Origin of the sequence: Marinovum algicola (assembly GCF_900109145.1) — a bacterium.
In the GTDB taxonomy this organism is placed as follows: domain Bacteria; phylum Pseudomonadota; class Alphaproteobacteria; order Rhodobacterales; family Rhodobacteraceae; genus Marinovum; species Marinovum algicola.
Window position 1 is genome coordinate 501,075 of the sequence record NZ_FNYY01000001.1, and the last position, 55,670, is coordinate 556,744.

Genomic DNA, 55,670 nt, shown 5'->3' on the forward strand with positions numbered 1-55,670 from the left:
GAGATCGCGCATCCGCACCGACCCGCCCGCCAGTTCGACCACGGCGCCCGGGGCGTTTTGCAAGGCGCAGACCGCATGAATGCTGTTGGTTGCGACAAACAGGTTCTCGCGCGCGGCCAGCAGACGCGCGCATTGCTCGACCGTGGTGCCGGTGCCAAGCGCGACGCGCGCGCCGTCGGGGATCAGGTTCTTCACCGCCAGGGCGATGCGCCGCTTTTCCTGGCGCGCGACGCTCTCGCGCGGGAGATAGCCGATGTTCTCGCTTTGCTGGCGCAGGCGCGCCGCGCCATTGCGGCGCTGCACCAGGGCGGCGTCATCGAGATCACGCAAATCCGCCCGGATGGTCTGAACCGACACCGCAAGACGGCCGGACAACTCGGCCGCCGACAGCTCGCCTTCCTCCGACAGGAGCGCGATAATGCGGTCACGGCGCGCTGCCAGGTCCAATCGCTTCATGACTTTCCTTCGAAAACAACCGCAGGTTACGGCAAGGTTAGGCGGGAACGAAATTCTGCGCAATATCATTAAAAAGTTTACGTTTCTGTCACAAAATCGTTGCCTCCGGCGGGAATAAGGCCCTCGTGAACCACTTTCGAACGAAAGCTGCATCTCCAGGAGAGCCCCATGAAGATCTTCCTCACCACGACCGCCTTTGCCCTCATGGCCAGCACCGCCATGGCAGACACGATCACGCTTTATACCTCCCAGCCGAACGCCGATGCGCAACAGACCGTCGATGCTTTCGAGGCGGCCAATCCGGGCACCGAAGTGGAATGGGTCCGTGACGGCACGACCAAGTTGATGGCCCGTCTGCGCGCCGAGATCGAAGCCGGCAACCCGCAGCCCGACGTTCTGCTGATCGCCGATACCGTGACGCTGGAAGGCATGGCGCAAGAGGGGCTGCTGACTGCCTATCAATCGCCCGAGGCCGCCAATTACGACGCCGCGCTCTATTCGGCCGAGGGATACTATCACTCGACCAAGCTGATCACCACCGGCATCGTCTACAACACCGGCGTCGAGACGGCGCCAGCCTCCTGGGCCGACCTGTCCGATGCCGCGCTCAAGGGCCAGATCGCGATGCCGTCGCCGCTCTATTCCGGTGCGGCGCTGATCCATCTTGCCACCCTGACCGGCGACGAAAGCCTCGGCTGGGATTACTACGGTGCGCTGGCCGCCAACGATGCCCGCGCCCAGGGCGGCAACGGCGGCACCTTCAAGGCGGTGGCCGCAGGCGAAAAGCCCTATGGCATGGTCGTCGACTTCCTCGCCATCCGCAACAAGGCCGATGGCTCGCCGGTCGAGTTCGTCTTTCCCGAAGAGGGCGTGTCTTACGTGACAGAACCGGTGGCAATCATGTCCTCGGCCAAGAACGTCGAAGGCGCCCAAAAATTCGTCGATTTCCTGCTCGGTGAAGACGGCCAGGAGCTGGTGCTCGACATGGGCTATATCCCGGCCCGCGACGGCATGGGCGTGCCCGCGGGCTTTCCGGCGCGGGAAGACATCGCGCTGATGGCCTTCGACCCGGCGGTCGCGCTGGAGAACGCCGAAGCCAACAAGGCGAAATTCGCAGAGCTGTTCGGCGCCGAATAATGGGTCTGGCGACGAAATCGGGAGGCAGCCGGTCGGAAGGCCGGCTGCTCTCTGCCATTCTGGTGGTGGCGATCTGCCTTACGCTGGCGCCGGTCCTGCGGCTGTTTGTCGAAGGGGTGACCGATCAGGGGACACCCGGTCTGGCGCTGATGGGCGGGGTCCTGTCGCAGCCCGCGACGCTCAGCGCGCTGAAACATTCGCTGATCACCGCGGGCTTTGGCACCCTGGTGTCGCTGGTGCTGGGCGCGGGATTTGCCTTTCTGGTGGCGCTGACCGATCTGCGGGCCAAGGCGGCGCTGGTCTTCTGCCTGATGATCCCGATGATGATCCCGCCGCAGATCACCGCGCTGTCCTGGACCCAGATCATGGGGCCGTCGTCGGTGCTGCTCAAGACGCTGGGCCTGGCGCCGCCGCTGGGCGCGCCGCAGCCGCTGTATTCCGCCGAGGGCATCATCCTGCTGCTGGGCATTCAGCACATGTCGATCATCTTCCTGACTCTGCGTGCCGGGCTGCGGGCGATCCCGCAGGAGGTGGTCGAAGCGGCGCGGATCAGCGGCGCGCGGGGGTTGCGCACCTGGTGGCAGGTGGTGATGCCGCTGACCCTGCCGAGCCTGGCCGCCGGCACCGCGATCACCTTTGTCACCGCGCTGGGCAATTTCGGCATTCCGGCCATGCTGGGCATTCCGGCGGGCTATGCGACGCTGCCGACGCTGGTCTATCAGAAGCTCGCCGGCATGGGCACGAGCGTGCTGGCCGAGGTTTCGGTGCTGGCCATGCTGATCGGGACGGTGGCGGTGGCAGGCATTCTGGTACAGCGGTTTTTCCAGTCGCGGCAAAAGGTCCATCTGGTCGGCGCGACCTCGCGGCCGCTCGCCATTCCGCTGGGCGCGGCGCGGCTGCCGGTTGAGATCCTGCTCTGGGCGGTGGTCTGCGCGATCCTGGTGCTGCCGATGTTCGGCCTGCTGGCGACCTCGCTGGTGCCGGCCTACGGCGTGCCGTTGCGCCTCGATACGGTGACCCTGGCGTCGTGGTCCGAGGTGCTGTTGCGTCAGCCGGTGACGGCCCGGGCCTTTGCGAATTCCTTTGGCCTCGCCCTCGGGGCGGCCCTGGTGCTGATGGCGCTCTGCCTGCCGCTGGCCTGGCTGATGGAGCGCAATCCGACCCGGTTGTCGCGGCTCTTCGACAGCCTGCTCGACCTGCCTTATGCGCTGCCCGGCGTGGTGCTGTCGATCGCGATGATCCTGCTGTTGATCAAGCTGCCATTTACCGAGGCCACGCTCTACGGCACGATCTGGATCATTTTCCTGGCCTATCTGGCGCGGTTCTTCGCCGTCATGTTCCGCCCGGTGCAGGCCAGCCTCAAACAGCTCGACCCGGCGATGGGCGAAGCGGCGCAATCGGTCGGCGCCTCGCTGTTCCAGCGGTTGCGCGACGTGATCCTGCCGCTTTCCGCTCCCGCCGCCGCCGCCGGCGCGATCCTGGTGTTCCTCACCGCGTTCAATGAGCTGACCGTCTCGGCGTTGTTGTGGTCGTCGGGCACCGAGACCCTGGGCGTGGTGATCTTCAATCTCGATGACAGCGGCGAAACCGCGATGGCCAGTGCCCTGGCGATGACCATCGTGTTTGTGGTCATGGCGCTGATGGCCCTGATCGAGCTGTTCTCGCGCCGTTTTCCGAAAGGAGTTGTTCCATGGCAGACATAAGCCTGTCGTCGGTCGGCAAGACATTTGCGGGCGCCCCCGCCTTGTCCGACATCACCACCCGCTTCGAAGACGGGGAATTCATTGCGCTGCTGGGGCCGTCGGGCTGCGGCAAGACCACGCTTCTGCGGCTTCTGGCCGGCTTCGAGATGCCGAGCGCCGGGCAGATCGGCATTGGCCGGCGCACCATGGCCGATGCCGGCAGCGGCGCGATGGTGCCGCCAGAGCGTCGCAACATCGGCTTCGTGTTCCAATCCTATGCGCTCTGGCCGCATATGTCCGTGCGCCGCAACATCGCGTATCCGCTGGAAATTCGCCGGCTGGCCCGGGCGCAGATTGCCGAGCAGACCGAGGCGGCGCTGGCCGCCACCGGGCTTGGCGCCTACGCCGGCCGCATGCCGTCGGAACTCTCCGGCGGGCAGCGGCAGCGGGTCGCGCTGGCGCGCTGTCTGGTGTCCGATCCCGACGCCGTGCTGCTGGATGAGCCGCTGGCCAATCTGGATGTGGCGCTTCGGGCCTCGATGCAGGGGGTGTTCACCGATTTCCACCGGCGCACCGGCGCGACCATGGTCTATGTCACCCACGACCAGGCCGAAGCCATGGCCATGGCCGACCGGATCGCGGTGCTGGATCGCGGCACGATCCAGCAATTCGACACGCCCCAGACGCTTTATGAGCGCCCGCGCAACCGGTTTGTGGCCGAGTTCGTCGGCCGTGGCACGGTGGTTCCGGTGCAGGCGGTCGAAGCGACCGATAGCGCGGTCCATGCTCAGGTGCTGGGCGCGCGGATCGCCGTGCAGAGCGGCCGGAACGGCGGCGGCATCGACCACGTCTGCCTGCGCCCGGAGAACCTGACCATCACCGAGACCGGCGATCTCAGGGCCAGGGTCGCGCGGGTCACCTATCTGGGCGGGAAATACCTGCTGGAAACCGTGGCCGACTGCGGCACCCGGCTGCTCGCCGAGACGCGGGCAAAATTCGATGTCGGCGCCCAACTCGGCCTGACCATCACCACCCCATGGGCGTTTTCCGAGGACTGAATGCAAAGCGTAAGACTCCTTTCCGGCATCGGCGACAAAGGCCCCGCCTGCATGCAACTTAACCTCGGCGACCGGCGCTGGCTGCTGGATTGCGGCTTCGGCCCCGAGGCCCATGCCCATTTCGACCCTGCCTGGCTCGACGGTGCGGATGCGGTGTTCATCACCCATGACCACATCGATCATATCGGCGGCGCCTCGCATGCGGTGGAGGCCGGCCTGCCGATCTTTGCCACCGCCCAGACCGCCCGCGCCCTGCCGCCCGCGGCCGAGGTGCATCTGCTGCCCGAACAGGGCGAAACCGTTATCGACAGCGTGCGCCTGACCACCGGGCGCAACGGCCATGCCTTGGGCGGGGTCTGGATGCATTTCGCGCTGGGAGAGGGGGTGTTCTATTCCGGCGACTGGTCCGAGGAATCCGACTGGTTCCCCTTTGATCCGCCCCCAACGGCGGCCACCGCCATTCTCGATTGCTCTTACCATCTCGACGACGTGCCGCAATCAGAGCGCTTTGCGGCGCTGGATGCGCTGCTCGACGGGCTGGAAGGCCAGGTGCTTTTGCCGGTGCCGCCCTCGGGACGCGCCGGCGAAATGGCGTTGCACCTGATCCGGCGCTACGGGGTCGAGAGCGTCATGTTCGATCCCGAATGCCAGGCAACCCTGCGCGCCGCCCTGGCCAGCGCCGCGCTAGGCCCGGCGGTGCAGGAGATCGCACCGCTGCTGTCGCGCGGGCCGATGGATCAGGCGCGCTTTCTGGTCTGCGACACGCCGAATGCCGATGGCGGCGCGGCCTGGGGCTATGTCCGGGCCTGGCATGAAAGCGGGCGTCTGGGCCGTGATGCGCATGTGGTTTTTACCGGTCACATGACCGCCCATGCGCGGGCTATCTGTCGCGTGCCGGGCGGATATTTTCAGCGCTGGAACGTGCATCCGCCGTTTCGCGATCAGGTCAGGATGCTCGAACGGCTCTGCGCGAAACGGTTTGCCCCGGCGTTCTGCGCTCAGCCCGAGGACTACTTGATCGAGGATCTCGGAGTGGAGATTTTCCTGCACGATCCGGTGCGGCTGTGACCGACGTCGCGCCGCCGCCCCGCAGCTTCTGCCTGATCCGCCATGGCGAGACCACGGCCAATGCCGATGGCTGCATTGCCGGGCGCACCGATGTGGCGCTGACCGAGCGCGGCCGCGCGCAGGCCCGTGCCCTGGCCGACCGTGCCTGGCCCATGCGGATCGCCCTGTATTCCAGCCCGCTGTCGCGCGCGCGGGAGACCTGCGACCTGGGCTTTCCCGGTCTGGCCTTCACCTGCCACGACGGGCTGCGCGAGCGCGACTGGGGGGTGTTCGAAGGCCGCCCCCTGGCCGACCAGCCCCGCCGCGAGGACACCCCGGAGGCCGGTGAGTGCTGGCCCGGGATGCAAGCCCGGGTGCATCAGGCGATTTGTGAAATCTGCGCCGCATCCGGCGCCGCCTTGCCCGTTCTGGTGTGCCATTCCGGCGTGATCCGCGCCGCCCGGCTGCTCTGGACCGGCGGCGGCGTCGGAGCGCGGCCCGCCAATGCCGTCCCGATCCTGTTTCAGCGATCCGGCGGCCAATTCGAGGAGAAAGAGCTATGAAAGATGCCGTTGCCACCCCCTGCGTGGTGTTTGACGTCGATGGAACCCTGGCCGAATTCGATGCCGGCAAACTGGGGCATCTGGTGCATGGGATCGAAAAGCAATGGGAGGAGTTTCACCTCGCCATGGCCGATGCTCCGCTGATCGCGCCGATCGCCAGATTGATGCAGCGGCTGAAGGAAAGCGGCGAAACCATCGTGATCTGCTCGGGCCGGCCGCGGGGCTGGGCCGACCACACGATTGCCTGGCTGCACAAGCACGATCTGCCGTTCGACGGGCTTTACCTGCGGGGGGAAGACCAGGACGCGGCCAGCGACCCCGACGTCAAACGCCGCGCGCTGGCCGAGATGAAGGCGGACGGGCTTGTTCCCTGGCTGATCATCGATGACCGAAGCTCCGTCGTCGACGCCTGGCGGGCCGAAGGGCTTGTCTGTCTGCAATGCGCGCCCGGGGATTTCTGAACAAAGGCGCGGGGCGCGCGTCGAATAATCGGCCCACCTTGTTCTGGTGGTCGACCCCCCAAAGCCGGGACTTGGGCTGAGGGCGCCCACATCGGTAGGGGGTGAAGAAACCGGTTTGGATCGCCACGATGCGGACCACCGGCCGGAGGACCAGGCCGAGCGCGCCGGAGGCGGTCTTGACCGGTCTAGCCCGGCGGCGCCGGGTCCGCCGAAGCGGCGATACGATCCGTTGGCAGGCGCAGGGTGCAGAGGAAGCCGGTTTCGTCCAGCTTTCGCTCGCAGGTGCCGTCCAACCGCCCTTCGACCATGAGCTGAATGAGCTGGGTGCCAAAGCCGATGCGTTCAGGATCGCTCGGGGTCGAGGCAAGCGGCGCGTTGCGGGTTTCGCGCCATTCGAGCACGAGATGGCCCTGCGTCGTGTCGTAACGGCCGCAGATCGACAGGCGCGCGTCTTCATAGGCCGCGTTGTGTTTCAGTGTGTTGGTCGCCAATTCGTTGAGCACCAGCGCCAGCGGCATGACCGTCTCGCCACCGACGACAAGTTCGGGTGTCTCGATCGTGATGCTGCCATGGTCGGGCAGGATCCCGATCGCGGCCCGGATCAGGGCCGGCAGCGCGAGGCCTTGGCCGCCGTCCTCGACGGCGATGCGATTGGCCCGTCCGACGGCCATCAGCCGGCCCAGAAAGGCCTCGTCGAGCTCTGCCTTGTCCTTGGCCACTTTCGAGCAGCTGCGGTAGATCGAGGCCAGGACGGTCAGGCTGTTGCCCACCCGGTGGCTCATCTCGCGGCGCAGGGTCTCGCGGTGCTCGGCGCTTTCCTTGCGTCGGATGGCGACACCGATCTGGCTGCCGATGGTCTGCAACATGCGCAGCAGCTCGCTGTCGAGCCGAGCCTCTTCGGTGCCGAAGAACTCCAGCACGCCATGCACCTGGCCGCCCTGCGACACCGGCAGGGCAACCGCCCGGGTGAGGCCGACCTGCGAAAAGGTGTCGCGCCGGACGAACTGATCGGAGGCGGAGAGGTTCTCCAGCGCCTCGAGCTGGCCGGATTGCCAGGCCCGGCCGGGAAGCCCCTCGCCCCGGCGAAAGCGCAGCGGGGCGGTGACCTCGACAACGGGGGCGAGACGCGGATCGGCGAGGTGCCAGATGCCCGTCGGATGCAGGCGGGCCTGGCGGCCGGTGCCGCGCACCACGTGGAAATGCCCCGCCTTCATGCCCGAGACCGAGCAGACGGTGTCGAGGCAGAACTGGGTGAACTCGTCGAGCGAGACATCGTCCAGAAGCTTCTGCGCCACCGCCAGGAGCGCGTCGGCCTCGCGCGCGCGGAATTCCTGCTCGCGGCGGGCGGCCTCTTCGGCGACCATGCTGCGGATAAAGGCGTAAAAGCAGCGCTCCTCGCGCATCGGAAAGATCGACAGTTCGACGGGAAACTCATGCCCGTCGCGGTGCATGGCAGTGATCTGGATACGTTGTTCGAGAACCGGGCCTTCGCCCGTGCGGTTGTAATGCGCCAGGCCCCGGGCGTGGGCCTCACGATATTGCGGAGGAACGATCAGATCGCCCATCAAGGCGCCCAGGGCTTCCTCCCGGGACCAGCCGAAGATCTCTTCGGCAGAGCCGTTCCACGCGGTGACGTGCCCGGATTCGTCCATGCCGACCACCGCGTCAAGCGCGCGGTTGAAGAGAGTTTCCAAAGGTACCATCTGGCTCGTCCGCAGTTTCTGCAACAGCTATCCTCGCTGTGCGGCGGTGTCGAGACAATTGCCCGCAGGCCCAAGGATCACGGGGGTCCGTCCAGCTCGGCCGGTCGCAGCGCGAACACCTTCTGCCAATGGTCGATCAGCGCGATGGCGGTCTTGCTTTCTGTATTGGCATAAAGCACCATCTCGATGTCCTCATGTCCGAGGTGATGCGCGGTCGAGAGGATGTCGCCGCTTTCCAGCTCGCGGTAACACATGCTCAGCGGCAGCCAGCCCAAGCCCAGGCCTTTCAGCACCAGCTCCTTGATACCGCTCGAAAGTGCGGTTTCGCACAGCGAGTTGCGCGACATCTGCCGACGCCGCTCGAACCGATGGACCGGTTGAGCGAGGAACTGGGCGATCTGCGGCGCGTCGGCGGCCATGGCCCTTGCAGCGGTCCTGCCCAGGAATGAGAATTCCGAACGCAACCTCGTCTTTACCGTGATCAGCGTGACCCTGCTCAGCACGGTGGCGATGGTCGTCTATCCGATGTTGATGACCCTGCTCGGCTTTGACGCGCGCGCCGCCGGCCTGTTTCTCGGCGGCACAATCCACGATGTCGCCCAGGTGGTGGGCGCGGGCTACACCATGTCGGAAGAGACCGGCGACGTCTCGACGGTGGTCAAGCTGATGCGCGTGTCGCTGCTGGCGCCGGTGGTCTTCCTGATCGCGCTCGCCGCACGCAGGTCCGGCGCCACCCGGCAAAAGGCGGCTCTGCTGCCGGGCTTCGTCCTGGCCTTCCTGGGCTTTGCGATGATCAATTCGGTGGCACCGATGCCCGAGGGCCTGACGCGGACGATCGGCGACGCCTCGGGATGGCTGCTGCTCACGGCGGTCTCGGCGGTGGGCATGAAGACCTCGTTGAAACAGGTGCAGGACGTCGGCGGGCAAGCCTTTGCGCTGGTGATCTGCGAGACGCTGATCCTGGCGGGGTTCTTCCTGGGCGGATTGTGGTTCCTCGGCACGTCATGAGCGCCAGGGCTCGGCCGTGAGGGGGAAAATGCGCCCGGGCCGGGAGCGGGCCCGGGCGCCCGGGCATCACGACAGGTGATGCACCTCCTGCAACCCGTAGACGGGGGTATCGAGGCCCTCCATCCGGGCCTTCAGTTGCAGCGCGAGATAGAGCGAATAATGCCGCGACTGGTGCAGGTTGCCGCCGTGGAACCAGAGATTTTCCTGCTGGGTGGGTTTCCACATGTTGCGCTGTTCGCCCTCCCAGGGGCCGGGATCCTTGGTGGTGTCGGAGCCGAGGCCCCAGACCTTGCCGACCTTGTCCGCGACCTCTTGAGAGATCAGATCGGCGGCCCAGCCGTTCATGCTGCCATACCCCGTCGCCATCACCACCAGATCGGCCTCGAGCCGGGTGCCGTCTGCCAGAACAACGGCATCTTCCTCGAAATGATCGACCTGACCTTTCACCAGCTTGACCTCTCCATCGATAATCAGCTGGCTGGCGCCGACATCGATGTAGTAACCCGAGCCGCGGCGCAGGTATTTCATGAACAGCCCCGAGCCATCGTCGCCCCAGTCGAGCTCGAAACCGGCCTTCTCCAGCCCGGCGTAGAACTCGGCATCGCGCTCGCGCATCTGGTCGTAAAGCGGGATCTGGAAGTCATGCATGATCTTGTAGGGCAGGGAGGCAAAGATCATGTCGGCCTTTTCGGTGGTCACCCCGTTGGCCACGGCCTCTTCGGAGTAAAGCCCGCCGAGACCGATATCCATCAGCGTCTCCGAGCGCACGATATGTGTCGAGGAGCGCTGCACCATGGTCACATCGGCATCCGCCTCCCAGAGCGCGGCGCAGATGTCATGGGCGGAATTGTTGGAGCCGACCACAACGACCTTCTTGCCGGTCCAGGCGTCGGGGCCGTCGTGCTGCGAGGAATGCTGGACCTCGCCCTTGAAGGTTTCCATGCCGGGGAAGTCGGGCAGGTTCGGTTTGCCCGACATGCCGGTCGCCAGCACAAGCTGGGTGGGGCGCAGGGTGAGCGTTTCGCCGTCGCGGTTCACCGTCACGGTCCAGCTTCCGGTGTCCTCGTCATAGCTGGCCTGCTGCACCTCCGAGCGGGTCCAGTAGTTCAGCTCCATGACCTTGGTGTACATCTCGAGCCAGTCGCCGACCTTGTCCTTGGGGGTGAACACCGGCCAGTTGTCGGGGAACTTGATATAGGGCAGGTGGTCGTACCACACCGGGTCATGCAGACAGAGCGACTTGTAGCGGTTGCGCCATTGGTCGCCGGGGCGGTTGTGCTTGTCGAGCACGATGGTCGGCACGCCGAGCTGGCGCAGCCGCGCACTCAGCGCGATGCCGCCCTGACCGCCGCCGATGATCACCGTATAGGGCTGTTTGTCATACCCCAGCTCGGCCGCCTCGGCCTCGCGCTTTTCCTTCCAGCTCGCGCGGTTCTTTTTCGCGCCGTGCTCGGCCCCGATCGGCCGTCGCGTGCCGCGGTTTTCCTCAAAGCCTTTCAGCTCGGTCAGCGCCGTCAGCAGCGTCCAGATCCGGTCGTCCCTGAGCCGCAGAAGCCCCCAGCCGCGGCCCGCCCTGGTCTCGAAGGTGATCCAGGCGGTGATGACGCCGCCGTCTTCGGCCGGCAGTTCGGCGGATTGGATCTGAAAATTGCCGGGGCAGGTATGCGCCAGCTGACGGGTCAGCATCTCGGCGACGCCCGATGGGCCTTCGACGGTCTTGAGGTTCCAGCTCACCGCCACCAGATCGCGCCAGTAGCTGTCGGTGGCAAAGAGATCGCTGGCACGCCTGACGTCGCCCTCCTCCAGGGCGGCGTTGAGACTGTCCAGGACCAGCTGGGTGCGGTGTGTCACCGTTGAATCGAGCATCGTGTTCCTCCTCCTGATGCACGTGGATGTGCGAGGAGTATCGCGGTGCCGCCCGCTGCCGATCCATCAAAGCCTGCGGTTCGGGCCGGGGAAAATGCGCTCTGCGCTGCGGCATGTTGCAGGCGCAACAGCGGCGCAACACAGGCTGTTGCCCGGCCCGAGGATGCAACCGCGCCCTGCGCCTTTCGGTCAGAGGCTGAGCAGCAGCATGGCCGTGGTCGCCGTCAGCACCACCAGCAGAACCTTGCGAAACAGCGCCTCGGACAGTTTCCGGGACACGCCGGACCCGGCGGCGATGCCCAGTATCAGCGCCGGCGCAAGCCACGCGGCCAGCTTCAATGTCTCGGTGCCGAAGCCCGACACAAGCGTATAGGTCAGCACGTTTGCGCCATAGGCGAAAACAAAAAAGGCGAGAATGGTCGCGCGCACCGAAGTCTTGTCGAAGGCGCGCAGCGACATCCAGGTGGCGGCCAATGGCCCCGGCATGGCCAGCATCCCGCCCATGATCCCCGCCAGCGTTCCGATGGAGGCGGTTTCCACGGCGGCCGGCGGCGGTTTTGCCCGCCCGGCTGTCCGGCGCATGTCGGCGACAAGCGTGAAGGCGACAAATGCCACCATGGCAGCCGCAACCAGCTTCAACGCGGCAACGTTCAAAAGGCTTTGCAGGCCGAGGCCAAAGGCGATCCCGGCACTGCTGCCGGCCATCAACCAGAGCAGAACCCGCTTTTCCACGCCGCCGCGCAGCATCGGGGCCAGGATGAGTGCGATGGCGAGGTTGTGCAGGGCGCTGATCTGGATCGCCTCGGCGCCGTTCAGCGCGACCAGAAAGATCGGACCGGCGATGACGCCATAGCCGATCCCGGTGGCCGCCTGAAGCGTGGCGGCGCCAAAAACCGCGAGGCCGAGCAATGTCAGAAGCGCAGGATCCATGAGGCAAGTCCATGAAAAGGGCCGGATCACCGCGGTGACCCGGCCAGAAGGGGAGCCGTGGCGAGATCAGTTCAACGCGACCCGACCGGTATCGATGTCGGACAGGAAGCTGCCGTCGACATAGGCGCCGATCGACTCGCGGGTCGGAACCTCGCCCTTGATCGAACCGCGTGCGTTGATCCAGACGCCTTCCTCGACCATCAGATCGATCAACGCATCATCCAGCCCGATTTCGAAGGCATAATTGGCCGAGGCCTCGGCCACTTCGTCGGGCTTCAACGTGCCGCCCAGAACACGCGAGACCGCTTCATGCGAGGCTGCGGGGTCAGAGGTGACGACCTGTTCGGCCTCGAGCAATGCGGTCAGAACGGCAGAGACCGCCGCCGGGTCGTCGTCGATCAGCTCTTGCGTGGCGACAAGGATGAAATGGGTGTTGTAGCTGGAGATCGGGATTTCCCGATATTTCTCGCCGAGGGTCTCCTTGGCGCCGCCGTAGAAAGACGGGAACATGGCGCCGGCAAAGATGTCGCCGCGCGACAGGGCCGGCACGATATCGGGCGGGCCGACCGAAACGATCTCGGCCTCGATCGCGGCGTCCTTCAATTCGTTTTCGAGCCAGAAATGCACATTGGTGCCGGCGGTCACGCCAATCGGCTTGCCGGCCAGATCGGCCACGCTGTCGATCTCGGGGCCGCCGGTGTGGATGATGCGCGTCGCCCGATATTGCGACAAGCCGGCGATGACCTTGAAGTCCTGTTCGCGCATGGCGCCGATGACGGCGGGAAACTCGGCCATGACCGCGACATCGAGCTGACCGCCAAGCAGCGCCTCAAAGGCGGCGCGGCCGGACTGGAAGGGGATGACATTCACGTCAAGCCCGTGTTTGGCGAAAAGGTCGTGATCCATCGCCACGGACAGCTGCGGAATGTCGAGATAGGCGCCGCCGCCGAAGGTGATTTCGGTGTTCTGCGCGGTGGCCCCGGTCGCCAGGATGGCGAGGCTGCCGGCAAGAAAGGTGGATTTCAGAGTATGGTTCATTGTTTCCTCCTGTTGGTTTGTGTCGTGTTCAATGATCCTCGGCGCCGGGCTGGCGCAGCAGGCCGATGATGTGGTTGCGGTTCTTCAGGAAGCTTTCGGTCACCTCATGGGCGCGGCGCGGGCGCTCGTCGGTGATTTCCATGGTTTCGATGATGCGCCCCGGCCCGGCGCTCATGATGTGGGCGCGGTCGGACAGGATCAGCGCCTCATCCACGTCATGGGTGACAAAGATCACCGTGGCCTTGTGCGCCTCCCAGACGCGAAGCAGGATCTCGTGCATCACCACCCGGGTCTGCGCATCCAGCGCGCCGAAGGGTTCGTCCATCAAGAGCACCTTGGGCGAGGTCACGAAGGTCCGCGCCAGCGCCACCCGCTGCCGCATGCCGCCGGAAAGCTGGCCGGGATAATTGGCCTCGCGGCCTTCCAGCCCGACTTCCTTCAGCGCCGCCATGGCGCGATCGCGGCGCTCCTGCTTCGAAATCGGAAAGCGTTTCAGCGCGAACATCACGTTGCCGAGCGCTGTGAACCAGGGGAACAGGGCGTATTGTTGAAAGACCACGCCGACGTCGGGGTTGATGCCGGTCACCGGCTCGCCATCGAGCTTGATGACCCCGCCCGAGAGCGGCACGAAGCCACCGACGGCGTTCAGCAAGGTCGACTTGCCGCAGCCCGACGGGCCGATCAGCGAGACGAAGGAACCGGGGTCGATCACCAGGTCGGTGGGGGCGAGGGCTTCGATCTTCTTGCCCTTGGGGCCCTTGAAGGTGACGGCGGCGTTCTCGACGTCAATTCTGCCGACCTCGGTGTTGGTCATGGTCTGAGGTTCCTCGACGATTTTCAGTGCTGCATTCTGCATCATGCGCTCTCCCAATGGACCAGCCGGCGGCTGATGAGGACAAAGACCGAGTCGAGCAGGGCGCCCAGGATGCCGAGCTCGATGAGCCCCACGAACATCCGGTCGGTCTGGATGAATTGGCGGGCGTCCTGAAGGCGGAAGCCGATGCCGGAGGATGCGCCGCTGAGTTCCGCCGCGACGAGGCTGAGAAAGGCCAGGGCGGCGCCGAGGCGGAGACCCACCACGATATGCGGCGCGGCGGCGGGCACGACGACCTCGAAGAACTCGCGGAACCGGTTGGCGCCCAGCGACCTCGCGGCGCGGATATAGGTTCCGGCGACGGAGGAGGCGCCGGCGTGAGTGTTGAGCCAGACGGCCAGGAACACTGTGTAGGAGATCACGAAGTACTTTGATCCCTCGCCGATGCCGAACCAGACGATGGCGATCGGCACCAATGCAATGGCGGGGATCGGCCTGAGCAGCGTCAGGAAGGGTTCCAGCGCCACCGAGAAGGCAAAGACCCGCGCGGTGAGCAGCCCGATCAGCACCCCCAGCGTCGAGCCGATGGTGAAACCGATGGCGGCGCGTTTGAGCGAGATCTGAAGGTCGGAGATCAGTACCCCGTCACGGTAGAGCTCGACCGCGGCGGCCAATACCTGTGGTGGGGTCGGAAAGAGGTTCTGGTTGACGAGCCCGAAGCCCGAGACGATCCACCAGACCGCGATCACGCCGGAAAGCGAGACGGCGAGCTGGCCGTATTTCTTGAGGTGAGTTTCCATCGCGATGCCCTTTCATCTGTTCCGGAAATCGGCCGAACGGCCATGACACCGGATGATCGGCGCGGCGCCGACGGCGTCGCGCGCGCGTTTCCGGTTGGTCTTCAGAAAGTCTTCGGCGTCCCAGCCCACCGGGCGGGATTGCGCCATCACGCAGCGGCCGTCGACGACGACGGCCTCGATCTGGTCGCGGTTGTAGAGCCGCACCAGCTCCCATTCGAAATCCCAGGACGGGGTGACTTCGGGCTGGCGCCGGTCGAGCACAAGGAAATCGGCGCGCTGGCCCGGGGCGATCTGCCCGGTCACCTCGCCAAGGCCGGCGGCATCGGCGCTGCCGCGGGTGGCAGCGTCGATCCAGGTCCAGGCCGCGCCGCAGGAGAAATCGGCGTTCTGCATGCCTTGTGAAAACCGCTGCGCAGTCTCGGCCGATTCCAGCAGGCGCAGCGCGTCCGAGCGGGTGCTGTCGGTGCCGATGCCAAAGCGCACGCCGCGCGCGGCGAAGCCCAGCGCCGGGGCGATACGGTCGCCTTTCCAGGCGCTGGCCAGCGGGTTGTAGCTGACCGCCGAACCGGTCTCGCGCAGGATCTCGATCTCGCGGTCGGTGACCAGGGTGCAATGATGGTGGAGCGTGTGCGGACCGACGGCACCGTGGTCGGCGAAATATTCCAATGGGCGCTTGCCATGGGTGCAGACACTCCAGTGCACTTCGACATGGTGTTCGTTGGTGTGGATCTGGAACATCACGCCTTGCGCTGCGGCGTAGTCCGACAGGGCGCGCAGCATTTCGCCCGGCGCGCTCTGCACCGCGGGAACGCAGAGCGAGGGGGTGATCAGCGGCTGGCCCTTGCAGGTGGCGATATGCGCCTCGGCCCGTTTGAGCGCCCCGTCGATGGCCTTGGCAATGTCGCAGTGCGAGGGCTGTCTCGTGCCGTCGACCGGCAGCGCCGCGCCGGTGGCAGAGACCAGCCGGATGCCCACGTCGGTCGCGGCCTGATGCAGCGCAGCGGCCTTTTCGCCATCGAGCACCGCGAAATTGACGATGCCGGTAAAGCCGCCACGCAGCGCCTCGAGAAACATCCACTTGGCCGAGACATAGACCGTCTCGGCGTCATAACTGCCTTCCATCGGCGTCCAGATGCGGCGCCAGATCTGCGCCGGTTCGCCGCCGGTGATCGCCTTGCCGAAGGCCTGGCCCAGATGGGTGTGCGCATCGATAAAGCCCGGCACGATGGCGCGTTCGGGCAGATCGACGACGGGGGTGCCGGCTGCAACCAGACCGCGCGGCCCGACCTGCACGATCTCACCGTCGCGGACTTGTACCACCATGTCGCTCAGCGCGCCCTCGGGCGTCAGCACGAGTTCGGGGGCCAGCGCATAGCTGCCGCGATTGGTGAGTTCCGACAATCCTGACATGGTTTTCCCAGATCCTTGTTACGCATCTTGCGAGTCGCGGGAACGACCGCTTGCAGAAAGCGTAGACAGGGTCTTCAATAGAAGATAATACTAAATTTTGCGCCACTCATAGGTAAAAACTATGGACTTTAACTGTGATCAATATTCGTCAGCTTGAATGCCTGCGTGCCGTGATGATGAGCGGAAACATGACTCAGGCGGCGGAATCGCTGGGCATAGCGCAGCCTTCGGCAAGCAGCCTGATCGCCAACCTCGAACATGCGCTGGGATTCAAACTGTTCGAACGGGTCAAGGGGCGGCTGGTGGCGACGCCCGAGGCGAAAGTGTTGATGCCGGACGTGCAGCGCACCCTGGAAAGCGTCGAGCTGACCGAACACCGGGCGCGGCAGATCCGCGACAATCGCCGGGGCGATCTGGTCGTGGTGTCCTATCCCGACATCGCCATAGATTTTCTGCCCGAGGCGCTGAGCGACTTTCTGGCCGACCGGCCATCGGTTCGGGTCCACCTTCAGGCGCGGCGCTCCGAAATGATGACCGGGCTGTTGCAGACCCATGATTTCGATCTGGCGATATCGACCCGGCTGGCCGAGGCACGCAACCTTGATGTGCGGGAATTCGCGGTGCCCTGCATGATCGCTTTTCCGCGCGGGCAGGCGCCGCCGGGCCGGCTGGCGCTGGAGCCCATCGACCTGCAATCGCAACCGCTGATCAGCGTGAGCGCCGGCCACCCGAGCGCCATCCAGCTGTCCGAGCGCTTTGACCAACGTGGCGTCGGGTATCCCGGCACGGCGGTCGAGACGCAGACCTTCGAGTCGGTCTGCGGTTTCGTGCGGCGTGGCTTCGGCGCCGGGCTGATCGATGCCATCACGGCAAGCCGATACCGGGAGGAACTGGATATCGTCGGCTTCGTGCCGACGGTCTGGCAGACGATCTATCTGCTGCGTCCGCTGGACCGGCCGGCCTCCAAGATCGCACGCGAATTTTCCGACATGCTCGCCGCGCGGATCGAGGCGCTGGTGTCCGAAGGGATGTCTGCGCCGGAGGGCTGACGGGGACCGCCAGATCCGCCTGCGACCTTTGCAATTCCGGCACATTCGTACCGCAATTGGCTGATAGGGTCACGCCGGAGACATGGAAAGAGGTGCCCCGTGAACGCGACCGCTGCGCTTGAGCCCGCGCCCCGATGCGATCTTCGCACCGAGGTGATCGATCGCCTCGAAGAGCTGAGCAAATTGCGCCGCGGGTGGGAGCGGCTTGCCGGGATCGATCCCCATGCGGGGTTTTTCCTCTCCTGGGAGTGGATGAAAACCCTGCTCGCCGACAATCCCGGAAGCTGGCACGTGCTGGTCGTGCGCGATGGCTCTGATCCGCAGGAGATTGCCGCCATCCTGCCGTTGCGCCATTCCTTCCACTGGAGCGAAAGCAGCGAAGCCTGTCAGACCCGCTACGATGCGGCCGGTCGTTTTGGCCTCAGCGACGCGACCGGCTTTCTCTGCCACCCCGACCGTGAAGACGCCGCCCTTGCGGCCTTGGCGCAGTGCCTTTCAGAGATGCCGTGGAAGCGCCTCTCCCTGCGCTATGTCGCCGCCCCACATCGGGCCCGGCGCTTCGCCGATGCCTTTGACCCCGAGCGGTTTCGCATCCATTGGCCGCCCTATACAGACAACGCCGGCCGCACCGACAAGCTCCGGGTGCCGACCGTTGCCTTGCCCGGGAGCTTCGAGGCCTATTTGAATGAGACGGTGAGCAAGAGCATTCGCGGCAAGATCCGCCGCTTTCGTCGCAGGTATCTGGACGACGGCCCTTACCGCATCACGCTGACCACGCCGGAAACCTTCGCCCGGAATGCCGACGCGCTCCAGCATCTGTGGCGTGCCCGCTGGAGCGACACACTGTCGCCGCAGGTGATGCGGAGCTATCAAAAGAAGCAGCGTTTGCTGCTCGAAAGATGCCAAGACATGGGCACCCTCTTCATGCCAGTGCTTTGGCGGGATCGGCATCCGATCGGCGTGCTGGCCCGGCTGATCGACCGTCGGAAAAAGACGATGACCGGCATGATCGCCGCCCGCGATTACCAAGACGCATTGCCCTGCATCGGCTTGTTGCTGAACGCGTTCTGTATCGAGGCCGCCATCCGCATGGCGTTGACCAGCTACGAGCTGGGCCACGGCAACGAACCGTACAAATATCAGTACGGCGCGAGCGACAAACACCTGGCGTATCTGACACTCCGCCGCCGTGGAGGAGATACGCCGGACGTCTTCAGCCCCGCGTCGACCGCCGGTGCGGCCCGTCGCGCGCAGAATGAACTCCGGCAGGGCGCACATGGGCGGACCATGGGCATCCTGCGCCAGATCGAGGATGTGTGCGAGGGGTAGGGCTTGCGGCCGGGCGGCCCTTTCCTGAAGAGCTCCGGCGCCATCGCGGATTTCGGTCCGGCGGCGTAGCCATGCGGTGAAAATCTCGCGTATTGCATAAACATTTAAAAGTATATATGTTTTGATCGACCTGCGGTGCCGCTCGGGCTCGCTGGGTCATGGCAATTGAAATGGCGGCCTTGGCAACGCGCGCATGTGGCGCCGCGACGGGCCCGCCGCCGGCGGTTGAACTCCCCACGAAAAGGACAGAGATAATGAACGCCTATCCAGAGCTGAACCTGTTGATCGATGGCGCCTGGAGGGCGGGTGCCGCCGGGGCCGCGCAGGAGGTCATCAACCCTGCCACGGAAGAGGTGCTTGGCGTGCTGCCCTCGGCCGCGCCCGAGGATCTCGACGCGGCGTTGCACTCGGCCGCGCGCGGGTTTGCCACCTGGCGCGCCATGTCGTCATATGACCGCGCCGCCATCATGACCCGCGCGGCACAGCTGATCCGTGAGCGGGTCGAGACAATCGCCGTCGCCGTCACGCTCGAGAACGGCAAGCCGCTGGCCGAGGCCCGGATGGAGATCGGTACAGTTGTCGATATCCTCGAATTCAGCGCCGAAGAGGGCAAGCGCCTGCATGGCCGCATCGTCGAAGGCCGCGCCGCCGGTGTCCGGCATCACGTGGTCAAGGAGCCGGTCGGCGTTTGCCTGGCGATCACCCCCTGGAACTTTCCGATCAACACCGTGGCCAAGAAAATCGGTGCGGCGCTGGGGGCGGGGTGTTCGGTGATCCTCAAGGCCTCGAACGAAACTCCGGCCGCGGCCGTCCTGCTGGTGCAGGCGCTGATCGACGCCGGCCTGCCCGAGGGGGTGGTGACGCTGGTCTTCGGGCCCTCGGCGCAGGTGACGCGCCATCTGATGGCCTCCGACATCGTCCGCAAGGTCTCGCTGACCGGCTCGGTGCCGGTCGGCAAACAGCTGGCGGTTCTCGCGGCCGAACGGATGCAGCGCCTGACCATGGAGCTGGGCGGGCATGCGCCGGTGGTGGTATTCGACGACGTCGATATCGCCAGGGCTGTCGATTTTCTGGTGCCGGGCAAGTTCCGCAACGCCGGCCAGATCTGCATCTCGCCGACGCGGTTCTTTGTACAGGACGCGATCTACGACGAATTTGTCGCGACCTTCACCGCACGTGCGGCGGCGATCAAGGTGGGCGACGGGATGGCGGCGGGCACGATGATGGGCCCGCTCGCCAATGCCCGGCGGCTGGCCGCGATGGACGGCTTTGTCAAGGACGCCCGCACACGCGGCGCAACCGTCACCACCGGCGGCGAGCGGATTGGCAACCGGGGCTATTTCTATGCCCCCACCGTCATCAAGGACGCCCCCGACGACAGCCTGGTCATGACCGAGGAACCCTTTGGCCCGATGGCCCCGATGACCCGCTTTGCCACGATCGAGGAGGTGGCCGAACGCGCCAATGCGCTGGAGCTGGGGCTGGCCTCTTACGCGGTCACCAATTCGCTGGAGCGGGCGAGCCGGATCGGAGAGGTGCTTGCCGCCGGCATGGTGGGCATCAATACCGTCGGCGTCGCCAGCCCCGAAACCCCCTTTGGCGGCGTCAAGGAAAGCGGCTATGGCGTCGAGGGCGGCCCCGAGAGCCTGGAACATTACCTTGTGCCGAAATCCATCGCGCTGAAACCGTATCTGTGACCAAAGCTACCAGTCGAGGAGCGGCCATGTCCGAAAGGGCGTGGCCGGTCTTGTTTCAGGCACGGGCCACTCAGAAGAAATCCCGTCCCTGCCGCCGGGCGGGGGTGCGGCTTGGTGGGTGAGATTTCTATTGATATAAAGGTATATATGTTTTATTGTATCTGCAAGGCGGCGAGTCACCGGAGCCTGACGCTCGATACTTACAAAAATGTGGGTACTTGAGTTTTTTGCACCCGGCGCGGAAAACTCGCCGAAGGAAACGATTGCCCGCCGCGCGCGGCGGCACTGCCAGGGCCCGCCATGTCGCGCGGCCGAAGATGGCGAAAGGGAGGAACCGATGTCCGAAGACAAGCCGCTCGCCGGGAGAACCGCTGTGGTGACGGGGGCGGGCCGAGGGCTCGGCCGGTCGATTGCGCTCTATTTTGCCCGCGCCGGGGCGGATCTGGCGATCTGCTCGCGCACCCTGGCCGAGCTTGAAGCGGTGAAAGCCGAGGTCGAGGCCTGTGGCGTGCGGTGCCTCCTCGGAGCCGTCGATCTCTCGGATCAGGAGGCCACATCGGCGTTCTGCGATCAGGTCATTGACGGGTTCGGCTGCGTTGACCTGCTGGTCAACAACGCCGGAGCCGAAGTGGAAACCGGCCGCATCGAAGAGTCCGATCCGGCGAACTGGTGGAAGACCATCGAGATCAATCTGCGGGGCCCCTACATGGTGACGCGCTTCCTTCTGCCGGGGATGTCGGATGGCGCCAAGATCATCAATGTGACCTCGGGCATGGGCAAGCGCGCGGGCAATGCCAACAGCGCTTATCACGTGTCCAAGGCGGCGATGAACATGTTCACCGATGCCCTGGCAAACGAGCTCTGGCCGCGCCGGATCGACGTCAACAACCTGATTCCCGGGCCGGTGGCGACCAGCATGCTCAACAAGGACAAGCCCGGCGACCGGCGCACCCCGCCGGAGGAGGTGCTGGAGCGGTTTGCCGAGGCCCTGCCGCCGGGATTCCCGGAATGGGAACGGCTGAAGCATCCCGATGAGGTCGGCGAACTGGCACTTTACATGGCGACGCGGCCAATCGGCGGGCCAACCGGTCAGAGCTTTTCGCTCGCGCGGCGGCCGCTGTGAGCCTTGCGGGGCGTCTCGATACCGGGCGGGGCCCGTGGGAGGACAGGATGACAGCTCTGACACGCGGTCTCGACCGGATCAACAGGACGATCTGCAAGCTGTTGCGATGGCTGACCATTTTCCTGATGGCGGCGATCACCCTGAATGTCTTTGCCGGTGTCTTCTGGCGCTACGTGGTGAACAGCTCGCTGCCCTGGTACGAGGAGGCCGGCAAATACATGATGTTCTGGCTGGTCTTCGTGGCGGCGCCGATCGTGCTGAAAAACCGCGGCCAGATCGCGCTCGATATCCTGCCGAACCTGCTGCCGCCGCGGCTGCGGAACCTGAACTACCTGATCATCTATGCGGTGGTCTTCGGGCTGATGTGTGTCTTTGTCTGGCAGGGCTATTCCATCGCCTGGATCGCGCGCAAGCAACAGCCTTCGTCCTTCGAGCTGTCGTTTTTCTGGATCTATTTCGCCATCCCCTTCGGGAGCGCGATTATGGCTCTGATATCGCTCGAGTTTCTGCTGAAGGCCCTGCATGGGATCTTCAGGCCCGACGCGGTCGACCTCGAGCCGGGCAACATGATCGACAATTCACTGACGTGAGGCCGCACAGCCCCGTTTGACGTACGCAAGACCGCAGCCGCTGCGGGCTCTTGGGAGGAGACTTGCACCATGCCTTTGACGTTCTTCTGGGTCTTTCTGGTCCTCATGGCTGCCGGGATACCGATTGTCTTTGCCCTGGCGGCCGGGCCGCTGGCGGGCTTCCTGCTGGCCGATCAGGCGACCTTCATGAAGATGCTGCCGCAGCGCATGTTCGGGGGGATCGCGCAATTCCCGATCCTCGCCATCCCGCTGTTCATTCTGGCCGGCGAGGTGATGAATGTCTCGGGCATCACCAAGAGCCTGGTGCATTTCGCCAATGTGCTGATCGGCCATGTCCGGGCCGGGCTGGCACAGGCCAATATCGTGGCCTCGATCATGTTCGCGGGCCTCTCGGGCTCGGCCGTGGCCGACACTTCGGCGCTGGGGTCGATCTTCATTCCGGCGATGGAGAAGGACGGCTATTCCCGCCCCTTCGCCGCCGCCGTCACCGCCGCCAGCTCGGTCATCGGGCCGATCATCCCGCCTTCGATCATCATGGTGATCTATGCCTATGTCATGAACGTCTCGGTCGCGGCGCTGTTTCTGGCCGGCATCGTGCCCGGGGTCATGGTGGGCGCGGGCCTGATGATCGTCACCGCGATCATCGGCAAGCGCCGCGACTACCCCAAGGCCCATCGCCGCGCCACCACGGGCGAGGTCTGGACCGCGTTCAAACCGGCCTTCTTGCCGCTGCTGACCCCGGTCATCATTCTCGGCGGCATCGTCTCGGGTATCGTCACGCCGACCGAGGCGGCGGGGGCGGCGGTGTTCTATGCGCTGGTGCTGTCGATGCTGATCACCCGCACCGTCAAGCCGGCGGATCTGGTGGGCATCTTCTACCGCACCGGGCTGGTGTCCTCCTCGATCCTGCTGATCGTCGGCTCGGCCACGATCTTTGGCTGGGCGGCCACCGTGTCGGGCGTGCCGCAGGCGCTGGGCAAGATGCTCTTTACCATCACCGAAAATCCGTTCCTGCTGCTGCTCCTGGTCAATATCCTGCTTCTGTTCATCGGCATGTTCCTCGATGCCGTGCCCGCGATCCTGATCCTCGGACCGATCTTTGCCCCGGCGCTGGCCCAGGTGGGCGTCGACCCGGTGCATTTTGCCATCATCATGTGCGTCAACGTCACCGTGGGCCTGGTGACGCCGCCGATGGGCATGATCCTCTTTGTTGCCTCCGGTCTGACCCGCACCGGCATCGAGGTCATCTCGCGCGAACTCTGGCCCTATCTCGCCGTGCATTTCCTGGTGATCGTCCTGATCTCGATGATCCCGGCACTGACGCTGACCATTCCGAAACTCTTCGGCTTTCTCTGAGCCGGCCCCACCAGACAAAAGGGAGGACCTATCATGTCTGTCACATCAAAACTCACAAATGCCGCGATCGGGCTAAGCAGCGCCATCGCGCTGGCATCCGCCGCGCAAGCCGCGGAATACACGTTAAAAATCGGGCATGTCTCCGCCGTCACCCAACCGCTGTCGACCTGCGCCGAAGTGATGAAATCGCACGTCGAGCGCTACTCCGGCGGCCGCATCGAGGTCCAGCATTATCCGGCCGGGCAGCTCGGCAACTTCCGCGAAAACGTCGAGGCGGTGCAATTCGGCACGTTGGAAATGACCCTGACGTCGGGCGGCGGCATTGCCAATTTCTTTGGCCCAATTCAGGCTTTTGATATCCCCTACCTTTTTGCCAACGATCAGGTGATGGACAAGGTCATGGCCGATCGCGAGCTGACCGAGAGGCTGCGCGCCGATGTGCTGGAAGCGACCGGTTCGGTGCGGCTGATGGGAATGACCGGCGGCGTCGGCTGGCGCGACTTTTTCACCAATGTGCCGGTGAAGACCGCGGCCGATCTGCAAGGCATCAAGATGCGCACGGTGGAATCGCCGGTGTCGATGGAATTTGCAAGCGCGCTCGGCATGAATCCGACGCCCGTGCCCTGGCCCGAGCTCTACACCTCGCTGGCGACCGGCGTGGTCAACGGCACCAAGAACGCGCTGTCCGACGTGGTCGATACCAGCCTCAACGACTATGTCAAATATGCGGTCGCCGACCACCACACCCACAACCTGATCTTCTGGTGGATGTCCGACACCTGGCTGCAATCCCTGCCGGCGGACCTGCAAGCGGTCGTGGCCGACGGCTTCCACGAATTGACCAAGACCTGCAATGGCTTGCCCGGTGCTCTTTATCTCGAAAAATACCAGAAGTTCGTCGACTCCGGCGGCGAGGTGCATATCCCCTCCGAAGAGGAAAAGGCCACCTTCCTGCCGGGCCAGCAGCCGGTGATCGACTGGTTCGTCGATAAATACGGCAGCGAATATTACGACCTCGTGCAGGCCGCGGTAGACCGCGCCAATGCCGAGATCGCGGCCGAACGCGCCAGCTTTACCGGCCAATGATCACCGTGCCAGCCCTGCGGCCGCGGGGCTGGCGCCGATCAGGCCGCGTCGTCGGGGTGGGCCTGCGCCTCTTCGGACAGTTTGCGGGCCTTGAAGGCAATGCCCCATTCCCGCATCACCGAAAGCACCGGCTCCAGGGACCGCCCGAACTCGGTCAGCTCGTATTCCACCCGCGGCGGAACCTCGGCATAGACATGCCGCCTGATTACCCCGTCGGCCTCGAGTTCGCGCAGTTGCAGGGTCACCATCCGCTGGGTCGCGTTGGGCATGTTGCGGCACAGCTCGCCGAAACGCAGCCGCCCGACCAGCAGGTTGCACAGGATCACCGGCTTCCAGCGGCCGCCGATGACGCTGAGCGTCGCCTCGACATTGCTGCCGGTTCGCCAATCGTATTTCCGCGCCATCACACACCTCGTCACGCCCATGTATCGACTGGCCCGGCCTAAGCCGCGCGCGGCACGTGGTCAATTGATCGCACCGCACGCAAAAATCGCACCATCCGCGAAAGCCGCGCAGCGCCAGGCCGCGACTGCGGCAATCCAGCAAAGGAACAGCACATGAACCGCCTCGACACCAAGGTCGCCCTCATCACCGGCGGGGCAAACGGGCAGGGGGCGATCGAAGCCGAACTGTTCATCGAAGCCGGCGCCACTGTCGTCATCACCGATATCAATGACGGGGCCGGCGCCGCCACCGCCGACCGGCTCGGCCCGCGCTGCACCTTCGTGCTGCATGATGTCAGCTCGGAAGAGGATTGGGCCCGCGTGGTGCAGACCACGCTCGACCTGCACGGCCGGATCGACGTGCTGGTCAACAACGCCGGCATCTTCCGGGTGCTGACGCTCGGGGACACGGATCTCCGGGCCTGGGATCAGACCGTGGCGATCAACCAGACCGGCGTGTTTCTGGGCATGCGGGCGGTGGCCCCGGCGATGAAGCGGCAGAAGGCGGGCAGCATCGTCAATATCTCGTCGATTGCCGGGCTGACCTCGGCCAAGGCGCATGCCTATTGCGCGACGAAATGGGCAGTGCGGGGCATGTCCAAGGCGGCGGCGGTCGAACTTGGGCCGTCCAACGTCCGGGTGAATTCGGTGCATCCGGGCTTCATCGATACGCCGATGCTGGATGGTCACGGCGTGCCGCGCGAAGAGCTCATCGCCAGGGTGCCGATGGGCCGCACCGCCGAGGTGATCGAAGTGGCGCGGGTAGTGCTGTTTCTGGCGTCGGACGATTCCAGCTATTGCAGCGGCCATGAATTCGTCGTCGACGGCGCGATCAAGGCCTGATCGCCCGCCGCCGGCCTGTCCTCGGCCGCCCGCTCCCCAACCGGGTCGAGGACAGGTCTCGCGCGCCCATGTTGCGGGATGGTGATCGCAGATACATTCCCGTTGGATATGTATTCCGCCCAGATGTTATTGGATCGGCAAGTATTGACCGCTTAGAACGGTGGCAAGCCGAGATATACGCAAGGGAGGAATTTCGTATGATCAAAGGTCTCTTCACCACCGCCGCCACTGCGCTTGCGCTGTCGGTTTCGGCGGCCGGCCCCGCCGCCGCCCAAGCCTACCCGGAAAAGCCGATCAAGGTCATCGTGCCCTTTGCCGCTGGCGGCCAGGGCGACGTGAAGGCGCGTCTGGTGATCCAGCGGATCGAGGAAATGGACCTGCTGGAACAGCCGATGGTTGTCGTCAACGTGCCCGGCGGCGCCGCCACCATCGGCATCCGCCAGGCAAGGGATGCCGATCCCGATGGCTATACGCTGCTTTATATCCACCAGACGATGATGACTGCCGAGCTGATGGGCACGCTGGATTTCAAATACAGCGAGATGGTGCCGGTGGCCGAGACCAACTTTTCCTGCCTGATGACGGCGACCGCCGAAGGTTCGGGGATAGCCGACGTCCAGGACTGGATCGACCAGACGAGGGCCGCGCCCGGCGGCGTCAAGGAGGCCACCTTGGTGGGTAGCATCGCGCATTTCACCACCGAGATGTTTGCCAATGCCGCCGACATGAAGGTGGGCTATGTGAACGCCGGCGGCGGGGCGGACCGCATCGCCTCGATCCTCGGCAATCACACCAAGACCGCTGTCGTGGTGCCGACGCCGGTGACCCGCAATCCCAAGCTCAAGGGGCTGGTCTATTACGGCGAGGCGCGCCATGGCGATCTTCCCGATGTGCCGACCGCGAAAGAGCTGGGCCATGATGTCGTCTCCTGCCTCGACAACATCTGGTATGCGCCGGCGGGCACCCCCGATGAGGTGGTCGAAACCCTAGCCGGCGCCTTCGAGCAGGTGACCAGCGACCCGCAGTTCGCGACCACCATCGAGGCCAAGGGCGACGAGGTGAAATTCCTCGCCGGTGAGGCGCTCGACGCGCATCTGGCAGCCATCTACGAGGATCTCTCCGCCGTCGCCGACAGCCTCAGGTAACCCCTTTGCCAATGCCTGCCGGTCCGGGATCGGCAGGCCCCTCTGCCTGCGTGGCCCCCCGGGGCCGCGCCCGCCTCCTATTTGCCGGAAGAGACCATGACCCGGAAGCCCAACTACCTGTTTATCGTGACCGATCAGCACCGCGCCGATCATCTTGGATGCTATGGCAACCCGGTGGTCAGGACGCCCAACATCGACGGCCTGGCAGACCGCGGCACACGGTTCGACCGGTTCTACGTCGCCAATCCGATCTGCATGTGCAACCGCGCCAGCATCCTGACTTCGCGGATGCCGAGCCTGCACGGCGGGCGGCACAACGGCATCCCGTTGTCGCTCGATGCGACGACCTTCGTCGATCTCCTGCGCGACAAGGGGTACAGCACCGCGCTGATCGGCAAATCGCATCTTCAGGGCATGACCGGTCTGCCCGCCACCGCCAAACGTCAGGTCAAGCCCGGGCTCGAGGAGGCCTCGGAGGAACTGCGCGAGGCCATCCGGCGCCAGCGTGCGGGGGAGCCTTACGAACAGGAAACCGCAACGCGCTGGCGGGACGATCCCGCGCATCAGGTCCGCACGCCGTTTTACGGCTTCGACCATGTGCAGATTGCCAATGATCACGCCGATCAGGTGACTGGCGACTACGAGGCCTGGTTGAAGAAAAATCACCCCGAGATCGCGGCCCTGCGCGGCAAGGAAAACGCGCAGCCCGACGACCGCTATTGCGCGCCGCAGGCCTGGCGGACGCAGGTGCCGGAAGAGCTGTATCCCACCTCCTGGATCGCTGGTGAATGCGAGCGATACATCAAGGAGCGCGCGGGCGAGGAGGATCCGTTCTTCCTGATGATGTCCTTTCCCGATCCGCACCATCCGTTCACCCCGCCGGGCAAATACTGGGACATGTATGATCCCGACGAGATCGAGCTGCCCAGCTCCTTCGGCAAGGGGGATATCCCGCCGATCCACAACCTGCGCCGGCAGTTGGCCGAAGCGCCCGAGACGCGGGTGGGCCAGGACCCCTTTGCCGTCACCGAACGCGAAGCTCGCGAGATCATTGCGCTGACCTATGGTGCGATCACCATGATCGACGACGCGGTGGGCCGCATCCTGAAGGTATTGGAAGAGCAGGGGCTGGCCGAGGATACCATCGTTGTCTTCACGTCCGACCATGGCGATTACATGGGCGATCACGGCCTGATGCTGAAGCTACTGATGCATTACCAGGGACTGATCCGCGTGCCGTTCATCTGGGCCGATCCGCGCGATCCCGAGGCCCGCGGCGACGACGCGCTGCGCAGCGCCATCGACATCGGCCCGACCATCCTTGAGCGCGCCGGCATCCAGCCATTCAACGGCTGCCAGGGGGTCAATGCGCTCGAGCCGGTCGCGCGGCAGGGGCTGATCGTGGAAGAGGACAGCCAGCGCCGGATGGCGGCCTTCGAACGGCCGCAGCGAATCCGCACCTATGTCGAAAAGGACTGGCGCATTACCCTGCGCTATGGCGAAGACTGGGACGAGATGTACGACCTGAAGAACGATCCCGACGAAGTGACAAACCTTTGGGGACAGCCGGAATATGCCGCAGAGCAGGCCCGGCTGGTGCACAACATGGTTGTCGAGATGATCAACCTGCAAGACCGCGCGCCTCTGCCGACCTGTCGGGCCTAGAGACCGTCGCGAGGGAGGAGCGAAAATGAATTTCCTGACAAAAGACCGCGGCGGCGAGGCGATTTGCCTGCTGCTGTTGCTGGCGACCGGCGTCGCCCTGCTGGTCGGGGCGGCGGCGCTGCCAGAGCCGATGTTCGACCCGCTGGGGCCGGCCGGCCTGCCACGCTACGTGGGATATCTGCTGCTGGTCTTGCTGGCGCTGCGTCTGGTGTCGCTGTTCCGCGAAAGCCGGGCGGCACCAGCCGCCGAAGCGGATGCCGCAAGCCCGGAGGCGCGCCGGCCTGCGGGCGCCGGCACGGGCGAAGGGCCGCAGAGGCTCCGTTTCGCCCTGGTGGCGCTGATCACGCTGGCCTACCTGACGGCGCTGACCGTTGGGGGGCTGTCCTTCACCTGGCTGACATTGGCCTTCCTCGCGGCGCTGGGCGCGGCGATGAGCGATCTCTCCGCGCGCAAGCTGATCATCGTGGGCGTCATTGCCGCCGTCATGAGCTTTGCCCTGACCTACACCTTCACCGACGTGCTGTCGGTGGTCCTGCCGGAATAGGAGCCACCTGATGCCCCTGCTTGATGCTTTTGTGAACGTCCTCGCCCCGGCGCCGATGTTCTTCATCTTCCTCGGCGTGCTCCTGGGCATTGTCGTCGGCGCCATCCCCGGACTTGGCGGCGCGATGCTGATCGCGCTTCTGCTGCCGGTCACCTTCTATATGGACTCGGTGCTGGCGCTGATGCTGCTGGTGTCGATCTACGTCGGTTCGGTCAGCGGCGGGCTGATCACCGCGATCATGCTCAAGATGCCCGGCACGCCCTCGGCGGTGATGACGGTGCTCGACGGCCATCCGATGGCCCAGCAGGGCCGGGCAGGCCGCGCGCTGTCGCTGGGCATCATGGCGTCCTTCGTGGGCGGCATCGTGTCGTGGCTCTTCCTGGCGCTGCTCTCGCCGCCGCTGGCGGATTTCGCGCTGAAATTCGGGCCCTACGAGCTCTTTACCCTGGTCCTCATGGCGCTGGTGCTGATTGCCACGGTGGCCGAAGGCACGCTGGTCAAGGGTCTGCTGATCGCATTGTTCGGCATGGCGGTGGCGATGGTCGGGCCGGATGCCTCGTCGGGCGTGATGCGGCTGACCTTCGGCGTCGACAGCTTTGCCGGCGGCTTTTCCCTGCTGCCGGTGCTGCTTGGCGTGTTTGTCATCAGCCAGATCATCGAGGACGTGCTCAAAAAGGAACTGCCGATCCAGCAGCAGGGCGGCAGGCTGACCGAATTCATGCCCTCGGCAGGCGACGTCAGAAAACATGGGCCCAACGCCGTCCGTTCCTCGCTGATCGGCACCTGGATCGGCGTGCTGCCCGGCGTCGGAAGCGCCATCGCCGCGATTGTCGCCTACACCACGACCAAGAGCTTTTCGAAACACCCCGAGACCTTCGGCACCGGCGAAGAGGCCGGGATCGTGGCGGCAGAGTCCTCCAACAACGCCTCGGTCAACGGTGCGCTGATCCCGCTGGGCATTCCGGGCAGCGTCATCGACGCGATCCTGATCGGCGCGCTGGTGATCCACAACCTGCAACCCGGCCCGCTTCTCTTCACCAACTCGCCCGAAATCGCCTACGGCGTGATCGCGGCGGCGCTGGTGGCCAATTTCCTGATGGCGGCGCTGATGTTTGCCGGCGTCCGGCCGATCGCGCGGATCGCCACGATCTCGCGGGCCTATCTCTTTCCGACGATCATCGTCTGCTGCGTGATCGGCGTCTATTCGCTGTCGAACTCCATGTCGAGCGTCTGGGTGATGATGGTCTTTGGCGTTCTGGGCTTCCTGTTCCGCCGGGGCGGCTTTCCGGTGGGGCCGTTCGTGCTGGGCTATATCCTCGCACCGCTGGCCGAGAAAGAGCTGCGCTCGGGCCTGATGCTCTATGACGGCAGTCTGATGCCGCTGGTGACGCGGCCGATCTCGCTGTTCTTTATCCTGCTGACGCTGGTGCTGGCGCTCTGGCCGCTGGTGCAGGCCCGGATCAAGGCGCGTCAGGCAACACGGTCAGAGGGCCGCCAGGCCGCGCGGCCCGGCAGAGGATGACGCCCGGCGCCGGGCGGTGTAGCGTGACGCGGCATCCCAGCCTAAGCCGCAACCCGGACCCGCCCATGCAGATCGACCCCCGACACCTCATCCAGCTGGCCACCATCGTGCAATGCGGCTCTTTCGGCGCGGCGGCGGCCAAGCTGAACGTCGCACAGCCGGCGCTGAGCAAAAGCATGAAAAAGCTCGAGGAACGTCTCGGCGCGCCGATATTCGAGCGCATCGGGCGGCAGTCGGTGGCCACCGACCTGGGCACCACCTTCGCACGCTTCGGGCTGATGATGCTGGCCGCCGAAGATCAGGCCCGCGCCTATGCGCAACATCTGTCCACCGGGCAGGCGGGCAGCCTGCTGATCGGAACGGCCCCTTCGCTGGCCGACAATCTGTTGGCGCCGATCCTCAGCGATTTCCTGGCCAGCCATGTCGGCTGTCGGGTCGAGCTTCGGGTCGGTCTCCTGGCCGAGCTCGAAACGCAATTGTCCACCGGGCAGGTCAACCTCGTGATCGGGCCGGCGCGTCCGCTCTCGGCCGATTTGCAGCTCGAGACCGAAACGCTGGCCGATGACATGCTGGGGATTGTCTGCCGCAAGGGCCATGCGCTGACCCGGCAGGCCGAGATCCTGCCGCGCGATCTCGAGGCGCAGCGCTGGGTGGCGCATTCCCGCGGCAGCTATCTCAGGATGCAGACCGAAGACGGGCTGGCCAAGTTCGGGGTCAGCTCTTTCGACATCGCGCTGGACACGGATTCGACGGAAACCGCCTACAAGGCGGTTGCCAAATCCGATCTGATCACCGTGATGCCGCGGCTGCCGACGGTGCTGTCCGGCCACAATGACGCCATCGAGTTCCTGCCGCTCGACAGCACCGCCTTTCAGCGCCCGATCGGCATCGTCCAGCGCGCCTCGCATCCGAGATCGAGCCTCGAACTGGCGTTCCTGCGCCAGCTCAGGCGCGCGGTGCAGCCCGCGGGCGGGGCCGGCTGACCGGTTTATCCGAAGGCCGCGTCCAGCGCCGCGACATCGACCCCGAGGCCGGGCGTGTCGGCCAGCGTGACCCAGCCATCGCGGAGTGCGAGCGGGAAGACCGCGTCGCGAAAGGCGTTCTCGTTGGCGTCGCATTCAAGCAATCCCGGCCCGCCCGCCGCCGCCAGAAGATGCGCCGAGGCCGCCAGCGCGATGCCGCCGCCCAGCGAATGCGGGCAATAGGTCAGGCCATTGGCCACCACCGCCCGCGCCACCGGCAGGCCTTCGGTAAAGCCGCCCCATTTGGCAATGTCGGGCTGCACGAAATCCAGCCATTTGCCGCGTGTGGCATCGTCATATTCCTTGCGGCTCAGGAAATTCTCGCCACCGGCAATCGGCACCGAGGTCTCGGACTTGAGCATGTGCCAGGCCGCCGGCGGCACATCCACCGGCATCGGCTCTTCGATCCAGCGCGGCGCGTGACCTTCGATCCAGCGCAGGGCGCGGCCGGCCTCTTCCGGCGACCAGCCCTGATTGGCGTCGAGCAGAAAGCTTTCGCCCGGCCGCAGATCGCCGGCCACCGCCGCGACGTTGGCTTGGTCGGTCACGTCGCCGAAGCCGACCTTGACCTTGAAATGCCGGTGCCCGGCGGCGCGGGCGCGGGCGACCGTTTCGAGGACGCCGACCGGGTTGATGCCGCTGGCATAGGCCGGGATGCGCGACCGCTCGGCCCCCAGGAGCGCATGCAGCGGCGCCCCCAGACGTTTGCCGATCATGTCCCAGATGGCGATGTCGACCCCGGCGATGGCCTGCGCGATCGGCCCCGGCTCGCCGGTTTGCAGCCGCAGGATGCGCAGCCGCTCGGTCATCGCCGCGTAACAGGCCTGCGGGCTGGCGAAATCGGTGCCGGTGATCCGCGGTGCGATCTCGGTCTCGATCAGCCGGAGGCGGTGCTCGGCGCCACAGACCGGAAAGTTGCACCAGACCTCGCCGTAACCCTGCACGCCGGCCGCATCCGTGACCCGGACAAGAAGCGTCGGGCGGTCGTGCATCACGCCAAACGAGGTGCGCACCGGCGTGGAAATCGGCGTCCGCACCAATCGGGCCTCGATGGCGGTCAGGTTCAGGCGCATGTCCTTGGTTGTCATATCGGTCATCTCTTGTCCGTCCCTCATGCGCCGCGCGCGTCTTCCAGGATCATGTCGCTGGCCTTTTCTCCGATCATCACCGCCGGCGCATTGGTGTTGCCCGACACGATCTCGGGCATGATCGAACAATCGACGACGCGCAGGCCCGCGATGCCCTGCACGCGCAGCCGCGCATCGACCACCGCCCCCCTGTCGGTGCCCATCCTGCATGTTCCGGCGGGATGGTAAACCGTCGTCGAATTGTCCCGCACCCAGGCAAGCGCCGCGGTGTCATCGCTCAGGTCGAGATCGAAGGGCGGGCGGAATTCCTCGGAGATATCCGCCGCCAGCGCGCGCTGCCGCGCAATCCTGCGCGAGATGCGCACGCCCGCCACGGTGCGGCGGCAATCGTCTTCGGTGGCAAGGTAGTTGGGCTGAATCCTCGGCGCCTGCATCGGGTCCGGCCCGGCCAGCGCGATCTCGCCCCTGCTGGTCGGGCGCAGCACGCAGACCGTCGCGGTAAAGGCCGAAAACGGATGCACCCCCTCGGCCGGGCTGTCGGCGGACCAGGGGTTGATGTGGAACTGGATGTCGGGGGTGGCCTCCTCCGGCGCACTGCGCAGGAAGCCGGCCACCATGCTGGCGCCCATGGTCATCGGGCCATTGCGGCGCAGGCCGTAGCGCATCGCCGTCCTGGCCTTGGCAAACAGACTGCGCACCTCGTCGTTCACCGTGGTGGTGCGGGTCTTGAAGGTGGTGCGGGCCTGAAGGTGATCCTGAAGGTTCTTGCCCACCCCCGGCAGATCGTGGTTCGGCGCCACGCCCGCCTTGCGCAGTTCGGCGCCGTCGCCGATGCCCGACAGCATCAGGATCTGCGGCGAGCCGATGGCGCCCGAGGACAGGATGACCTCGCGCCGGGCCCTGAGAATGCGGGCCTCGCCGGCCTCGTCGGTGATCTCGACCCCCACCGCGCGTTTGCCCTCCAGCACCACCTTGCGCACCTGCGCGCGCGTCAGGATGCGCAGGTTGGGCCGGTGCTTCACCGGTCTGAGATAGGCCACGGCGGTGCTGCACCGGCGGCCATTGCGGGTGGTAAGCTGATAATAGCCCACGCCTTCCTGCGTCGCGCCGTTGATGTCGTCATTCGCCGGATAGCCTGCCTGCCGCGCCGCGCTGATCCAGGCGTCACAGATCGGATGCCGGTAGCGCGGGTCCGAGACCCCCAGCGGCCCGGTCGCCCCGTGCAGCGCGTCTTCGCCGCGTTCATTGCCTTCGGAGCGCTTGAAATACGGCAGGACATCGTCCCAGCCCCAGCCAGGATTGCCCATCTGCCGCCAGCGGTCGTAATCCTGCGGCTGGCCGCGCACATACAGCAGCCCGTTCAGCGCCGAGGATCCGCCCAGCACCTTGCCGCGCGGCCAGTTGACCACCTTGCGATTGAGCCCGGGCACCGGCTCGGTCTTGTAACACCAGTCATAGCCGGGGTTGTTCATGGTCTTGAAATACCCGGCAGGCACGTGGATCCAGGGGTATCTGTCGCGCCCGCCGGCCTCGATCAAGAGCACCCGGTTGCGTGGGTCGGCGCTGAGCCGGTTGGCCAGAACGCAGCCGGAAGACCCCGCGCCGACAATGATGAAATCCGCGTCCATGCGATCTCCCGAAGCTGTCATGTCTGGGCCTGCGCGGCTCAAAGCTGCGGCAGCCCGAGAATCTCGCGCGCCTCGGCCGGCGTGGCCATGCTGCCGCCCAGAGATTCCACGATGCTGACGCCCTTTTCGACAAGTTGCGCGTTGCTTTTGCACAATTCGCCCCGGTCGATATAGACCGTGTCTTCCATCCCGATGCGCACATGCCCGCCCATCAGGTAGGACAGCGCCAACATGCGAAAGGCGTTCTTGCCGATGCCGAAGGCCGCCCATTCGCTGGCCTCGGGCAACTGCGAGATCAGGTAGGCCAGTGTCTGGTAATTCGCGGCAGCGCCGAAATTGATGCCCATGACAAACTGAAACATCGGCGGCGCCCTGAGAACGCCCCTGGCCAGGAAATCCTTGGCCATGTTGAGATCGCCGGAATCGAAGATCTCGATCTCGGGCTTGGTGCCGGCCGCATTGGCAATGTCGGCCATGATCTTCAGGGTGGGGGGCGTGTTGATCACTGTCCAGGTCTTGTTGACCATGGTGTTGAAATCCAGCGTGCAGATCTCGGGTCTCAGCGCCTTCACATGCGCCGCGCGCCGGGCCGGGTGGCACAGCGTGGTGCCGGGGCCGGCGACGCTGGGATCGTCCTCGCTTGGCACGAAGCGCTGGCCTTCGCCCGTGGTCAGGTTGATCACGATGTCCGAGCCGGCCTCGCGGATCCGGTCGACCACCTCGCGATAGAGGTCGAGGTCCATCGATCCCTTGGCGGTGTCAGGGTCGCGCACATGCATATGCGCGATGGCGGCGCCGGCCTGGCCGGCCTCCACGGCGGCCTGCGCGATCTCGGCCGGGGTCACGGGCAGGTTCTGGTTCTGCGCCGGCATGGTTCCGTTTCCGGTCACGGCGCAGGTCATGATGGTTTTCTTGGCCAAGGGTCGGGTCCTTTCCTCGCGTCGCGATTCGACGTGGTTTCGAAGGGTTAAAAATTTCTATTGTTATAAACTACTATATGTTTTAATGTTTGTCAAACATGGCAGACAGTCGGCGTGACGTGCCCCGTTTGGGGCCGCGCGCTTTGAACATTGGAGCAAATGATGGAAAATCGGACTGACACCGCCCGGACGGCACTGGTGACCGGGGGGGCCTCGGGCATCGGGCTGGCCTGTGTGACACAGCTTGCGCAACAGGGCGTCCGGGTCGCGATGAACCACCTCGAAGAAGATGCGCAGGGCCCGGAGCAGGTGGCGCGGCTACGTGCGCAGGGCCTCGACGTGATTGCGGCGCCGGGCAATGTCTCGATTCCCGGCGGTGCCGAGCGCATGGTGGAGGCCGCGATTGCCGCGCTTGGCGGGCTCGATTACCTTGTGAACAATGCCGGCATTTCCGGCACCCGAGATCCGATCCCGGCATCGGCGCTGGAGCAGATCGACGAAGACCTGTGGATGGCCCTGCTGAACACCAACCTGATTGGCGTCTTCCGTTGTGCCAAGGCCGCGGCGCCGGCTCTGCGCGCCTCGGGCGGGGCCATCGTCAACACCGCCTCGACCGCCGGGATGGGGCTGCAAGGCAGCAGCACGCCGTATGCGGCCAGCAAATCAGGTGTGGTCAGCGTGACCCGCTCGCTGGCGCGGGGGCTGGCGCCGGATGTGCGGGTCAACGCGGTGGCGCCGGGGCAGGTCGCCACGCCCTGGACGGCGAACTGGCCGCAGGCGCGCAAGCAGGCGGCGCTCGACAAGATGCTGATCAAGCGGCACGTACAAGCCGAGGACGTGGCGCAGACCATCGTCTACCTGCTGACCGGTGCGCCGATGATCACCGGCCAGACCATCGTGATCGACGGCGGGATGACGGTGTCCTGAGGCCGGTCAGGCCAGAAAATCGATGCGGAACTCCAGCGCGTCGCCGGGATAGATCAGGTCGCCGAAATAGATCAGCCGGTCGGCGTCGTCCTTGACCTTGCGGACCACTTTGAACACCGGCGAATTGACCTCGACCTGCAAACCCTCGGCCATCTCGAGATCGGCCGAGGCCAGCGCCACCGTCTGGGTGGCCGAGCCCAGCGCAATGCCGAGTTCTTTGAAGGCCGAGACGATCAGCTCTCGGTCGAATTTCTCCGGCGCATCCTGATAGATGTCCTTTCTCAGATGCACGTCCAGCATGCAGAACGGCTGGCCGCCCAACTCGTGCCGCCGTTTCAGTCGTTTGAAGGCGACGCCATCGATCACCACATCCTCGTCAAAGCTGGTGTCGGTGCTCAGCACGACCTCGAGCGGCATGTCCCCGCCCAGAAGCTGCGACAGGTCGGATTTGACGGAGAAGACCCGCCGCGGCTTGATTTCCACCTCTTTCACAAAGGTGCCCCGGCCCGAGGCGCGTTCGATCAGCCCCTCGTCGTCCAGCGTGTTCATCGCCTGGCGCACGGTCAGGCTGGTCACGCCAAAGACCTTGGCCAGTTCGGCCAGCGAGGGCAGGCGTTCGCCGCTTTTCAGATCACCGCTGAGGATCCGGCTGCGCAGCAGCGAGGCCACCTCGACGTGCAGGGGCACATTGGCCCGACGCATGGTTTGCAGGGACATGGGATCTGACCTCTCGAAATCGTCGAAACTTAGAAACCTATATAAGTCTATGTTCCAAGCTTCGGCAACCCCCGGAGGGCCTGTGATGATCCCTCATCTCCAGAGTTTCCATGGCGCTTCCCTCGCGTCCCGCGAGATCGCGAGCGCGGTTCAGTCGATCACTCTGAGCTCGCGGGCAAACCGCCGCCAGTTCTGGACGTAGGCCTCGGCCGGCCGGCGCAGACCGGCGCGGCCCTCGTCGCCGAGCATTCGCACCACCTTGGCCGGGCTGCCCATGACCAGCGCGCCATCGGGGATGTCCTTGCCTTCGGTCACCAATGCGCCGGCACCGATCAGGCAGTTGCTGCCGATCCTGGCCCCGTTCAACACTGTCGCGCCCATGCCGATCAATGTGCCATCGCCGATGGTGCAGCCGTGAACGATGGCCCGGTGCCCGACCGTCACGCCGGCGCCGATCCTCACCGGAAAGCCCGGATCGGCGTGGATCACCACATGTTCCTGGATATTGCTGCCATCGCCGATGCTCAGCGGTTCCTTGTCGCCGCGCAGCACCGCGCCGAACCAGATGCCGACATCCTGGCCCAGCCTCACATCGCCGATCACATGCGCCCCCGGCGCGATCCAGAATCTGCCGGGGCCCGGTGTTTGGGGCACAAGCTCGCCAAGAGCATAAAGGGGCATGGCCACTTACCTTTCAAGATGCGCGCGCGGGGCGCCGGAGAGGATTTCTGCCATTTATTAAGACATATATATGTTTATATCAATAGGGCGTACCGGGAGAGCCCGGCTCCGCATCGGCAAAGGCGGGCAGGACCTCTTGCGCCAGCGTCTGCATCGTGTCCTCGACGTCGGCGCCGTTGAACCGCAGGTTCAGCGCGACGTGATTGATTCCAAGGCTCTGAACCTCTGACAGATACTGCCGCAGATAGCCGGTGCCGGAGCGAAAGCCGAGGTGGATCGGGCTCGGCGGCGCCCCGGTGTCCGCGACAAGATCGACATAAAGCGACTGCATCACCGGCCGGTCGGGTAGGCCCGTGGCGGCGATCCGCTGGCGATACTCGGCCACCACGCGGCCCTGGGCCACCGGATCGCGCGGATAGGTCATCCAGCCGTCGCCGTTGCGCGCCACCCAGTCCGGCGATTGCTGGCTGCCCCCGGTGATCAGCAGCGGCAGTTGGCCGCCAGCGGGCTTGGGCAGCATGTCGATACCGCCGGACAGCGTACCGTGATCGGTGTCGCGGCGCGGATAGCTCTCGGCCATGGCCCTTATGTAATCGACGCTGTCGCGAAACCGCATGCCGCGGTCGGGAAAGCTCTTGTTCAGCGCCGGATATTCCTCGGGACGGTCGCCGGAGGCCACTCCAAGAAGCAGCCGTCCGCCGGAGAGAACATCCGCCGAGGCCGCCGCCTTGGCCACATGCGCGGGGTGGCGCAGCGGCAGGACGATGCTGGCCGCGCCAAGCGCGATGTCGCGGGTCGCGGTGGCCAGGGCGCCGAGATAGACAAAGGGGTCAAAGACCTGCCCGGCATCCCCGAAAGAAGGCACGTTGAACGGCACATCGCGCAGCCAGAGCGCCGAAAAGCCCAGCGCATCGGCCAGTTGCGCCCGTTCGATATGGCACGCCATGTTCGGCACCGCGCTGTCCGCATAGGTCTCGAGCGGGACAACAAGGCCAAGGCTCAGCCGACCGGGGCGAAACACGGTGTTATAGGCGCGGTTGAGGCGCGGAAAAGCGGTTGTCGTGGTTTGGTCCAGCATGGTTTGCTCCTTCGGCAGGGTGGCCCGGGCAGGCAGGGCCGCGCGGGGCCCCTCAGGCGAGGTCGTATTGACCGGCGATCAGCCAGTGCAGGCTGGTCGATCCGGCATGGCGGTTGTCCAGGTGCGGGCGGTAATCCGGGTCGGCCATGAAATCCTTGGCGGCCTGTTCCGAGGGCCATTCGATCACGATGCGCAGCGCGGCATTGCGCGTGGCGCCTTCCAGTTGCTCGTGGCTGTTGGTGCGCGCCAGGTATTTGCCGCCGTGTCTGGCCATGATCCGGGTCGCGGTGGGCAGGTAGTCAGGTATCCAAGCCTCGTTCGAGGGGGTCACTTCCAGAACGGAATAATGTGCCATGTCAGGTCTCCTTGATGCGATCGTCGAGGCGTGGCGCCGTGAGATGGTGGACTTGTCCGCCTGTGCCCCGTGTTGCCAATTTAACTCTTGCGAAATTCCGTAAAACCGGCAGATCTCGGATTTCATTTTTCGGAATGCGGATATAATCACCATGGACACCGACAATCTGCGCCTCTTTGTCATGGCGGCCGAACGGCTCAACATCTCGGCCGCGGGGCGCGAGCTGGGCCTGGCCCCGGCGGTGGCGAGCGCGCGTCTGGCCAAGCTGGAACAGGAGCTCGGGGCCGAGCTCCTGCGCCGCACCACCCGCAAGGTGTCGCTGTCTCTGGAGGGGTCGGATTTCCTGCCCTACGCGCGCGAGATCCTGGCGCAGGCCGAGGCCGCAATGGCGGTCCTTGGCGGCAGCGGCGCGGGGCCAAAAGGCACCCTTCGCTTTGCCGCGCCAAGCAGTTTCGCGCAATTGCACATCATGCCGCTGCTGCCGGCGTTCCACGCGGCCTATCCCGATCTCACGCTGGATCTGCGCCTGTCTGACACGCGGTTCGATGCCATCGAGGGCAGTTTCGATCTTGCCCTGCGCAGCGCGCCGCTGACCGACAGCAGCCTGAAGGGCCGCAAGCTTGCCGATGACACCCGCATTCTCTGTGCATCGCCCGGCTATCTTGCGGCGCAGGGCACGCCGGCGACGCCGGCCGACCTGGCAGGCCACAGGTTCATCGCCTGGAGCAATCTGGAACCGCGGGAGCTGATCAACCGGGCCGGCGATACCGCCGCCCTCGACCCGGCGGGGATGGTCTGCCGGGCCATCGTCGACGATGGCGATGCCCAACGCGAGGCGACGGTGACGGGTGCCGGTCTGTCGATCAACTCGCTCTGGAGCGTCGCGCATGAGATTGCCGCCGGGCGGCTTGTCCGGGTGCTGCCCGAATGGAAGATGAACGATCGATCCGTGCTCTGGCTGGTCTATCCCCGTTCAAATGTGCTGACACCCAAGACGCGGATTTTCATGGACTTTCTGATCGGGCATCTGGGCGGTCAGCCGGATTGGTCCGGCTGATTATTCGGGCGGCGCGGCTCTCTGTCCGGCGCTGCCGAGCCCGGCGCAAAAGCTGAAAAGGAGCGCCGGAACCGATGTGGCTCCAGCGCCTCTGGTCATTGCAAGGCGGGATCAGACCTCGACAACGACCTTGCCGATGGCCGCGCCGCCGGTCAGCCGGGCATAAGCGGCGCCGACTTCTTCAAGCCCGAAACGCTCGCTGTCCAGCTGCGGGGTCAGGGCGCCGGCATCGACGATCTCGGCCAGTTTCGTCAGCACCTCGCCATGCACCTCGCGGCCGGTGTCGTGCAGCATCGGCAGCAGCATGAAGATGATGTGCAGCGACAGCCCCTTGAAGTGCGCCGGCGTCAGGTCGATTTCCAGCAGGGCCACGGTCGACACCACCTGCGCGTTCAGCGCCGCCGCTTCGAAAGAGTTTGTCATGTTCGCGCCGCCGACTGCGTCAAAGATCACGTCAAAGCCGCCACCGCCGGTCCGGGCGGCGACGTAGTCGGCGACTTTCTCTTGCATGAAGTCGATCGGCGTCGCGCCAAATCCCTCGATCGCCGCCAACTGCGCCGCGCCGGTTCCGGTGGCCGAAACCTCGGCGCCGAGGTGCCGGGCCAACTGGATCGCCAGATGGCCGACGCCACCGGCACCGCCTTGCACCAGAACCTTGTGCCCGGCTCTGACGCCTGCGCGTTGCACGCCTTCATAGGCCGTGATCCCGACCAGCGGCAGCGCCGCGGCCTCGCGCATCGAAAGCGTCTTTGGCTTGTGCGCGATCAGGCGGGCATCGGCCAGCATGTATTCGGCCAGCGCGCCCTGCAATTCGCCCAGACCTCCGGCGCAGCCATAGATTTCGTCGCCCACGGCAAAGCCGGTCACGCCGGTGCCGACCTCTTCGATGACGCCGGCGAAATCCATGCCCAGCACCGCGGGCAGGGCGGGCGACAGCGGCAGATCGGTGCCCATGGCCTTGATCATCGTGTCGATGGTGTTGACGCTGGTGGCATGGACGCGAAGCACCACGTGGCCCGGGGTGACGGCGGGGTGCGCGCGCTCGACGGCTTCAAAGGGGGCGTCGGGACCATAGGCGGTGAGGGTCATGGCTTTCATCGGTGAACTCCTGTTGATGAAGGGCTGGCCCTCTATCTACACTTGGTTCAAAGTTGATAAATCCGGGGATTTCTGGCTTCAGAATTCCGGTTTCGGATATAATCGCCCCGAAAGGAAAAGCGCGCGGCCGTCCGGACCCAGCACTTGGCGGGCTTGATCCGAACTTGCGCGGCCGGGGCAGCAGCGGCCGCCTACAAGAGCACCAGCCGCAACAGATAGGCGACGCTCGCAACGGTGAGCACGCCGGCCAGCCAGAGCGCCACGAACCAGCCCAGTTTCCTCCACATCAGTGATATCCGTCTTCGGGGTCGAGCTTGCCGCGGAACACCCAATAGGCAAAGCCGGTATAAGCCAAGATGATCGGCACCAGCACGATGGCGCCGACAAACATGAAAAGCTGGCTCTTGTAGGGGCTTGCGGCCTGCCAGATCGTGACTTCGGTCGGAATGATATAGGGCCAGATCGAAATGCCGAGGCCGACGAAGCACAGCAGGAACAGCAACACCACCATCAGCATCGGCAGCCAGTCGTGCCCGCCCTTGTACAGCGACCGCGCCAGGACATAGCCGATCAGCCCGGTCAGCAGCGGCACCGGCACAACAAAGAGGATCTGTGGAAACGACAGCCAGCGCATCCAGTAGGCTGCCTCCAGTGTCGGCGTCAGCGCGCTGACCAGCGCGATGAAGCCAAGCGACAGCAGGCCCGACAGTTGTGCGGCCTTTTTCACCCGTTGCTGCACCGCGCCCTCGAGCTTCCAGTTGAGCCAGCAGGCCCCCATCAGCGCATAGCCCGCCACCACCCCGAGCCCGACAACCAGGGTAAATGGCGTCAGCCAATCCCACCAGCCGCCGCCATAGGCGCGGCCGTCGATCTCGATCCCCTGCAAGAGCGTGCCGAGGATGATGCCCTGCATCAGCGCGGCGACGACGGAGCCGCAGATGAACGACATATCCCAGGCCCGGGCCGAGAAGCGGCGCTGCGAGCGCCAGCGGAACTCGAAGGCCACGCCGCGAAAAATCAGCGCCAGCAGCATCACGATGATCGGCACGTAGACCGCCGGCAGGATGATCGCATAGGCCAGCGGAAAGGCGGCAAACAGCCCGCCGCCGCCAAGGATCAGCCAGGTCTCGTTGCCGTCCCAGACCGGGGCGACCGAATTCATCATCAGATCGCGGTCGGACTTTTCCGGAAAGAAGGGATAGAGGATGCCGATGCCCAGGTCGAACCCGTCGAGAACGACATAGACGAAGGTGGCAAAGGCCAGAAGCAGGGCCCAGGCAATGGTGAGATCAAACGAGACTTCCATGGCTCAGGCCTCCTCTGCCGCTTCGCGCGTGCCAACTGGCGCCGAGGTCATGCCGGCGGTGCGGATCGGCCCGGCCTCGGATTCCACGCCGGTTTCGCCGAGAAGGGGCACCTTGCCCATCAGATGCAGCAGGTAGACCACGCCGGCGCCGAAAACGACGAAGTAGACGGCGACAAAGGCAAGCAGCGAGGCTCCGACGGCGCTGGCGGCGACCGGGGCCACGGCATCCGCGGTCAGCAACTCGCCATAGATGACGAAAGGCTGGCGCCCGACCTCGGTGGTGATCCAGCCCGCCGTCACCGCGATCAACCCCGAAGGGCCCATCACCAGCGCGGCGCGGTGCAGCCACCGGTCGTCATGCAGCCGGCCGCGCAGCCGCGAGACCAGCGACCAGAGGCCGACAGCCGCCATCAGGACGCCGATGCCCACCATGATGCGAAAGCTCCAGAACACCACCCCCACCGGCGGCTCGAGCGCGTCAGGCACCGTGTCCAGCCCGTCCATCTCGGCGTCCCAGGACTTGCCCAGGATCGGCCCGCCGATCCTGGGGATCGACAGTGCATAGCGCATCTCGCCGGCCGCCTGATCGGGAATGCCGAACAGGATCAGCGGCACGCCATCGTCGTAGCTCTCGAAATGGCCTTCCATGGCGAGCACCTTGGTCGGCTGATGCTCATATGTGTTCAGCCCCTGTTCGTGGCCGATGACGATCTGCAAGGGCGCGACGATCGCGGCCATCCACATCGCCATCGAGAACATCGTGCGCACGCCCTTGTTGTGGCTGTGATGGCGCAGCAGATGCCAGGCCCCGACGCCACCGACGACAAAGGCCGTGGTCAGATAGGCGGCGGTGATCGTATGCGCCAGGCGGTAGGGGAAGGAGGGGTTGAAGATGATCTGCCACCAGTCCTCGGGCAAATATTGCCCGGTGTTCGAGATCGAAAAGCCCGCGGGCGTGTGCATCCAGCTGTTGACGCTGAGAATCCAGGTGGCCGAGATCGCCGTGCCGACCGCCACCATGACGCAGGCGAACATGTGCAGCCCGTCGCCGACCCGATTGCGGCCAAAGAGCATGATGCCGAGAAAGCCCGCCTCGAGAAAGAAGGCGGTCAGGATTTCATAGGCCATCAGCGGCCCGATCACCGGCCCGGCGCGATCCGAAAAGACCGACCAGTTGGTGCCGAACTGATATGACATCACGATCCCCGAGACGACCCCCATGGCAAAGGAGATCGCGAAGACCTTGATCCAGTATTCGAACAGCCGGAGATAGGTTTCGTGCCGTGTTTTCAGCCAGAGCGCATTCAGCACCGCCAGAAAGCTTGCCAGGCCGATGGTGAAGGCCGGAAAGATGAAGTGGAACGCAACCGTGAAGGCAAATTGCATCCGCGCCAGAAGCAGCGCGTCGAAACCCAGAAAAGTGTCCATGTACCCGTGACCCTGCGATGACTGCCGTTGATACCCGATACCGGTAACGTAGGTCTCCGGACCCATGGCCGGATTGCGACATGGCAACGCAGGCGGGAACTTCCCTGAGGACGGAACGTGGCAGGGGCGGACAGGCCGGTCTGATTGCCGGGGGGTGGCTGGCAAGATGCGCATGCGCCGCCGGTCAGGGGCGGGGCCAGGCCGTGCGGCAAGGCTGAAATGTAGGGGGTTTTGTGGTAGCGGAGGAGGGACTTGAACCCCCGACACGCGGATTATGATTCCGCTGCTCTAACCAACTGAGCTACTCCGCCACAGGCCCGGCGGGATTAGGACAGCAGCCCTCTGGCGTCAAGACAAAAAGCGCCGGAGTTTGGCGGATTTTCCGCAGTTTTGCCTCGCGGCGTGCGGGATGCAAAAAAGCTGAATTTTTTCGTCAGACGGGGCTTGATCCCGCATGCTGATTTGCGTAGAGACACCCGCACCGTTGGGGTGTAGCCAAGTGGTAAGGCAACTGTTTTTGGTACAGTGTACCGTAGGTTCGAATCCTACCACCCCAGCCATAATTCCGCAAAATCCAATCCTTGCAACGAGATAGCCGCTGATCCTGCACGCCGTCCGGCCCGTGTTTCCGGTCGCGCGTCACGCCGGCCAAAGCGCGTCGTTCGGCCCCGGTTCCCCGGATGGGGCCGCTTTGCGCAGGGGCGACTCACCCCGCCTGGCCGGAACAGCCATGCCGCCCGGTGTCGCGGCCCTCAGGCCCGAGCCAGCACCTCGACGCAGAGCACCGTCGGCAAGTGGCGCGCGATCTCGTGCCAGGTTTCGCCTTCGTCGCGGCTGGCAAAGACCGAGCCGGAGTTGGTGCCGAAATAGACCCCGGCCGGGCGGGCGCGGTCGGTGGCAAGGGATTGACGCAGCACCGTGAAAAAGCAGTTCTCCGTCGGCAGCCCGGCCTGTTTCTGCTGCCAGCTGTCGCCGCCGTCGGTGGATTTCCAGATCGCGGCCGAGGCGTCCGGCGGATACCGCCCCTGGCTGTCGCCGTTGAGCGGCAGCACCCAGATCGTGCGGCTGTCTTCGGGATGCACGGCGATGGGAAAGCCGAATGTCGACGGCAGTCCGGTGGTGATCTCATGCCAGCTGCGCCCGCCATCCTCGGAGCGGAAGGTGCCGTGGTGGTTCTGCTGATAGAGCAGGTCGGTGCCACCACCCTGTTCGGCGCGCACCATGTTGTGCACGCAAAGCCCGGTCTCGTCGCCGGTGCCGGCCGCCGGATGGTCCGACGCAGGGGCCGGGCCGTCCAGATTGCTGCGGCGGTTGCGCCGCTCCCAGCTTGCGCCGCCGTCCTCGCTGGCAAAGACCCCGGCGGCGGAGATGCCCAGCCAGAGCTTGGCCGGATCTCCCGGATCGGTGAGAATGGTGTGCAGCGTCAGCCCGGCGGCGCCGGGCTGCCAGTCTTCGGCCGAGGGGTGCTGGTTGAGCGCCGGCAGCTTCTCCCAGCTTTCGCCGCCGTCGGAGCTGGCGAAAAGCGTGGCGGGCTTGGCTCCGGCATACAGCCGGTCGCCGCCCCGGCGAATCGACCACAGCGCCTCGATCTCGCCGGTAAAGGGCGCCGGCGGGCTGGGCTCCGTGCCGAAGGTCCTGGCCATCTCGGGGTCATCGGCCAGCCAGGCGTCCATCTGGCCGTTGGCCAGTTTGCTCAGTTGCCAAGAGGCGCCATGATCGGACGACCGCCAGACCCCGGCGCCACACCAGTCGTTGCCGCCCGCCGCCCAGAGCGCGCCGCTTTCGGAGTCGCCGGCCATGTGGTTGATCGGCCAGCCGTCACAGAACGGGCCGGCGACGGACCAGGCGTCGCGGTCTTCGGTGCCGTCCAGCAGGAAGGCACCTTTGGTTGTTCCGACAAGAACGGTCGTCCGGGGCATGGGGCACCTCGAGGCAGGGCAAAGGTGGCGCGAGGATACCATCGGTGCGCCCCGGGACCGAAGGGATTTTCAGCTTACCCGTTCGAACGAAAGCCGGGTCTCGCTGCGCCAGGTCTCGCCGGGGCGCAGGAGCGCCTGCGACGCCCAGCTCTGGTTCGGCGCGTCGGGCCAGGCCTGCGGTTCCAGCGCGATGCCGGCATGGGGACCATAGGGCGCGCCTTGCAACCCGGGCCGATTTGTCCTGCCGAGCGCGGCGCCGTCATAGACGTGGAGCCCGGGTTCGGTGGTTTCGAGCGTCATGTGCAGCCCTGCGGCCTCGAGCGTGGCGGCGGGGCCAAGCGCGGTGCGGGCTTCGGCGCGGCAGAAGGTGTGATCGAGCGGAGCGGTCAGCCCGGCGGGGGTGCGGAAATCGAACGGCGTTCCCGCCACATCCGCGGGCGCACCCAGCGGGATCTGGCGCGCATCGACCGGCAGATAGCGTTCGGCGGTGATGCAGAGCCGGTGCTCTTTGATATCGGCCGCGCCGGTGAGGTTGTAATAGGCATGGCTGGCCAGGTTGCAATAGGTCGTCGCGTCGCTGCGCCCGGTCAGCAGGATGGTCAGCGTCGACCCTCGAGTGCTGTAGCGGCAGCGCAGGTCGAGCGCGCCCGGAAAGCCCATGTGACCGTCTTCCAGCATCAGCCCCAGGGTGACGTGATCGTCGGCGGATTCGAGCAATTGCCAGCTTTGCGCCGAGGTGCCCAGGCTGCCGCCATGCAGGCATTGCACGCCGTTTTCATTGCGGTCGACCTGGTGGCCGCGGCCGTCGAGCGTGAACCGCCCATCGGCGATGCGGTTCGCGTAGCGGCCGACAATCGCCCCGAGATAGCCGGGATTGTCGAAATAGGCCTCGGGTTCGGCATGGCCCAGCACCACCGGCACGTCATGCCCGCCCAGCCGCAGGTCCTGCAAGGCCGCGCCGAAGGTCAGGACGCGGGCTGTCAGCCCGCCGCCGCCGATGGTGATGCTCTGAAAGACCTTGCCGTCCGGTGCGATTCCGAGGTCGGTGATATGTCGCTGTGCCATGCGCGCCCCCTTTGCCGCGCAGCAAAGTCGATGCCGACGGGCGCGTCAATGGGCGCGACGCGTCACTTGGTCAGGATCAGCTTGCCGGCCTTGGTAATGCGCAGGGTATAGACCTTGCCATCAAGCAGGATGCGGGCGGTGGCATTGTTGCCCACCAGCATGCGGGCGTCATAGATCGGCCCAGTGTCTTCGGGGGCAGGCGAGGCATTGGCGCGGCGCAGGTCCATGGGGCGGGCAATGGCGTTCAATTCCGGCCCTCCAGACGGTCAAAGAGCGCCTCGAGCCGGATATCGGCCGGGTAGCTGCCGCCGAGGGCGGTGCTGAGAAGATCGACCCACTGCGGCGTGGGGCGGGTGAGATCACGGGAATATTCTGTCGCCATTTTAACTCTCCAGAACTAGGGAAAAACCGGGCTGTCCTAAGAGGATGGCTGGGCGTTGCGTTTAAGTTGACTGAAATAGTAGGATATGTCAAGCGAGGCCGGGCCGACGTTTTCGGCGCGCGGGCGCGGGGTTTCGGTCGGGTTTTTGCGGAGCGCAGGGAGACGGCGGGACGTGCCCGGCGTCGCCGGGCCGCACGACACCGGCGGTTGGCGCGCCGGATTCGCAGGTCGGGAGATCAGAGAGGCTGGTGGCGGTTACGATCGGGGCGCGGAAAATTGCCCGCTCAGGCCACCAGGCCACCGTCGCTGTCTTCGCCGGCCTCTTCGAGCAGCCGGTCGAAATCGGGCACCGACACCTGGCGTTTTCCCGCCAGTTCGATCACCCCGTCGCGTTTCAGCGACGACATCTGCCGGCTCACCGTCTCGAGCGTCAGGCCGAGGTAATCGGCCATCGCTTCGCGGGTCAGGGGCAGTTCGAAGGACATGCCATCGACGGTGCCGATCAGCCGCAGCGAGGCGTCGCGCCGGCCGATGATCGACAGCAGCGAGGCGATCTTTTCGCGCGCGGTCTTGCGGCCCAGCACCAGCATCCATTCGCGCGCGGCATCGAGCTCGTCCAGGGTCATTTCCAGCAGCCGATGCGCAATATGCGGCGTGCGGTTCATCAGCGCTTCGAAGGGTTTCTTGCGAAAACAGCACATCACCAGATCGGTGGTGGCCACCACGTTGTAGGCGGCGCTGTCGCGCCCCGGGCGGCCGACGAAATCGCTGGGCAGCAGCAGGCCCACCATCTGGGTGCGCCCATCCTCCATGGTCTGGGTCAGCGTGGCGATGCCGGTGACCACCGAGCCCACGAATTCCATCCGGTCGCCGGACCAGACGATGGTCTGGCCGGCCTCGTAGCTGCGGTAATACTTGATGTCTTCGAGCAGGCTCAATTCGTCGCTGTCACAGCGGGCACAGACGGCCCGATGCCGGATCGGACAATCGCCGCATTGCAGGGACAGGTCGGGGGACATCTTGCTCGGCATTGTCGTAAATCGTGGCTTCGGCTTGATCTGGGTCAAGGATCGCGGCGCGTCCCTTGCCCTAGAGCTATGCCCATGGTTACGAGAACACAACTGTCCGCACTGGGGCTTTTTGACGCGAAGGTCCCGCGCTACACTTCCTATCCCACCGCGCCGCATTTTTCGCCCGAGGTGGGGCCGGAGCATTTCAGCCAATGGATCGCGGAGGTGCCGCCCGGCGGCGAGATTTCGCTTTACGTGCATGTGCCGTTCTGCCGGCGGCTCTGCTGGTTCTGCGCCTGCCGCACCCAGGGCACCCAGAGCGACGCGCCGGTGCGTGCCTATCTGCGGACACTGCTGGCCGAGCTGCGGCTGCTCAAGGCGCATCTGCCGGCCGGGGTGCATCTGTCGCGGCTGCATTGGGGTGGCGGAACGCCGACGCTGCTGGCGCCCGACATGATGGAAGAGCTGGCGCAGGCGATCTTCGAGGTCGCGCCGCTGGGCCCCGCGGGCGAATTTTCGGTCGAGATCGACCCGAACGAGATCGATGCCGCCCGGCTTGACGCGCTGGTGGCCATGGGCCTGACCCGCGCGTCGATCGGGGTGCAGGATTTCGACCCGGCGGTCCAGGAGACAATCGGACGCTTGCAGAGCTTCGAGGTGACTCGCGCCGCCTGCGACATGCTGCGGGCGCGCGGCGTGGCCAGCCTGAACGCCGATATCCTGTATGGGCTGCCGCATCAGACCACCGCGCGGATCACCGATTCCGTGCAGAAGCTGTTGTCGCTCGGCCCCGACCGGGTGGCGCTTTACGGCTATGCACATGTGCCCTGGATGGCGCGGCGGCAGGCGCTGATCCCGGAAGCGGCGCTGCCGTCGCCGGAGGCCCGGCTCGACCTGTTCGAAGCCGCGCGGCGGCTCTTTCTCTGGGATGGCTACGACGAGATCGGCATCGACCATTTCGCCGTCCGCCACGACGGGCTGGCCGAGGCCCGGCGCATGAGCCGGCTGCGGCGGAATTTCCAGGGCTATACCGACGACACGTCCGAGGTGCTGATCGGGGTGGGGGCCTCGTCGATCTCGCGGTTTCCGCAGGGCTATGCCCAGAACGCGCCGAGCACCGGAAAACATACCGGCGCGCTCCGGCAGGCGCGGTTTTCCACCGTCAGGGGCCATGTGTTCTCTGACGAGGACCGGCTGCGTGGCCGGATGATCGAGGCGCTGATGTGCGATTTCCGCATCGATGCGGCGGAGATGGCGGCGCGCTTCGGGCTCGACGCCGTCGGTTTTGCGCGGCGCGTGGCGCCGCTGCGGCAGCGGTTCGGCGCGCTGGTGCAGGTGTCGGAGACCGAGGTTTTCGCGCCGGTCGAGGCCCGGCCCCTGACCCGGATCATGGCGCGGACGCTTGATGCCTATGACCTGAGCAGGGCGGGGCATTCCTCGGCGGTGTGAGGGGGCGTGCCATGGCGGGGGGCATTGCGTGGCGCCGGGGGCGCTGCCCCCCCCGGCGCCTGCGGTATTTTCAAACAGAAGAAGCTGGGTCGGGCGCCTCAGGCCACCGCCGCAAGCAGGGTGCGGGCATAGTCGGTCTCCGGCGCGGTAAAGATCCGTTCGGCCGGGCCGGCCTCAACCACATCGCCCTGTTTCATCACGATGACATGGTGCGACATGGCCCGGACAACCTTGAGATCGTGACTGATGAAGAGATAGGCAAGCCCGTATTTGCGTTGCAAGGCGCGCAGCAGTTCGACGATCTGCACCTGCACCGTCATGTCGAGCGCCGAGGTGGGCTCGTCCAGCACCACCAGCTTTGGCCGCAGGATCATCGCGCGGGCGATGGCGATGCGTTGCCGCTGACCGCCGGAGAATTCATGCGGGTAGCGGTCCATCATCGCCGGGTCGAGGCCGACCTCCTCCATCACCTCTGCCACCTTCTCGCGTCTGGGGCGGGTGTCGCCACGGTCGCCGTGCACGCCCAGGCCCTCGGCGATGATCTCGGCGCAGGACATGCGGGGGGAGAGCGAGCCGAAGGGATCCTGAAAGACGATTTGCATCTCGGCGCGCAGCCGGCGCAGGTTGCGGGTGGTGTAATTGCGCAGGTCGGTGCTGTCGAAGGTGATCGCGCCCTCGGAGGAGATCAGCCGCATGATCGCCAGCGCCAGGGTGGTCTTGCCGGAGCCCGACTCGCCGACGATGCCGATGGTCTCGCCGGCACGGACGGCAAAGCTGGCGTCATTGACCGCCTTGACGTGGCCGACGGTGCGTTTCAGCAAGCCTTTCTGGATCGGGAACCAGATCTTGAGGTTTTCGGCCTTGGCCACCACCGGCGCATCCGATGCCACCGGATCGGGCTGGCCGGTGCTTTCGGCGGCTAGCAGCATCCGGGTGTAGGGATGGCGCGGGTTGGCAAAGATTTCCGCGGTCTTGCCGGTTTCGACGATCTCGCCGTTCTTCATCACGCAGACCCGGTCGGCGATGCGGCGCACGATGCCGAGATCATGGGTGATGAAAAGCAGCGAGAGGTTCTCGGCCTCCTTGAGCTCGGCCAGCAGGTCGAGGATCTGCGCCTGGATGGTGACGTCGAGCGCGGTGGTGGGTTCATCCGCGATCAGCAGGTCGGGGCCGTTGGCCAGCGCCATGGCGATCATCACCCGCTGGCGCTGGCCGCCGGACAGCTGGTGCGGATAGGCGGTGAGCCGGTCCTCGGGGTCGCGGATGCCGACCTTGTTGAGCAGGTCGATGATGCGGGCGCGCGCCTCGGCGCCGGTGACCTGCTGGTGCAGCTCCATCGACTCGCGCAGCTGTTTCTCCAGCGTGTGCAGCGGGTTGAGCGAGGTCATCGGCTCCTGGAAGATGAACGAGATGTCGTTGCCGCGGATCTGGCGCAGAGTCTTGTCGTCGGCATGCACCATCTCGCGGCCGTCATAGGTGACCGAGCCCTCGACCTCGGCCGAGCCACCCAGAAGCGAGACGGTCGAGAGCGCGGTGACCGATTTGCCCGAGCCTGATTCGCCCACCAGCGCCACGGTTTCACCGCGTTCGACATCGAAGGAGACGCCCTTGACCGCCGCGACGCGCTGGCCATCCTGGCGGAAGCCGACCTTGAGATTTCGGACCTTGAGAAGCGCCGTCATTGAAAGGTTTTCCTTGGGTCGAAGGCATCCCGCACGCCCTCGAAGATGAAGACGAGCAGCGAGAGCATGAAGGCAAAGACGAAGAAGGCGGTAAAGCCCAGCCAGGGCGCCTGGAGGTTCTGTTTCGCCTGAAGCGTGAGTTCGCCGAGGCTGGGCGCCGAGGATGGCAGGCCGAAGCCGAGGAAGTCGAGGCCGGCCAACTGGCTGATCGTGCCGGTCACCAGGAAGGGCAGGAAGGTGACGGTGGCGACCATGGCATTGGGCAGCATATGGCGGAACATGATGGTGCGGTTCGGCACGCCGAGCGCCTTGGCGGCGCGGACATATTCGAGGTTGCGGGCGCGCAGGAACTCGGCCCGCACCACGCCGACCAGCGCCGTCCAGCCGAAGAGCACCATCAGGAACACCAGCAGCCAGAAGCTGCGTCCGAGGATCGCGAAGAGGATGATGATGATGTAAAGGCTGGGGGTGGCACCCCAGATCTCGATCACCCGCTGGAAGATCAGATCGAGCCAGCCGCCGAAATAGCCCTGGAGCGCGCCGGCGATGATGCCGATCACCGAGGCCAGGGTGGTGACGATCAGGGTGAAGAGGATCGACAGGCGGAAGCCGTAGATGATCCGCGCAAGCACATCGCGCTTGGTGTCGTCTGTGCCGAGCCAGTTCTGCTCGTTCGGGGGCAGGGGGGCGGCGCCGGGGCGATCGACCGGTGTGTCATAGCTGTAGGGAATCGGCGGCCAGATCATCCAGCCCTCCACGAAATCGCCACTGGGCGTGCCGCCGGCATCGACCGTCTCGACAAGGCCTTCGGGGTCATCCCAACAGGTCTCGAGCCCGCCGGTGCGGATCAGGCATTTGACCTCGATGTCGCGATAGATCGCTTCGGTCCGGAAATCGCCGCCAAAGGTGGTTTCGGGGTAGAAGTTGAAAACGGGGGTGTAGAACTCGCCGCGATACTTGACGAGGATCGGTTTGTCGTTGGCCACGAATTCGGCAAACAGCGTGATGGTAAAGACGATCAGGAAGATGATCAGCGACCAGAGCGCCCGGCGGTTGGCCTTGAAGTTGCGCCAGCGGCGCTGGTTGATCGGAGAGAGGGCCATGCCTCAGCCCTCCCGCTTTTCAAAGTCGATGCGGGGATCGACGAAGACATACATCAGGTCCGACAGGATGCCGACCAGGAGGCCCAGCAGGCCGAAGACGAAGAGCGTGCCGAAGATCACCGGGTAATCGCGTGCCACCGCCGCCTCGAACCCCAGCCGGCCGAGACCGTCGAGCGAGAAGATCGTCTCGATGATGATCGAGCCGCCGAAGAAGACGCCGATGAAGACCGCCGGGAAGCCGGCGATCACGATCAGCATGGCATTGCGGAAGATATGGCCGTAAAGCACCCGCCGCTCGGTCAGCCCCTTGGCGCGGGCAGTCATCACATATTGCTTCTTGATCTCGTCCATGAAGCTGTTCTTGGTCAGCAGGGTCAGCGTGGCAAAGGCCGAGATCGTCGAGGCCAGCACCGGCAGCGTGATGTGCCAGAAGTAATCGCCGATCTTGCCCAAGAGGCTGAGGTTTTCGAAATTGTCCGAGGTCAGCCCCCTGAGCGGGAAGATCTGCCAATAGGAGCCGCCGGCAAAGAGCACCAGCAGCAGGATGGCAAAGAGAAAGCCGGGGATGGCATAGGCCACGATGATCACGCCGGAGGTCCAGGTGTCGAAGGTGGTGCCATCCCTGACCGCCTTGCGGATGCCCAGCGGGATCGAGACCGCATAGGCGATCAGCGTCGACCAGAGGCCCAGGGTGATCGAGACCGGCAGCTTTTCCAGCACCAGCTCGAGCACGCCGATCGAGCGGAAATAGCTCTCGCCGAAATCGAGCCGCAGGTAATTGCCCATCATGATGAAGAAGCGTTCGCCGATGCCGATGTCTTCCTTGAGACAGGCCGGATCGTCGAGGTCGGGCGCGCCGGTGTGATCTTCGTCACAGACGATGCGGGCAAAGCCGAAATCCACCTCGAGCTGTTCGATGAATTCCTTGTCGAGCCCGCGCGCGCCGACATAATCGCTGTCGGAGCCGAAGGTCTCTTCTCCCACGTCCTCGCCGCCCCCGGAGAAGCCGCCAAAGACGTCGCCCTCGCCCTGGATCTGGGCGAGCATCTGTTCCACGGGGCCGCCGGGCACGAATTGCACCAGAGCGAAGTTGATGATCATGATCCCCAGAAGCGTGGGGATCACGAGCAGAAGTCTGCGAAGGATATAGGCGCCCATGGGTTACTTCAGTGCGCCCGCGGTTTTCAGAGCCTCGTATTTCTCCTGGTTGAACCACCAGAAATCCAGCACTCCGAGCGCCAGGGGCGGCAGCGGGTCGGGCCGTTCGAACATGTCGTAATAGGCCACCCAGTATTCCGGCACATAGCCGTCATGGGTCACGATCCGCTCGTACCGCAGCGCCCGGTCGAGCGCCTTGAGCGCGGTGATCTCGTCTTCGCGGTTGTCGGTGTCGAGAGCGGCATCGATCAGCGCATCCACCAGCCGGCTGCGCAGGGCGGCGCTGTTGTACGACGACACTTCTGCGGTCTCGGAGCCGAAGAGCTGGCGCAGCCCGGTGCCGGCGACCGAGAAGGTCAAATAGCGAGTGTGGATCAGGTCGTAATCCTTGTCGAGGAACCGCTGCTGGCCCTGGGCGCTGTCGATCGCCTCGGCGCGGACGGCGATACCCCAGCTTTCCAGTGTCTGGGCATAGGTTTCGATGATCGCCTTGCGGGTGTCGTCCCAGCTCGACAGCACGAGGAAATCGAGGCTGAGTTGCTGGCCCTCGTCGTCGACCATCCGGCCTTGGTCGTCGACGCTGTAGCCTTCGTCAGCCAGCAGTTTCAGCGCGGTCCGCTGGTTGCGGCGGTCGCTGGGGTCGCGCGGGTTCGAGCTGTGCGGCATGACCACCTCGGTGGTCAGCATCTCCGGCGGCACGACGTCGCCCAGCGATTTGAGCAGTTCGAGCTCGTCGCCCTCGGGCACGTCGGTGGCCTGCCAGTCCTGGCCTTCGGCAAAGGAGCTGCGCTGGGTGGTCAGGCCGAATTGCAGCGAGTCGCGGACCCATTCGAAATTGAACGCCAAGGACAGCGCATGGCGCACGTTGCGATTGTCGAGCGGCGGGCGCAGGGTGTTGAAGATGATGCCCGAGTTGTTGGGCGCGGTGCCGTCGGCGATCTCTTCGCGCACCACATGGCCCCTGTTGAGCGCGGGAAAGTCGTAGCCGGTGGCCCAGCGCTTGGTCGAGCCTTCGGCGCGGAAGGTGTAGATGCCTGCCTTGAAGGCCTCGAACTCGGCGGCGTCATCGGCAAAGTATTCAAAGCGGACGCGGTCGAAGTTGTGCCGGCCGACGTTGAGCGGATGATCCCAGCCCCAGTAGTTCGGGTTGCGTTCGTAGACGACGTAGCGATTGAATTCGTAGTCGCCCACCTGATACGGCCCCGAGGCCATCGGCGAGGCCACCGAGGGTTCATCCAGCCGTTCGCCGGTCTCCTTGTACCAATCCTCGGAAAAGATTGGCGTGCCGCCGACCTGGGAAATCAGCGACCGGCGCGAGATCTCGTCGGCGAAAGTGTAGCGGATGGTCAGATCGTCGATCACCTCGACGCCGGTGATCCGTTCCTTCACCGCGCGGGCGTAAGAGCGGATGCCCTGTTCGAGAAACAGGTTGTGGGTAAAGGCCGCGTCGCGGGCGTGCAGCGGCTGGCCGTTGCGAAAGGTGACGTCGTCGCGCATGTGAAAGACGCACCAGGTCTTGTTTTTGGGGTATTCGACCTCGCGGGCGATCAGGCAATAGGCATCGGTGATCGAATCCGCCGGCAGCCCGCCGCCCCAGGGCATTTCGCCGAACATCGCCTCGGCGACGATGCCCGAGTTGCTCTCGGCATTGCCGCGCCAGGCCCAGCGGTTGAACCCGTCAAAGGTGCCGCGGGTGCCAAGCGAGATCTGCCCGCCCTTGGGGGCGTTCGGATTGACATAATCGAAATGCTTGAAGCCTTCGGGGTATTTCAGGTCGCCGTAGAAGGAATAGCCGTGGCTGACGATGATCTCTTCGCCCTCGCTGGTCTGGGCGATCACCCGCGCGGGCGGCAGAGCGGCACCAAGCGCCGTCGCGCCGAACATGCCGAGGGCGGCACGGCGTGAGAATTCGAACCCTGTGCGGGGGAGGTATCGTTCGTCGGTCATTCAGTCGCTCCTGTTGGCCACGTGACGCGGGGCGCGCAAGCTCAAGGCGTCTTGGCCCTGTACGCTAGAGCGGTGCGGCGGGATCAATCAAGTCGATATTCCGTGAACTTGAGTGAGAACCTGCCGAAACACCGGGACGCAAAGAAAAACCGCCGCTCCCGAGGGAACGGCGGCCAAAATCGGTGCGGGGTGCGCGCGATCAGCCGTCGAGGCTGTCGAGCCATGCGATCAGGTTGGCCCGGTCCTCGGCGTCCTTCAGACCCGAGAAAGACATCTTGGTGCCCG

Annotated in this window: 54 protein-coding genes and 2 tRNA genes (2 of these 56 cut by a window edge); 24 read left to right on the forward strand and 32 right to left on the reverse strand. The window is 65.2% G+C overall.

The genetic code is table 11. The features are described from left to right. Positions 1–456, reverse strand: the 5' portion of a protein-coding gene (locus tag BMW90_RS02475) for a DeoR/GlpR family DNA-binding transcription regulator (protein ID WP_074834683.1). 312 nt of this gene lie to the left of the window's left edge; the window shows 456 of its 768 coding nt (coding positions 1–456); the start codon lies at positions 454–456; its stop codon lies beyond the left edge, outside the window. A 168-nt stretch (positions 457–624) separates the two neighbouring features. Between BMW90_RS02475 and BMW90_RS02480 the strand changes: the two genes are divergently transcribed. The 6 genes from BMW90_RS02480 to BMW90_RS02505 are packed head-to-tail and all read left to right on the forward strand — an operon-like array spanning position 625 to position 6,404. Then, entirely contained in the window at positions 625–1,593 is a 969-nt protein-coding gene (locus tag BMW90_RS02480; RefSeq protein ID WP_074834685.1) for an ABC transporter substrate-binding protein, read from the forward strand. After that, positions 1,593–3,296, forward strand: a complete 1,704-nt coding sequence (locus BMW90_RS02485) for an ABC transporter permease (protein WP_074834687.1) — start codon at positions 1,593–1,595, stop codon at positions 3,294–3,296. Before BMW90_RS02480 ends, BMW90_RS02485 begins: the two co-directional genes overlap by 1 nt. Then, entirely contained in the window at positions 3,284–4,333 is a 1,050-nt protein-coding gene (locus BMW90_RS02490; protein WP_074834689.1) for an ABC transporter ATP-binding protein, read from the forward strand. The genes BMW90_RS02485 and BMW90_RS02490 overlap by 13 nt, the downstream gene beginning before the upstream one ends. Before the next feature lie 51 nt (positions 4,334–4,384). Further along, positions 4,385–5,401 (forward strand): MBL fold metallo-hydrolase, encoded by a 1,017-nt coding sequence (locus BMW90_RS02495; RefSeq protein ID WP_074834870.1) that lies wholly within the window; start codon positions 4,385–4,387, stop codon positions 5,399–5,401. Continuing rightward, on the forward strand, positions 5,398–5,943 hold the full coding sequence (locus BMW90_RS02500) for a histidine phosphatase family protein (protein WP_074834691.1): 546 nt from the start codon (positions 5,398–5,400) through the stop codon (positions 5,941–5,943). Before BMW90_RS02495 ends, BMW90_RS02500 begins: the two co-directional genes overlap by 4 nt. Beyond that, the gene (locus BMW90_RS02505) at positions 5,940–6,404 is read left to right on the forward strand and encodes a phosphatase domain-containing protein (protein WP_074834692.1); all 465 of its coding nucleotides are present in this window, start codon (positions 5,940–5,942) and stop codon (positions 6,402–6,404) included. The genes BMW90_RS02500 and BMW90_RS02505 overlap by 4 nt, the downstream gene beginning before the upstream one ends. A gap of 185 nt (positions 6,405–6,589) precedes the next feature. On the opposite strand, the gene BMW90_RS02510 is transcribed toward BMW90_RS02505, so the two are convergent. Beyond that, the gene (locus tag BMW90_RS02510; protein ID WP_139211171.1) at positions 6,590–8,107 is read right to left on the reverse strand and encodes a GAF domain-containing protein; all 1,518 of its coding nucleotides are present in this window, start codon (positions 8,105–8,107) and stop codon (positions 6,590–6,592) included. Positions 8,108–8,184: 77 nt separating this feature from the next. Beyond that, positions 8,185–8,526 carry a LysR substrate-binding domain-containing protein gene (locus BMW90_RS02515; RefSeq protein WP_074834696.1) on the reverse strand — a complete coding sequence of 114 codons (342 nt, stop codon included), beginning with the start codon at positions 8,524–8,526 and terminating at the stop codon, positions 8,185–8,187. On the opposite strand from BMW90_RS02515, the gene BMW90_RS02520 reads away from it, so the two are divergent. Beyond that, entirely contained in the window at positions 8,525–9,115 is a 591-nt protein-coding gene (locus BMW90_RS02520; RefSeq protein WP_074834698.1) for a YeiH family protein, read from the forward strand. The genes BMW90_RS02515 and BMW90_RS02520 overlap by 2 nt on opposite strands. 66 nt (positions 9,116–9,181) lie before the next feature. On the opposite strand, the gene BMW90_RS02525 is transcribed toward BMW90_RS02520, so the two are convergent. From BMW90_RS02525 to BMW90_RS02550, 6 genes are all read right to left on the reverse strand, one after another. Then, positions 9,182–10,981: an NAD(P)/FAD-dependent oxidoreductase gene (locus BMW90_RS02525; RefSeq protein WP_074834700.1), complete on the reverse strand. Its 1,800-nt coding sequence runs from the start codon at positions 10,979–10,981 to the stop codon at positions 9,182–9,184. A gap of 189 nt (positions 10,982–11,170) precedes the next feature. After that, positions 11,171–11,911, reverse strand: coding sequence for a sulfite exporter TauE/SafE family protein (locus tag BMW90_RS02530; RefSeq protein ID WP_074834702.1), 741 nt, complete (start codon positions 11,909–11,911; stop codon positions 11,171–11,173). Positions 11,912–11,977: 66 nt separating this feature from the next. Then, the gene (locus tag BMW90_RS02535; protein WP_074834704.1) at positions 11,978–12,949 is read right to left on the reverse strand and encodes an ABC transporter substrate-binding protein; all 972 of its coding nucleotides are present in this window, start codon (positions 12,947–12,949) and stop codon (positions 11,978–11,980) included. Between the two features lie 28 nt (positions 12,950–12,977). After that, the gene (locus BMW90_RS02540; RefSeq protein WP_244526415.1) at positions 12,978–13,805 is read right to left on the reverse strand and encodes an ABC transporter ATP-binding protein; all 828 of its coding nucleotides are present in this window, start codon (positions 13,803–13,805) and stop codon (positions 12,978–12,980) included. Then, positions 13,805–14,563 (reverse strand): ABC transporter permease, encoded by a 759-nt coding sequence (locus BMW90_RS02545; RefSeq protein WP_048530417.1) that lies wholly within the window; start codon positions 14,561–14,563, stop codon positions 13,805–13,807. The genes BMW90_RS02540 and BMW90_RS02545 overlap by 1 nt, the downstream gene beginning before the upstream one ends. 12 nt (positions 14,564–14,575) lie before the next feature. Next, complete coding sequence (locus BMW90_RS02550; protein WP_074834706.1) at positions 14,576–15,973, reverse strand: amidohydrolase family protein; 1,398 nt, start codon at positions 15,971–15,973, stop codon at positions 14,576–14,578. A 134-nt stretch (positions 15,974–16,107) separates the two neighbouring features. On the opposite strand from BMW90_RS02550, the gene BMW90_RS02555 reads away from it, so the two are divergent. The 7 genes from BMW90_RS02555 (at position 16,108) to dctP (ending at position 24,203) form a co-directional block, all read left to right on the forward strand. After that, positions 16,108–17,022 (forward strand): LysR substrate-binding domain-containing protein, encoded by a 915-nt coding sequence (locus BMW90_RS02555; protein ID WP_139211173.1) that lies wholly within the window; start codon positions 16,108–16,110, stop codon positions 17,020–17,022. 99 nt (positions 17,023–17,121) lie between these two features. After that, on the forward strand, positions 17,122–18,351 hold the full coding sequence (locus BMW90_RS02560) for a GNAT family N-acetyltransferase (protein WP_074834710.1): 1,230 nt from the start codon (positions 17,122–17,124) through the stop codon (positions 18,349–18,351). A gap of 254 nt (positions 18,352–18,605) precedes the next feature. Next, the gene (locus BMW90_RS02565) at positions 18,606–20,048 is read left to right on the forward strand and encodes an NAD-dependent succinate-semialdehyde dehydrogenase (RefSeq protein ID WP_074834711.1); all 1,443 of its coding nucleotides are present in this window, start codon (positions 18,606–18,608) and stop codon (positions 20,046–20,048) included. A gap of 337 nt (positions 20,049–20,385) precedes the next feature. Further along, a complete protein-coding gene (locus BMW90_RS02570; RefSeq protein ID WP_074834873.1) occupies positions 20,386–21,171 on the forward strand; it encodes an SDR family NAD(P)-dependent oxidoreductase in 786 nt (261 codons plus the stop codon). Between the two features lie 47 nt (positions 21,172–21,218). Next, positions 21,219–21,761, forward strand: coding sequence for a TRAP transporter small permease (locus BMW90_RS02575; protein WP_048530427.1), 543 nt, complete (start codon positions 21,219–21,221; stop codon positions 21,759–21,761). Positions 21,762–21,830: 69 nt separating this feature from the next. After that, on the forward strand, positions 21,831–23,117 hold the full coding sequence (locus tag BMW90_RS02580; protein ID WP_048530429.1) for a TRAP transporter large permease: 1,287 nt from the start codon (positions 21,831–21,833) through the stop codon (positions 23,115–23,117). A 33-nt stretch (positions 23,118–23,150) separates the two neighbouring features. Beyond that, positions 23,151–24,203, forward strand: a complete 1,053-nt coding sequence (gene dctP, locus BMW90_RS02585; protein WP_074834713.1) for a TRAP transporter substrate-binding protein DctP — start codon at positions 23,151–23,153, stop codon at positions 24,201–24,203. 38 nt (positions 24,204–24,241) lie between these two features. Here the strand turns inward: dctP and BMW90_RS02590 are convergent, their stop codons facing one another. Then, positions 24,242–24,607: a winged helix-turn-helix transcriptional regulator gene (locus BMW90_RS02590; RefSeq protein ID WP_048530436.1), complete on the reverse strand. Its 366-nt coding sequence runs from the start codon at positions 24,605–24,607 to the stop codon at positions 24,242–24,244. Between the two features lie 153 nt (positions 24,608–24,760). Between BMW90_RS02590 and BMW90_RS02595 the strand changes: the two genes are divergently transcribed. The 6 genes from BMW90_RS02595 (at position 24,761) to BMW90_RS02620 (ending at position 31,348) form a co-directional block, all read left to right on the forward strand. Further along, positions 24,761–25,489, forward strand: a complete 729-nt coding sequence (locus BMW90_RS02595) for an SDR family NAD(P)-dependent oxidoreductase (protein WP_074834715.1) — start codon at positions 24,761–24,763, stop codon at positions 25,487–25,489. A 197-nt stretch (positions 25,490–25,686) separates the two neighbouring features. Then, positions 25,687–26,634, forward strand: coding sequence for a tripartite tricarboxylate transporter substrate binding protein (locus BMW90_RS02600; RefSeq protein WP_074834717.1), 948 nt, complete (start codon positions 25,687–25,689; stop codon positions 26,632–26,634). Between the two features lie 96 nt (positions 26,635–26,730). Further along, positions 26,731–28,299 carry a sulfatase family protein gene (locus tag BMW90_RS02605; RefSeq protein ID WP_074834720.1) on the forward strand — a complete coding sequence of 523 codons (1,569 nt, stop codon included), beginning with the start codon at positions 26,731–26,733 and terminating at the stop codon, positions 28,297–28,299. A gap of 25 nt (positions 28,300–28,324) precedes the next feature. After that, positions 28,325–28,843: a tripartite tricarboxylate transporter TctB family protein gene (locus tag BMW90_RS02610; RefSeq protein ID WP_074834722.1), complete on the forward strand. Its 519-nt coding sequence runs from the start codon at positions 28,325–28,327 to the stop codon at positions 28,841–28,843. Positions 28,844–28,853: 10 nt separating this feature from the next. Continuing rightward, the gene (locus BMW90_RS02615; protein WP_074834724.1) at positions 28,854–30,365 is read left to right on the forward strand and encodes a tripartite tricarboxylate transporter permease; all 1,512 of its coding nucleotides are present in this window, start codon (positions 28,854–28,856) and stop codon (positions 30,363–30,365) included. 65 nt (positions 30,366–30,430) lie between these two features. After that, on the forward strand, positions 30,431–31,348 hold the full coding sequence (locus BMW90_RS02620; RefSeq protein WP_048530447.1) for a LysR family transcriptional regulator: 918 nt from the start codon (positions 30,431–30,433) through the stop codon (positions 31,346–31,348). 5 nt (positions 31,349–31,353) lie between these two features. Here BMW90_RS02620 and BMW90_RS02625 read toward each other — a convergent pair whose 3' ends face one another. Genes BMW90_RS02625 through BMW90_RS02635 form a run of 3 tightly spaced genes read right to left on the reverse strand, consistent with a single transcriptional unit; the run spans position 31,354 to position 35,023 of the window. Next, positions 31,354–32,484, reverse strand: coding sequence for a mandelate racemase/muconate lactonizing enzyme family protein (locus BMW90_RS02625; protein ID WP_211568830.1), 1,131 nt, complete (start codon positions 32,482–32,484; stop codon positions 31,354–31,356). A 14-nt stretch (positions 32,485–32,498) separates the two neighbouring features. Continuing rightward, positions 32,499–34,103, reverse strand: coding sequence for a GMC family oxidoreductase (locus BMW90_RS02630; RefSeq protein ID WP_074834726.1), 1,605 nt, complete (start codon positions 34,101–34,103; stop codon positions 32,499–32,501). A gap of 38 nt (positions 34,104–34,141) precedes the next feature. Next, the gene (locus BMW90_RS02635; RefSeq protein ID WP_211568833.1) at positions 34,142–35,023 is read right to left on the reverse strand and encodes a beta-keto acid cleavage family enzyme; all 882 of its coding nucleotides are present in this window, start codon (positions 35,021–35,023) and stop codon (positions 34,142–34,144) included. A 162-nt stretch (positions 35,024–35,185) separates the two neighbouring features. On the opposite strand from BMW90_RS02635, the gene BMW90_RS02640 reads away from it, so the two are divergent. Beyond that, entirely contained in the window at positions 35,186–35,950 is a 765-nt protein-coding gene (locus tag BMW90_RS02640) for an SDR family NAD(P)-dependent oxidoreductase (protein WP_074834878.1), read from the forward strand. Positions 35,951–35,956: 6 nt separating this feature from the next. Here the strand turns inward: BMW90_RS02640 and BMW90_RS02645 are convergent, their stop codons facing one another. The 4 genes from BMW90_RS02645 to BMW90_RS02660 form a co-directional block, all read right to left on the reverse strand. Continuing rightward, positions 35,957–36,667 (reverse strand): GntR family transcriptional regulator, encoded by a 711-nt coding sequence (locus tag BMW90_RS02645; RefSeq protein WP_048530454.1) that lies wholly within the window; start codon positions 36,665–36,667, stop codon positions 35,957–35,959. Between the two features lie 150 nt (positions 36,668–36,817). Further along, positions 36,818–37,348 (reverse strand): gamma carbonic anhydrase family protein, encoded by a 531-nt coding sequence (locus BMW90_RS02650; RefSeq protein ID WP_074834728.1) that lies wholly within the window; start codon positions 37,346–37,348, stop codon positions 36,818–36,820. Positions 37,349–37,427: 79 nt separating this feature from the next. Further along, the gene (locus BMW90_RS02655) at positions 37,428–38,426 is read right to left on the reverse strand and encodes an LLM class oxidoreductase (protein ID WP_074834730.1); all 999 of its coding nucleotides are present in this window, start codon (positions 38,424–38,426) and stop codon (positions 37,428–37,430) included. A gap of 52 nt (positions 38,427–38,478) precedes the next feature. Next, positions 38,479–38,781 (reverse strand): DUF1330 domain-containing protein, encoded by a 303-nt coding sequence (locus BMW90_RS02660; protein ID WP_074834732.1) that lies wholly within the window; start codon positions 38,779–38,781, stop codon positions 38,479–38,481. Between the two features lie 151 nt (positions 38,782–38,932). Here BMW90_RS02660 and BMW90_RS02665 point away from each other — a divergent pair, with 151 nt between their 5' ends. After that, positions 38,933–39,838, forward strand: a complete 906-nt coding sequence (locus BMW90_RS02665; RefSeq protein ID WP_074834735.1) for a LysR family transcriptional regulator — start codon at positions 38,933–38,935, stop codon at positions 39,836–39,838. A gap of 111 nt (positions 39,839–39,949) precedes the next feature. On the opposite strand, the gene BMW90_RS02670 is transcribed toward BMW90_RS02665, so the two are convergent. The 5 genes from BMW90_RS02670 to BMW90_RS02685 form a co-directional block, all read right to left on the reverse strand. After that, complete coding sequence (locus BMW90_RS02670; RefSeq protein ID WP_074834737.1) at positions 39,950–40,936, reverse strand: zinc-dependent alcohol dehydrogenase family protein; 987 nt, start codon at positions 40,934–40,936, stop codon at positions 39,950–39,952. A gap of 191 nt (positions 40,937–41,127) precedes the next feature. Beyond that, on the reverse strand, positions 41,128–41,223 hold the full coding sequence (locus tag BMW90_RS26255; protein WP_139211175.1) for a DUF2474 family protein: 96 nt from the start codon (positions 41,221–41,223) through the stop codon (positions 41,128–41,130). Continuing rightward, entirely contained in the window at positions 41,223–42,242 is a 1,020-nt protein-coding gene (gene cydB / locus BMW90_RS02675) for a cytochrome d ubiquinol oxidase subunit II (protein ID WP_074834739.1), read from the reverse strand. The genes BMW90_RS26255 and cydB overlap by 1 nt, the downstream gene beginning before the upstream one ends. Before the next feature lie 3 nt (positions 42,243–42,245). Continuing rightward, a complete protein-coding gene (locus BMW90_RS02680; RefSeq protein WP_074834741.1) occupies positions 42,246–43,670 on the reverse strand; it encodes a cytochrome ubiquinol oxidase subunit I in 1,425 nt (474 codons plus the stop codon). Between the two features lie 234 nt (positions 43,671–43,904). Then, positions 43,905–43,981 (reverse strand) — tRNA-Met (locus BMW90_RS02685). Positions 43,982–44,155: 174 nt separating this feature from the next. Here BMW90_RS02685 and BMW90_RS02690 point away from each other — a divergent pair. After that, positions 44,156–44,230, forward strand: a tRNA-Gln gene (locus BMW90_RS02690). 192 nt (positions 44,231–44,422) lie between these two features. On the opposite strand, the gene BMW90_RS02695 is transcribed toward BMW90_RS02690, so the two are convergent. The 5 genes from BMW90_RS02695 to fnrL form a co-directional block, all read right to left on the reverse strand. Continuing rightward, the gene (locus BMW90_RS02695; RefSeq protein ID WP_074834743.1) at positions 44,423–45,589 is read right to left on the reverse strand and encodes a WD40/YVTN/BNR-like repeat-containing protein; all 1,167 of its coding nucleotides are present in this window, start codon (positions 45,587–45,589) and stop codon (positions 44,423–44,425) included. 69 nt (positions 45,590–45,658) lie between these two features. Next, complete coding sequence (locus tag BMW90_RS02700; RefSeq protein ID WP_074834745.1) at positions 45,659–46,654, reverse strand: aldose epimerase family protein; 996 nt, start codon at positions 46,652–46,654, stop codon at positions 45,659–45,661. Positions 46,655–46,716: 62 nt separating this feature from the next. Beyond that, complete coding sequence (gene hemP / locus BMW90_RS02705; RefSeq protein WP_244526417.1) at positions 46,717–46,902, reverse strand: hemin uptake protein HemP; 186 nt, start codon at positions 46,900–46,902, stop codon at positions 46,717–46,719. Continuing rightward, positions 46,899–47,036 carry a hypothetical protein gene (locus tag BMW90_RS26605; protein ID WP_170850501.1) on the reverse strand — a complete coding sequence of 46 codons (138 nt, stop codon included), beginning with the start codon at positions 47,034–47,036 and terminating at the stop codon, positions 46,899–46,901. The genes hemP and BMW90_RS26605 overlap by 4 nt, the downstream gene beginning before the upstream one ends. Before the next feature lie 284 nt (positions 47,037–47,320). Continuing rightward, positions 47,321–48,067 (reverse strand): transcriptional regulator FnrL, encoded by a 747-nt coding sequence (fnrL, locus tag BMW90_RS02710; RefSeq protein ID WP_074834748.1) that lies wholly within the window; start codon positions 48,065–48,067, stop codon positions 47,321–47,323. A gap of 72 nt (positions 48,068–48,139) precedes the next feature. Here fnrL and hemN point away from each other — a divergent pair, with 72 nt between their 5' ends. Then, positions 48,140–49,495 (forward strand): oxygen-independent coproporphyrinogen III oxidase, encoded by a 1,356-nt coding sequence (gene hemN, locus BMW90_RS02715; RefSeq protein ID WP_074834879.1) that lies wholly within the window; start codon positions 48,140–48,142, stop codon positions 49,493–49,495. A gap of 98 nt (positions 49,496–49,593) precedes the next feature. On the opposite strand, the gene BMW90_RS02720 is transcribed toward hemN, so the two are convergent. From BMW90_RS02720 to BMW90_RS02740, 5 genes are all read right to left on the reverse strand, one after another. Continuing rightward, positions 49,594–51,177, reverse strand: coding sequence for an ABC transporter ATP-binding protein (locus BMW90_RS02720; RefSeq protein ID WP_074834750.1), 1,584 nt, complete (start codon positions 51,175–51,177; stop codon positions 49,594–49,596). Then, complete coding sequence (locus tag BMW90_RS02725; RefSeq protein WP_074834752.1) at positions 51,174–52,280, reverse strand: ABC transporter permease; 1,107 nt, start codon at positions 52,278–52,280, stop codon at positions 51,174–51,176. Before BMW90_RS02725 ends, BMW90_RS02720 begins: the two co-directional genes overlap by 4 nt. A 3-nt stretch (positions 52,281–52,283) precedes the next feature. Further along, positions 52,284–53,438 carry a microcin C ABC transporter permease YejB gene (locus BMW90_RS02730; RefSeq protein WP_074834754.1) on the reverse strand — a complete coding sequence of 385 codons (1,155 nt, stop codon included), beginning with the start codon at positions 53,436–53,438 and terminating at the stop codon, positions 52,284–52,286. Between the two features lie 3 nt (positions 53,439–53,441). Beyond that, entirely contained in the window at positions 53,442–55,385 is a 1,944-nt protein-coding gene (locus BMW90_RS02735) for an extracellular solute-binding protein (protein ID WP_074834756.1), read from the reverse strand. Positions 55,386–55,584: 199 nt separating this feature from the next. After that, positions 55,585–55,670 carry the 3' end of a c-type cytochrome gene (locus tag BMW90_RS02740; RefSeq protein WP_074834758.1) on the reverse strand. Its footprint extends 427 nt past the window's final position, so only the last 86 of its 513 coding nucleotides appear in the window; its start codon lies off the right edge, out of view — the gene reads right to left on this strand; the stop codon is at positions 55,585–55,587.

Coding starts and splice junctions, on each gene's coding strand:
- BMW90_RS02515 (WP_074834696.1), bottom strand. CDS start 8,526: ATGGCCGCCGACGCGCCGCAGATCGCCCAGTTCCTCGCTCAACCGGTC.
- BMW90_RS02520 (WP_074834698.1), top strand. CDS start 8,525: ATGGCCCTTGCAGCGGTCCTGCCCAGGAATGAGAATTCCGAACGCAAC.
- BMW90_RS02595 (WP_074834715.1), top strand. CDS start 24,761: ATGAACCGCCTCGACACCAAGGTCGCCCTCATCACCGGCGGGGCAAAC.
- BMW90_RS02570 (WP_074834873.1), top strand. CDS start 20,386: ATGTCCGAAGACAAGCCGCTCGCCGGGAGAACCGCTGTGGTGACGGGG.
- BMW90_RS02695 (WP_074834743.1), bottom strand. CDS start 45,589: ATGCCCCGGACGACCGTTCTTGTCGGAACAACCAAAGGTGCCTTCCTG.
- BMW90_RS02670 (WP_074834737.1), bottom strand. CDS start 40,936: ATGAAAGCCATGACCCTCACCGCCTATGGTCCCGACGCCCCCTTTGAA.
- BMW90_RS02545 (WP_048530417.1), bottom strand. CDS start 14,563: ATGGAAACTCACCTCAAGAAATACGGCCAGCTCGCCGTCTCGCTTTCC.
- BMW90_RS02650 (WP_074834728.1), bottom strand. CDS start 37,348: ATGCCCCTTTATGCTCTTGGCGAGCTTGTGCCCCAAACACCGGGCCCC.
- BMW90_RS02645 (WP_048530454.1), bottom strand. CDS start 36,667: ATGTCCCTGCAAACCATGCGTCGGGCCAATGTGCCCCTGCACGTCGAG.
- BMW90_RS02590 (WP_048530436.1), bottom strand. CDS start 24,607: ATGGCGCGGAAATACGATTGGCGAACCGGCAGCAATGTCGAGGCGACG.
- BMW90_RS02720 (WP_074834750.1), bottom strand. CDS start 51,177: ATGACGGCGCTTCTCAAGGTCCGAAATCTCAAGGTCGGCTTCCGCCAG.
- BMW90_RS02505 (WP_074834692.1), top strand. CDS start 5,940: ATGAAAGATGCCGTTGCCACCCCCTGCGTGGTGTTTGACGTCGATGGA.
- BMW90_RS02535 (WP_074834704.1), bottom strand. CDS start 12,949: ATGAACCATACTCTGAAATCCACCTTTCTTGCCGGCAGCCTCGCCATC.
- BMW90_RS02665 (WP_074834735.1), top strand. CDS start 38,933: ATGGACACCGACAATCTGCGCCTCTTTGTCATGGCGGCCGAACGGCTC.
- BMW90_RS02610 (WP_074834722.1), top strand. CDS start 28,325: ATGAATTTCCTGACAAAAGACCGCGGCGGCGAGGCGATTTGCCTGCTG.
- BMW90_RS02550 (WP_074834706.1), bottom strand. CDS start 15,973: ATGTCAGGATTGTCGGAACTCACCAATCGCGGCAGCTATGCGCTGGCC.
- BMW90_RS26605 (WP_170850501.1), bottom strand. CDS start 47,036: ATGGCGACAGAATATTCCCGTGATCTCACCCGCCCCACGCCGCAGTGG.
- BMW90_RS02660 (WP_074834732.1), bottom strand. CDS start 38,781: ATGGCACATTATTCCGTTCTGGAAGTGACCCCCTCGAACGAGGCTTGG.
- BMW90_RS02625 (WP_211568830.1), bottom strand. CDS start 32,484: ATGACCGATATGACAACCAAGGACATGCGCCTGAACCTGACCGCCATC.
- BMW90_RS02490 (WP_074834689.1), top strand. CDS start 3,284: ATGGCAGACATAAGCCTGTCGTCGGTCGGCAAGACATTTGCGGGCGCC.
- BMW90_RS02480 (WP_074834685.1), top strand. CDS start 625: ATGAAGATCTTCCTCACCACGACCGCCTTTGCCCTCATGGCCAGCACC.
- cydB (WP_074834739.1), bottom strand. CDS start 42,242: ATGGAAGTCTCGTTTGATCTCACCATTGCCTGGGCCCTGCTTCTGGCC.
- BMW90_RS02565 (WP_074834711.1), top strand. CDS start 18,606: ATGAACGCCTATCCAGAGCTGAACCTGTTGATCGATGGCGCCTGGAGG.
- BMW90_RS02735 (WP_074834756.1), bottom strand. CDS start 55,385: ATGACCGACGAACGATACCTCCCCCGCACAGGGTTCGAATTCTCACGC.
- BMW90_RS02600 (WP_074834717.1), top strand. CDS start 25,687: ATGATCAAAGGTCTCTTCACCACCGCCGCCACTGCGCTTGCGCTGTCG.
- BMW90_RS26255 (WP_139211175.1), bottom strand. CDS start 41,223: ATGTGGAGGAAACTGGGCTGGTTCGTGGCGCTCTGGCTGGCCGGCGTG.
- BMW90_RS02630 (WP_074834726.1), bottom strand. CDS start 34,103: ATGGACGCGGATTTCATCATTGTCGGCGCGGGGTCTTCCGGCTGCGTT.
- BMW90_RS02510 (WP_139211171.1), bottom strand. CDS start 8,107: ATGGTACCTTTGGAAACTCTCTTCAACCGCGCGCTTGACGCGGTGGTC.
- dctP (WP_074834713.1), top strand. CDS start 23,151: ATGTCTGTCACATCAAAACTCACAAATGCCGCGATCGGGCTAAGCAGC.
- BMW90_RS02700 (WP_074834745.1), bottom strand. CDS start 46,654: ATGGCACAGCGACATATCACCGACCTCGGAATCGCACCGGACGGCAAG.
- BMW90_RS02730 (WP_074834754.1), bottom strand. CDS start 53,438: ATGGGCGCCTATATCCTTCGCAGACTTCTGCTCGTGATCCCCACGCTT.
- BMW90_RS02485 (WP_074834687.1), top strand. CDS start 1,593: ATGGGTCTGGCGACGAAATCGGGAGGCAGCCGGTCGGAAGGCCGGCTG.
- BMW90_RS02640 (WP_074834878.1), top strand. CDS start 35,186: ATGGAAAATCGGACTGACACCGCCCGGACGGCACTGGTGACCGGGGGG.
- hemN (WP_074834879.1), top strand. CDS start 48,140: ATGGTTACGAGAACACAACTGTCCGCACTGGGGCTTTTTGACGCGAAG.
- BMW90_RS02655 (WP_074834730.1), bottom strand. CDS start 38,426: ATGCTGGACCAAACCACGACAACCGCTTTTCCGCGCCTCAACCGCGCC.
- BMW90_RS02605 (WP_074834720.1), top strand. CDS start 26,731: ATGACCCGGAAGCCCAACTACCTGTTTATCGTGACCGATCAGCACCGC.
- BMW90_RS02620 (WP_048530447.1), top strand. CDS start 30,431: ATGCAGATCGACCCCCGACACCTCATCCAGCTGGCCACCATCGTGCAA.
- BMW90_RS02580 (WP_048530429.1), top strand. CDS start 21,831: ATGCCTTTGACGTTCTTCTGGGTCTTTCTGGTCCTCATGGCTGCCGGG.
- BMW90_RS02615 (WP_074834724.1), top strand. CDS start 28,854: ATGCCCCTGCTTGATGCTTTTGTGAACGTCCTCGCCCCGGCGCCGATG.
- fnrL (WP_074834748.1), bottom strand. CDS start 48,067: ATGCCGAGCAAGATGTCCCCCGACCTGTCCCTGCAATGCGGCGATTGT.
- BMW90_RS02525 (WP_074834700.1), bottom strand. CDS start 10,981: ATGCTCGATTCAACGGTGACACACCGCACCCAGCTGGTCCTGGACAGT.
- BMW90_RS02680 (WP_074834741.1), bottom strand. CDS start 43,670: ATGGACACTTTTCTGGGTTTCGACGCGCTGCTTCTGGCGCGGATGCAA.
- BMW90_RS02495 (WP_074834870.1), top strand. CDS start 4,385: ATGCAACTTAACCTCGGCGACCGGCGCTGGCTGCTGGATTGCGGCTTC.
- BMW90_RS02530 (WP_074834702.1), bottom strand. CDS start 11,911: ATGGATCCTGCGCTTCTGACATTGCTCGGCCTCGCGGTTTTTGGCGCC.
- BMW90_RS02540 (WP_244526415.1), bottom strand. CDS start 13,805: ATGCAGAATGCAGCACTGAAAATCGTCGAGGAACCTCAGACCATGACC.
- BMW90_RS02575 (WP_048530427.1), top strand. CDS start 21,219: ATGACAGCTCTGACACGCGGTCTCGACCGGATCAACAGGACGATCTGC.
- BMW90_RS02725 (WP_074834752.1), bottom strand. CDS start 52,280: ATGGCCCTCTCTCCGATCAACCAGCGCCGCTGGCGCAACTTCAAGGCC.